Here is a 48,550-nt window from a genome sequence, read left to right as displayed (position 1 = left end):
CTTCAGATTCCGTCTCGCGGCGGACACCCTTGCCTTCGGCTATATCCTTCCCACTACCGGGTGGATTCGGGACTTGAACCCGTTGGAAACGTGCGCCGCTAGGCGCACTGCAAAAACGCAGGAGCACTCTGCTCCTGCGTTTTTGTATAAAGATATTATATTCGATACCGTTATGAACCCGATCCGTCCGGAAGAAGCCGTCTCACCGTTACGATATTGTCGTAATCTGCATTGGTGTAGGTAATTCCCTGTGCTTCATTCGCCGCATTGATGATCTGGCCGTCACCGGCATAGATACCTACATGTCCATCATAACAGATCACATCTCCTACCTGTACATCAGAATAGGAAACCTCTGTTCCGTCGTTCTCAATATCCCACGATGTTCTGGAAGTATTGATACCGAAATGATTGTATACCTGCTGAACAAATCCGGAGCAGTCTACTCCGTTTGTCAGACTGTTTCCGCCATAGACGTACGGATTGCCCAAGAACTGCTGCGCATATGCCAGAAGCGCGGAACCGGATGCTGTAGAGGTGCTCCCGGTCGCCTGATATGCCTGCTGTGCTGCCTGTCTGGCAGTGGAGACATCTGTTCCCGTGCTTGCCGCGATCTGCTGCGCCGCCTGCTCAATTGCCGCAGACGCCTGCGCGCTGTTTCCGGATGAACTTCCGCCTGCAGAAGCAGTTCCGTCCGATGATCCGCCCGCAGCAGAAGCCGTATAGGTATACGTATCTGCGGAGCCGCCGTCAGACGCAGCTCCATTGTTCGATGATGCAGCTGTGCTGTTTCCGGATGAGCTTTCGCTGTCAGATCCGGAGGTTCCGTTTCCGGAACTCTGAAGAGCTACCACCTGACTGATATAACCGTTCTGCTGATCAACCAGCTGCTGATACTCCTGTGCCTTCTGATATGCGTCCGCGATTCTCTGATCCGCGTCACTATACTGTGCCTTTACCTGTGAGATAAGGTCCTCCAGACGGGCCTTATCCGTCGTCAGCGTATCCTTATTCTTCTGAAGTTCAGCTTCCTCGTTGTTCTGCTGCTGCTGAAGGTCCGTTACCTTTGTTACAGAATCAGCATATGCCTGAAGCTGCTTGCGGTCGTAATCATACAAGGTTCCGGTATAGCTCTTCGAATTCAGCCATGCATTCAGATCGCCATCCTCAAGGAACACTTTGATCCATCCGGCGTCGCCGCCCTTCTCGTAGATATACTGAATACGAAGCTTCATTGCCTCGTGCTGCGTATCTCTGTCTGCGATCGCTGCCGCAAGATCCGTCTTCGTCTTCTCCATATCAGACTCAAGAGTCGTAAGTTTGCTGTTCACAGAATTAATCTCGGCAACCGTTGTGACAAGCTGTGCTTCCAGGTCATCAATCTGCCCGAGAAGCGCCTGTTTCTGAGCCTCAAGTTCATCAATCGAGTTGTTCAGCGAACTCTCTGTCACCGCAGACCCCGTATCGTCCGCGCTGACCGGTACTGCCGGCGCAGCCGTGAGAGCAATTATAAGTCCGATCACTGCAAGTTTATTTCTCTTCATCAAAAAATCTCCAAAAAGTTAAATACTATTTCTCCGTGAAAACCTTATACGTATTCTGATGCTCGCTGCGGGGCACCACTGTTCTATGTTCCATATTTCAGCCCAAAGAAAAGGGAACTTTAATAAAAATGAAACATTTCATTAATCTTTCTCATAATAGCATAACTTTTCAGGTGTTACAAGGGCGAATGAAATGAAATCGACGCATTCCTTTAATTTTATTAATATCTTTTACCCAAAAAAGACACTGTTTCTTTACAAAGCCTGAATCGACATCCGTGCTGACGCCGCTCATATTCACAATCAGCCCGGGCTCGCGAGCAGAATCACCATCTCAGCCGTCTCCACAATCTTTGTGCCGGAATCCATCGCGCATTTCTGCAGATACCGGTGGGCCTCTGGTTCCGTCATATGGTTCCTTGCCATAAGGATTTCCTTCGCCTGATCAATCTTTTTCTGATCCTCTTCATTTCTGGGAACCGGCTTGTCCTTTTTTCTCCTCTGCGGGACCTCACCCAGCATCGGAGAAAGCGTCTGGAGAAGCTCATGCACCTTTAAGGGTGTCGGCAAATAGACCGTGTTGGCGGGGAGAACCTCGTCATCGACATTTCGCGGAGAGGTTACCAGAAGGATCTGAAAGCTGTCCGGGATGCCCTCGGCGAGATCGAGATATATGCCATCGGCAAGCCGATAACCGCAGATCACAACCCCGCCGTACAGAGTACCTGCCAGCGAAATGGCCCGGTCTACCGTTGTGCATACACCATTGACATTTAGACCATGACGAACCAGAATTGCCCGTATTTTCTTAGCGTCTTCCAGCTTGGAATAAGCAACAATAATACTTCGCAATCATATATCCTCAAATCATCCAAAATTTTGCATCCGAAGAGTCAGTATCTGCCAAGATAGGTCTGAAGCTCCCAGTTTGTGATAACCGAACGGAAGTCTCTCCATTCGCCAAGCTTCTTCTCCTTAAAGCCGTCATAGATAAAATCGCCCAGAACTTCACGGATCATGGGATCCTTATCCGAATATTCCATTGCCTCTCCCAGTGTCTCCGGCAGAGTATCAAGATGCATATTCTTCAGCTCCCACCTTGATTTTCCGGACAGACGGACATCCGCCTTCTCCGGCGCCTTCATCCTGTTCCGGATGCCGTCCAGGCCGGCTGCCAGGATGACCGCAAATGCCAGATAAGGATTGCAGACTCCATCGGGGCTTCTGTACTCGATGCGGGCATTATTTCCCTTGCGATGGGGCACATTGATCACTGCCGAGCGATTCGCCAGATTATCTGACCACGCGATCTGCGTCGGCGCGTCAAAACCGGGAATCAGTCTCTTATAGGAGTTTACAATTGGATTTGTGAACAGCGTGATCGATTTGCTGTGTGACAGAAGACCCGCCACGAACTGCTGACCGGTTTCTGACAGGTCTCCGCTTCCGGTTTCATCCGCAAAGAGATTCTTGCCAAGCAGATCCCGACAGATAATATTGATGTGCATACCGGATCCGTTGACCCCTTCCGTCGGTTTCGGAAGGAAGGTTGCATAGAGGCCATGCTTTTTTGCTATGGTCTTCACCACCATGCGGAATGTCACAACGTCGTCAGCAATCCGGTCCGCGCGTCCCTCCGCGAAATCAATCTCATGCTGAGCCGGTGAAATCTCGTGATGAGAACCGAGCACCTCAAAGTCCATCTCTTCCAGCGTGAGGATAATATCTCTGCGCACATTCTCCGCCAGATCAAGCGGAGCTACATCGTAAAACCCGGCGATCTCATGTGTTGTCGTTGTCGGATGCCCTTCGTCATCGGTATGAAACAGGAAAAATTCCTGTTCCGGACGGATCTCAAACCTCAGGCCCATGTCAGCCGCTTCCTTCAGAACTCTTTTGAGCACCTGACGGCAGTCACCTGCAAAAGGCTCTCCCTCTTCTGTGTAAATATCGCAGTACATCCGGGCAACCTTTCCTGTCTGAGGTCTCCACGGATAGATTTCAAATGTATCAAGATCCGGGTACAGATACAGCTCCTCCGCCCCGTCCCGGATACCTCCGATGGCAGATGCCTCGAAGGTGCATCCATTGTTGAGTGCCTGCTCCAGGTGGCTTGCGGTAATTGCCAGATTTTTCGGCATGCCGAAGATATCGGTGAACTGAAGACGGATAAACTCTACATCCTCTTCCTCTACGATCCTGAAAATATCCTGCTTCGTATACTTGCCCATATATACCCTTTCCCGGAACCTGTCCGTTCCATACAGTTTATCTGCAATTAACAGTATGCATCATAGCTTTCCGCCGTGCGCTTTCAAATACTTAATTTATATCATATCTGTTCTGATTTTGCATTACAAACTGTAATAATGAGGAATATTCAAAAAATCCTTGAAGTGCTGTCCTCTCTCTGCTAAAATAGTGATGTTGCACAGTGGGTATCGGTCCGCATCTTTTCAGCGGCCTTCCCGCAGATCAAATACGGAGATGTACTCAAGTGGCCGAAGAGGTCGCACTCGAAATGCGATAGGTCGGGTAACCGGCGCAAGGGTTCAACTCCCTTCATCTCCGCTTCTTAAAAAGACCTGTCCGGTGATCCGGGCAGGTCTTTTTCATGTTCTGACAAACGCTTTCGCTTATTCTTCTTTGATATTCTTTTTAACGTATTAGTGCTTTCGCCTGCTCTTCTTTGATATTCTTTTTAATGCTTACTTTTCCCATGCTGCTTCATTTTATTTGCTTTGTAAGAAGGTCACATACTTTTTCCGTTATGCCAGTGTTTCTGATCACCAAAAAACCGGCACCCTTTCGGATGCCGGTTTCGTTTCTATGCTTTTATGCCGCGTTTTGAATGCGGCGTGTCAGTTTGCAATTTAGTAAACCTCTGCCCACTCTTCGATGTTGCTCGGATCGAACTTGAACGGCTGTCCAAGGATAACCTCAGAAGCACCGTCAGCGTTTGCGGTAATCTCATACGGATTGCCGTCGTTCAGATCTCCTGCGGAGAAGGTGTCGCCTACAGCGCCGGTCATGGAGCCGTTAACCAGAGCTACGGATGCATATGCTGCCAGAGCGCCGAGGTCAATCGGGTTCCACAGGAACATGTACGGGCAGGAATGAGAATCATCGTCACCGATGTACTCTTTCATCTCAGACGGGAGTCCAAGTCCGGTAAGCTTTACCGAAGACTTCTGGTCCTGAAGAACCTTTGCTGCTGCAGCGATACCTACGGTTGTCGGGGAGCAGATAACCTTCAGATCCGGATATTTGGTAAGAAGAGCCTGTGTCTGGTCAGTGGACTTCTGAGCCTCATCATCGCCGTATGCGATCTCGTCAAGCTTCAGATCCGCATATTTGTCATCGGACTCAGCGATCTCTTTCATCGCGTCGATCCATGCGTTCTGGTTCGTAGCCTGGGAGGTAGCGGAAAGAATCGCGTACTCACCGGAGCCGCCGGAGATATCATAAACCGCGTCCATAAGAGCCTGTGCGATTTCCTTAACGCCGGCCTGGTTGCAGAATACAGAACGATAATCAGCGTCAACATCGGAGTCGAGGGTGCATACCTTGATTCCAGCGTCAGATGCCTGCTTCAGTGCCGCGTCAAGAGCGCTTGCGTCATTTGCCGCAACCGCGATGGAGCTTACGCCCTGTGAAATCAGAGACTGAATCACTGTGATCTGCGCATCAGCAGTGGCACTATCCGGATAAGATACGATGATCTGGTCATCAGAGCATCCCAGTGCCTTCAGTGCATCCTGGAATCCGGAAGCCTCTCTCTCGTTGAACGGGTTTCCTGCTGACTTCGGAACGAGTGCATAGGTGCCGGATACATCACCGACTCCGCCGGCTGCCCCGGATGTGGAGGCAACAGCCTCAGCACTGCCGGAGGAAGCAGCTGTGCTGCTTGCGGATGAAGTGCCTGCCGCAGATGATGTGCTTGCCGAGGAAGCAGAACTGCTTGAGGATGACTTGCTGCTGGTGGAAGTAGATGTGCTGCTTCCGCATCCCGCTAACAGTCCGGCTGCCATAGCGGCCGTCAGTACTACGCTAACTACCTGTTTTTTCATTGTTAAACCCTCCTGAATCATTCTGGTCTCATCGACCATTTGCTGTTTCCGGTCTCGCTGACCGGTTACCCCCATCAGAAACCTTCTGTGATTTCTGACTGTAGATTAAGTGTAACATCACCATTTTTTTCGTGAAATGGTAATATTTTTAGAAAAAAGGTACAATCTAACGATGCAGACTCCTTGAAATCGCAAACAGACCGCCTGTCGCAAAGCCCCGTATGAAACCGTCCTGTTGGTCCATATCATGCGGGCGCGGCTCCGGAGCTTGTCGCGAAGCGCGCATATGGGGCCCGATGCGATTCTCATTTCGCCGCAATCGTTTTTCTTTTGTTCTTTACCGACTGATTAATTCCCGGAACAAGGGCGGACACAATCAGCAGGATACCGATGATGACCAGAATCGTCTGGCCGCTCATGTTCAGCTGTCCGAGGGCGATACGGAGACATACGATAGTGAATCCCGCAATCGTCGCGCCGACGAGATTTCCCTTGCCTCCGGTGGTGGCGATGCCGCCGAATACGCACATTGCGATTACGTCCATCTCAAAGCCCTGTCCGGTTGTGGTATTGGCTCCGAAGGAGGTCGCAAGGAGGAACAGCGCACAGATACCTGCCATGGTACCTACCAGTGTAAAGCAGATCTGACGGATCTTCTGAACCGGAATTCCCGCGTACAGAGCCGCCGTGCGGTTGGATCCGACCGCGTACATCTTCCGTCCGAATGTTGTCCTGGACAGGATGAAGATAAAGATGACCGCCGTGATGATAATAAGGAAGAAGGCAATCGGGAACGGCCCGACCATGCCTCCGATTTTTGAGAATCCCATCGGATCTGACAGAGATATCGATCCGCCGCTGCCCATGGATACCTCCGCGATTCCGCGGAAGATGATCTGGGTGCCGAGCGTGATGATCATGGTCGGCAGCTCCTGGAAATGCGTCGCGATCACTCCGTTCAGGCTGCCGCAGAGGAATCCGACACCGATGCAGACGATGATCTGCACGATCAGAGGCGCTCCCGCGCGGTTTGCGAAGCAGGTCATCGTTCCGGCCAGACACACGATGGCTCCGACGGAAATATCGATTTCAGCGATGACAAGGATGAATCCCATCGCGTACATCATAAACAGTTCCGAAAGATATTTCGGCATCTCACGGAGAACATTGGAAAAAGTAAAGCTCTTGGAGACAATCGATCCGAAAATCAATACTGCGATAAAAATAACGATCAGGCCACTCTCCCAGCTTAAGACTTTGCTCTTAATACTGGTCTTCGGGGTGGCATCTATGGTTCTTCCTGATTTTCCTGCCATGATTACATCTCCCTTCTTTCCAGTGCGGCTCTGTCCATCGTGCGCTGTGTCAGTACGTTAATGAGAACAACGGCCAGTACCACGACTCCCTTGATCAGGTTCTGCCAGATGGAATCCAGGCCGACCAGCGGAAGCGCCTTTGCGAGCACTGCGTAGAACAGGGCTCCGAGGAAGGTTCCCACGACTGACCCGCGGCCGCCGTTCATGGATGTGCCGCCGATGACGCAGGCAGCGATGACGTCCATTTCTTTTCCGTACTGCATGTTCGGCTGTGCGGAAGCATAGATGGATACCGAGAGGGCACCGGCAATTCCTGCCAGAAGGCCCATGATCGTGTAGACCTGAATCAGAACGCGGTCTACATTAATACCGGACACCCGCGCGGCATCGGCATTGGAGCCGACCGCATAGATGCGGCGTCCAAAGGTCGTCCATTTCATGACGACGAAGAAGATAACATAGGCGATAATCAGAACAATGTACGGGCCGACCGATCCATCCTTTCCGAACTCGGCGAATTTTGCCACGTCCGCTCCGGATGCCCACTGGTTGTTGGATACCACATAAGCGAGTCCGCGCCAGATATACATGAAGCCCATCGTACAGATAATCGGTGCCAGATGTCCCTTTGAAATGATCAGTCCGTTCAGGAAACCACAGGCAATGCCGATCAGTGCGGCCAGCAGGAACAGAACGAATGTATTGGTGAATCCCGCTCTCTTCTGCAGCATTCCGATGATCATTCCGGTGAAGGCAAGCGTTGAAGTAATCGAGATATCGATGCCGGCGGTAAGCATGACACACAGCATACCGAGCGCCATCAGCATGGTCAGCGCATTATTTCGGAAGATCTGTCCGATGTTCGTCGGCGTCAGGAATGTGCCCCGGCTGAGAATCTGAACAATAACCAGCATCACAATGAGGATCAGCAGCAGGCTGACTTCACGGGAACCGGTGATGATTTTCCATAATGATTTTTTCTGATTCATTATTTAACTGCCTCCTTCCCGGTAGTCCTGCTGTTTTCCATGGAGAGCTCCAGAAGGCTTTCCTGAGAAGCCTCATTGATATCCAGGCATCCGGTAATCCGTCCCTTGCACATCGTGTAGATCCGGTCGCTCATACCCAGAATCTCCGCCATCTCGGAAGAGATCAGAAGAATCGCATATCCCTTCTTCGCCAGATCTCCCATGATGCTGTAAATCTCTGCCTTTGCGCCGACATCCACGCCCTTGGTCGGCTCATCCATGATCAGCACCTTCATATTATCCTGAACAAGTGCCTTCGCAACCACGACCTTCTGCTGATTTCCGCCGGACAGGCTGCTGCCCGGATCAAAGATCGTCACTGCCTTTGTATCAACCTCTTCCAGGTACTTCTTAGCGAGCTCCCGCTCCTTCGATTCGTTCTTCACCTTGAACGGTCCCTTTGCAAGCTCATCCTGCACTGGAAGAATGACGTTGTCCCCAAGCCCCCAGCTGAGGATCAGGCCCTGTTTCTGACGATCCTCCGGAAGAAGGACGATTCCTTCCTTCATCGCATCCGCGGGATTCTTGATATGGACCTCTTTTCCATTAACGAATACCTTGCCGGCATCCGGCTTGGTGATGCCGCATACCGCTTCCATGGTCTCTGTACGTCCCGCGCCGACCAGACCGGTCAGTCCCACAATCTCTCCGGCATGAATATTCAGAGACACATCCTTGAAATATCCCGTGCGGCTCATTCCCTCAATGCGGAATACCTCGTCACCGATCTTTACCTCCGGCTTCGGATACATATCAGAAATCTCACGTCCGACCATCGCCTTGATCAGATCCGCCTCGGTGATCTTGTCTACATCATAGGTTCCGATGTACTGAGAATCACGGAATACGGTAACCCTTGAAGCAAGCCGGTACATGTCCTCCATGCGGTGCGAGATGAAGATAATGGAAACCCCTTCTTCTCTGAGCTGATCCACGATCCGGTACAGCTTCTCGGACTCATTTGCCGTAAGCGCCGCCGTCGGCTCATCGAGAATGATGATCTTGGCGTTTGTTGAAAGTGCCTTGGCAATCTCAACCATCTGCTGCTGAGCTACCGAAAGCGTTCCCATCTCGTCGCTCGGCTTGAAATCTGCGTCGAGACGGTCGAGAAGCCTTTTGGCCTCCTGATTCATCTGCCTCCACTGGATCATCCCGTGCTTTATAAATTCATGACCGATAAAAATGTTCTCAGTGACACTCAGCGTCGGGTAAGTCGTTGGATGCTGATAAACAGCAGCAATACCCGCCGACAGAGCATCCTTCGGTCCTTTGAAATGTACCTCCTTGCCGTTCAGGTACATGTGGCCCTCTTCTGCCGCGTGAACACCTGTGATAACCTTGATGAACGTAGATTTGCCCGCTCCGTTCTCTCCCATCAGAGCATGTACTTCTCCGCGGCGCAGCTGAAACTGCACGTTATTCAGCGCTTTCACACCGGGGAAAATCTTGGTAATACCTTTAAGTTCCAGAATCAAATCCTCTGACACGCTCTTGTCCTCCTTTCCATATGAAAGAAGTATAGCATCGGACCAGAGTACGCTTTAAGAGGAATTTTTTATGGAATCGGGTAATATTTTTTCCGAATCTGATTCATTCCGTGCTATCATATGTTTGTATATTGTTGATTTAAGCGAAAACACGAACAAAAACCACACTCTTGCGTTTTTTCAGGGAGGTATCACCATTAAACTTCTGATTGTAGACGACGAAAATCTGACCCGCACGGGACTGACCTCCTCCATCGACTGGATCCGGCTCGGCATCGACGAGGTCTATGTCGCCGGAGACGGTCTGGAGGGACTCCATCAGGCCTCCGTTCACAAACCGGAAATCATCCTGAGTGATGTGCGGATGCCCCGGATGTCCGGAATTGAAATGATGGAACGGATTCATACGCTCATGCCGGACACGGTCTTCATTTTCATGAGCGGTTATACAGACAAGGAATATCTGAAGGCCGCCATTCGCCTTCAGGCTGTGAATTATGTGGAAAAACCACTGGATATCAGCGAGGTGGAAGAGACGGTCAGGGCCTCCATCGAGCGCTATCACACCATTGAGCAGACAAAAAACGCTGAGAGCATCACAGATTCCATTTCCGCCGCGCACCTGGCACTCTGCCTGACGATGCCGTACCCTTCTTCGCGCAAATCCGTGGAGGATCTGAGCCGGAAGTACTGTATGCGCTACGGATCTGTTGATCTGTTTCACGCGGCCTTTACCGTTCTTCTGCAGACAGACGAACAGGTTGACCTGAGACCCGATTTTTTCTCGCGTCTTCAGAAGCTGCTCCATGATTTCGCGCGGCAGCTGCATCTTCATGTGATCGCCGCCGAGAAGAAGCCGAACCTGTTTGTCTTCCATCTGTTCCGGAAAAACTCGTTCACCCAGAATACGGTCCGGACGGTCACAGATTTCCTCTCCTGCCATATCGAGACGGACAACTGGTATCTGTCTGCCGGACAGATCGTAAGCGGAATTCAGAAGCTTTACGATTCCTACAGTTCCGCCGCCATCCGTCTGCAGAGCAGTTTCTTCTATAATAATAGGACAGTTCTCTGCAGCGATCCGGAATCGCCCTCCCCCTCCCGGGAGAACCCGGAGACAATCTACGAAGAGCTGACCACGGCTCTGAGGAATCCCTCCCGCGTCACTCTGGAGGAACTCATGGATAAGCTGTACCAGGCAATCTACGAAAATCCCTCCCTGATCCGGGGAAATATCCAGACCCTGTACTACCGGCTTCTTGATGCTGTCTTCACACAGAGAAGGCAGCGCCAGCTCCCGGGCTCCGGCACCCAGAACAGCTTTGACAACACCCTGGATTCCCTCAACCGCTGTTTTTCATATCCGGAACTCCACGACATGCTGAAGAAGACCATCAACGATTTTCTGAACGATGTGGAGAACTATGTGCCGATGAATTCCTCGGTCTATCTGATCAAGGAATATATCAGCCGCCACTACAGCAACCCGATGCTTTCCACAAAGGAAATCAGCGGGTATGCGTCTCTGTCCGCATCCTACGCATGCACGGTGTTCAAGAACGAGACCGGGCAGACCCTGAACCAGTATCTTACGGAATTCCGTCTGGAGAGGGCGAAGGAGCTGCTCGCGGATCCCCGGAACAATATATCCGACATTGCCACGCGCGTCGGATATAACGACAGCAACTACTTTGGAAAGGCTTTCAAGAAATATTCCGGTCAGTCCCCATCCGAGTACCGGGAGAGCAGGTGTTCCCTTTGAAGAAAGAGCGCAAAAAAAATACCAGATTTTCCCATCTCTACGGAGATCTGAAGATCCAGTACAAATTATTTCTGACGATTATGCTTGCGGTGGCGATTCCGATGATCGTCGCGGGGATTTTTTTCTCCACGAGGCTGTATCAGCTGATCACCTCCGACACGCTCCGTCAGGAGCAGATTGAGACCGCCGCGTCCGCCCCTCTGCTTCAGCAGCGGATACGCAGCGTCATTGATGTCTACGATCAGATCAAAACCAACCGGTTCTACACCAGTGTATTTTCAGAGACGATCGATACCTCTGTCCCGGACGCCCTGACCTCGGAGGATGCCGCCGCCTTCTCGAGCGGTCTCTCCAGATATCTCTCTTCAAACGGCGTATCGGCAATCCGGATCTATGTCGATCTCCCGAAGGACAGCCGCGTTTTCTCTGTGGGAAACAGCGTCTTCGCCTCCATGCACGACATAACGGCGACCTACTGGTACGGCATTTTCTACAGCACACACCCATCGGAGCTGTTCTGCCCACCGCTGTACCTTGGTGTCTCTGAGAAAAACGACCTGGGAGACTGCGCCTATATTCACCCGGCCTCTGTCAGGGATTCTTCCGGAACCATTACAAAGTGCTATGTTGCCTGCTATTTCCACTCCGATACCCTCCGGAAGATTCTGAGCGGACATCCGACACCGGAGGGAGGCGTCTCCTATATCACAAATGAAAGAGACGCCATGGTCACAACCACAAATTCCAGGCTTTCCGGCATCTATTATATGAATTACAGCAGCATTCAGAATAATCTGATGAGTTCAAATGGGTTCCTGGAAAAAAAGGTTCTCGGCGAGACAGTCTATGTCTCATACTATTATCTTCCCGCGGCGGACTGGTTTCTGGTGAACATCACGCCATCCGCCCCTCTCCGCCGGACGACCATGATGTACTGGCTGAAGCTTGTCACAATCTGGTCCGCGACTGCCGTCATCGCTATTTTTCTCGCCTACTTCCTGTCCCGCTCCTTCACGGACCGGATCAGTGCCGTCAGCCGGCAGATGAGCCGGGTTAAGAACGGGCCGCCAGTCCCCATGAATTCTCCGACCGAGAATGACGAAATCGGTGATCTGGTCGACTCCTACAACTACATGGCAAGGCAGATCAACAATCTGATGGAGAAACAGCAGAAGCAGTCCGAGGAACTTCGGATCGCCGAGTTCCGCTCTCTGCAGGCGCAGATCAATCCACATTTTCTGTACAACACCATGGAAATGATCAACTGGATGGCGCAGCAGGGACGGACAAGGGAGATCAATCAGGCTGTCCGCGATCTTTCCAGATTTTACCGCCTTACGCTCAGCCGCAAGGATTCCATCGGCATCCTGGAGGAGGAGATCGAGCATGCCTCGATCTACGTGCGCCTTCAGAACATGCGCTTCGACAACGGCATCGACTTCGTCGTGGACGTGCCGGATTCCATGATGGAAAATCGGATTCCCCGGCTGACCCTTCAGCCGATTGTCGAGAACAGCATCCTTCACGGCATTCTCGAAAAGGAAGGCCGGAAGGGAACGATCGTGCTGACTGGATGGATCGAAAACGGAACCATGATTCTGCTCCTCTCGGATGACGGCGTCGGCATCCCGCCGGAGAAGATCGGTGATCTGCTCACCGGAAAAATACAATCCTCCGGTAAGGGAAACCAGATCGCCATCTTCAACACACACCGTCGCCTGCAGATTCTCTACGGCGAGGACTACGGCCTCCGCTATTCCAGTACTCCGGGCCAGGGAACCGAGGTTGAAATCCGGATCCCCGCATACACCAACCCGGATCAGCTGCCTCCCAAGACGGGAAAAAGCTAGATTTCCGTCGCCCGATCAATATTTAAGCCATTAAAGCCAGGTAACGCGACATAATTTACAATCTCCCTGAAACCCGGAACCGCCCGGAGGCGACGGCCTCCACCACCGTTTCAAAGAAAACCTCCGGGCCGACCGCCGATGACGTCCGTATCTGCCGCTTCAGAATCCGGATCTCCGGATTCTCTCCGGTTCCCTGACGGCGCGCTTCCTCCGCCGCCAGCTTTCTTGCGGTTTTCTCCGCATATTTCTCCGCATCCTCATAATGTTCAAATTTATGTTTTCCCTTACCATCGGTCACCGAGAATCCGTCTGGAACCGCACCCTGATAATCCGCCTTTACATGAATGCTGACTCTCGCGGAAACCTTTCCGGCAATCGCCCCAAGCGCATTCGCAACGCCGGCGAAAGGATGAATGACTGCTCTCGTCCCGAGATATTCTGCAACGGTCGGGAGAAAGATATGCACCGGCGCGCCGACGCCGATGATCGGCAGGTCCGTATGAATTCTCATTCCCGCCCAGTCCTCTGCGCCGCCTTTCCTGGCTTCCTCAAACGACCAGTCGATCATCTTCTTCACCCCGTCCTGTTCCAGGTAACGCCGCTGCCCCGGATGCTGCTGTGTCATCAGAATCTCCACGATTCTGCGGTACATTTTCTTCTCTACCAGGCGATATACCTCGTCCGCCACGGCCTCCTCCGGCCCCATCTCCACAGATTTCTCGTTCTCTGCTGTCTCTTCCGGATCTGTATTCTGGATCAGGAAACGCACTGCCTCGCGAACCGCTCTTGCAGAATCTTCTCCGTACAGATCGATGTCTCCCTTCAGAACCATCATATCCGTCGGGGTCAGGCCGCTGCGCATGATGACGCCTTCCGCCTCAAGCCGCTCCGTCCCCGGCTTGTACACGCTTTCTCCGGCAGCTTCCGCAAAATCCTCCAGGATCAGCGGTCCGTTCCGAAGAGCCTCGCAGATGCGGATCTCCTCCGGCGTATACCGGTCCCGAAGATCCGGATCATCCAGAATATTATTCTGCAGCACCAAAAATTCATGAAGCATCCGCGTGTGTTTTTTGCCGGATTCCGCCAGCACCTGAAGCCTGTGGATGATCTGCTCCTTCTGTTCCGGGAACATCTGCACCAGAGCTGAAAGCGGTATCACCCGCTCCTTCCCAAGGAGAATGCGGCCGTTTTCAAATAAAACCTCGCTGTCTCCGCCGAGCAGAGTCGTATCGACATACAGCCCCTTGACCGTGGTCCTCCACTGCCCGATCGAGATCCCCTGATCCGCCAGCACCGGCTCTCCTTCACGGATCAGCGCAATATCCGTCGTTGTACCTCCCATGTCCACGAGAATCCCGTCCGGCTCTCCCGAGATCACACTCCCGCCGACCGCACTCGCAGCCGGTCCTGACAGCAGCGTTTCCACCGGTCTCTCACACGCGACCGCCTCTGCCATCTGATTTCCATTTCCTGCAACGATCGCGATCGGCATCTTCAGGTTCCGTTCCGCCAGCGCCTTGCGGACAGCATCTAAGAAATCTGTAATGATCGGAATCAGTCGTGCATTCAGAAGTGTACCTGCGCCTCTCCGCAGCACATCCACATCATGGAACATATTCCATGCTGTCGTAACCTGAAATCCCTCTTTCTTCAGGATTTTTTCCGCTTCCTGCTCAAATCGTCCGCCGTTTGCGTCCGGATAGATCTGCGTGATTCCCACCGCCCGGCAGCCCCGGAACCACTCCGGTCCCTTCTCCTTCAGTTCCTCCCAGTCCGGATCCTCCGGTTTCTCAAATAAATGCTCCGGCTTCCCATCAATGAAGACCAGCTCCTTCAGATCCCGGAATCCGTAGGATCCATATACCTGGTCCAGATTGCTCATCGATTCCGGATTCATGCCGATCATCAGGCACTTCGCCCTTCCTCCCTTATTCTCCAGACAGGCATTTGTCGCGAGCGTCGTGGAAAGCGCCAGAAGCTCCGCCTGGTGGATATAGCTCTGATCCATGCTGTCCAATGCCTTGAGAATGCACACCTCCAGATGGTCCTTCGTCGTCGGCGTCTTCCCCGATCCGAGTACCTTGCCGCTTCCCATGTCATATACGACAATATCCGTATAGGTTCCGCCGGTATCAATTCCTATTCCGATCATATTATAAAAAATTCCTTCTCCGTGTTTCACACGGCCTCATTCGTCTTCAATCGCGCGCTCGAACTCCAGCTTGTCTACAAAAACGTCCTGAAAGCTGCTCTCTGAGGCAAGCTCAATGAACTCAGTTTCCTCTGACAGCCTGCAGGCATACTCAAACTCCCCACGGTTCACCGCCGCAAGCTTTGCGCCTTCTCCGGCGGCATTCCCCACCGCCGTTATTCTGTCATGAAGCTCATAGGGTATCATTCCGATCTCACAGGCGCTCCCGGAATCCATATAGTTTCCGAAGGCTCCCGCAAGAAAAACGTGCCGGATCTCTCCGGTCTTCTTTCCCAGTTTTTCCGTCAGAATCTGTATTCCTGCCGCAATTGCTCCCTTGGCCAGCTGAACCTCCCTCACGTCCTTCTGTGTCAGATAGATCTCTTCGCCGTCTGCGCTGTCCTCGCCTCTGACGAGCAGAAAGGCAGGCTGTCCATGAACGGTGATCAATCTGTCCTTCAGCCTGCATGCCAGAGGATCCTCCAGGTCCTCCGGATCACGAAAAGCGCCGTAATTATTGATAAAGCCATGGCGGATCAGAAAGGCAAGCGCGTCAATCAGACCGGAACCACAGATGCCGACAGGCTTCACATCTCCGACGACTTCCAGAGAAAAACCATCGTCCGACTCCCGCAGATGGCTTACTGCACCGTCTGCTCCCCGCATGCCGCACTCAATTTTCGCGCCTTCAAAGGCAGGTCCGGCAGCCGTAGAGGTCGTAAGCATTTTTTTCTGATCTCCCAGAACCATCTCTCCATTGGTCCCGATGTCCACCATCAGAGTCAGCTCCTCCAGCCGGTCAAAGGCCGCCGATACCATACAGCCAATCGTATCCGCTCCGACAAATCCCGCAATATTCGGAAGAAGAAGGACAACTCCCTGTTTCTCATGAATGCTGTCCGCGCGTCTCATGTCCCGGCTGATCAGGAAACGCTTCCCGCTGTCTTTATTCGCCAGAACTTCCTTCTCAAGTTCAAATACCGGGATTTCCCCTGTCTTTTCCCCCATTGGACAGCGGGGTCCGAATTTCAGTCCCGTTTCTTCCGCCGTCAGGATCATTCCCTTCCGCACTGCCGGAACATAGGGAGCGTGCACAAGGCTGTCCGGAGATATCCCGAGGAAGAGATGATGCATACAGGTATTTCCGACCACAGCCGTCTGCAGAACATCCTCCACCTGAACTCCGGCGCTTTCCGCTGCCTCACGGATCAAATCGTTCATGGCTTTCACAATGCATGTTCTCAGCTCCCGGCTCCCCTCTTCTCCGTGTTCCAGCACATAATTTGCTCTGGAGATCACATCGGCGCCAAACGCGTGCTGCGGATTCATCCGGCTGGCAACGGAAAGCGTCCGTCCGGTATGCCCGTCCAGAAGATATCCTACAACCGTCGTCGTACCGATATCAAAGGCCATCAGGAAGAACGGAACGCCGGATTCTTCTCTCCCTGCGGCCTTCGCCTCTGCCTGATCTTCTCCCGGAAAAGCTCCTGGCTCCACCGGTACCTCCCTGGTCAGTCCCTCGGACAGTATTTTCCGGACCTTTTCCTGATACATCGTATCTACCGTCATGCTGCTGTCGATCCGGGTCTGACATGCCAGAACCACTCCGATTTTCTTTCCCTTCAGGATATCCACTCTGCATTTTCCGCACTTGCCGCAGCCGCCGCAGGGCGCGTCCGGCTCCAGACCCGCCATTCTCTCCGCCTCCAGAATGGTCATTCCCGCATCGGCCTCTATTTCCCTGTTCTGCGGCCGAAAACATATTCTGTATTTTTCTGCCATCAACCATCACCTCTTATAAAAAAATCTGCCGGTATCCCCCGGCCAGCCTGCTTGTACGGATCCTTACAGATCTTTACAGATCTTAATATCTGACACAACGAGATAAAACACGCTGCGCGAGTTTTATCTCGCTATCGCGACGCTCGCCGCACACGAATACTTCGCATTCGGCTGCGGCTCACTGTTCGCGTAAAAAAAGCCGGCGCATACAAGCTTTCCCATGCGCCGGCCCCATATACCTGTTCTTATGAAATTATTCTGCGCCAACCAGCTTCTTCGCAAGCTCAGCAGCCGATGCAGCATCCTCGGAATATCCGTCTGCGCCGATCTCGTCCGCGAATTCCTGCGTAATCGGAGCACCGCCGACCATAACCTTGATGTTGCTGCGGAACGGAGCGCCGTTCAGTGCGGCAACAGTATCTCTCAGCGATGGCATTGTGGTTGTCAGCAGGGCAGACAGCGCAACAATCTTTGTATCCGGATTCTCATTGACCGCCTCGATGATCTTGTCGATCTGCACGTCAACACCCAGATCAATTACTGTAAATCCGGCAGACTCGATCATCATCGCAACAAGGTTCTTGCCGATGTCATGAAGGTCGCCGGCTACCGTAGCAATGATGACCTTACCGAGCTTTCCTGCCGCTCCTGTTGCAAGATGCGGTTTCAGAACCTCTACGCCTGCCTTCATTGCTTTTGCAGCTACCAGCATCTCCGGAACGAAGATCTCATTGTTCTTGAACTTCTCTCCGACGATACCCATGGTATCGATCATACCCTTCTGCAGAATGTCGTTCGGATCAATTCCCTCATCCAGAGCAGCCTGAACTGCAGCCGGAACCTTCTTGGAACGTCCATGCTCAACCAGATTAGCAACTTCTTCAATACTTCCCATTGTAAAATCCTCCGCTTTTAAATAATTTATTTATATTCATTCCGCAATCACAGATCCCCTTTTCCGCAAGGATGTCTGTGAAATGAATATCTGACTGATACACACTGTGGTGCCCGTTTATCGGGCACAAACAGCTGTAAAGGATATCCTTATACCGCCGAACCGTGATACACGGTGTTCAGCGCTTTGGGGCACAGGCAGTTGTGAATGATACTCCTTATGCCTTCGGTTTCGGTCCGTACAGTCCGTCACGGAATCCTTCAATATACTCCATGCAGTACTCATCGTTGCCGAGAAGCGCCTCGGTTGCGAAGATAACTCCCAGAAGATCCCGGTTCGTCGGATCGAAGATCGCGCTGTCAAGTCCTGCCTTCATGGCCAGAACCGTAAATCCGATATTGACAAGCTTTCTTGCCGGGAGATTGAAGGAAATATTACTTACAGCGCCGGTAATATGAATGCTCGGATACTCACTGCGAATCGTCTGCATAACACTCTCCACCATCCCGATTCCGTCCTCGGAGGTGCAAAGCATCTCGATCAGCGGATCAATATGGATACGGCTCGGAGCAATGTTGTATTTCTTCGCCTCATCCATGATATGATGGAAGACTCTGAGTCTGTCATCCGCCGTCTTGGGAATTCCAGTATCGTCACTGCACAGTGCGATAACTTCCCATTTCGTATCGGCAATCGCCGGGAAGAGAATGTCAATCTTGTCGCCTTCTCCGGAAACGGAATTGATGATTCCGGGCTTCTTGCAGTACGGGAATATCTCCTTCAGGACTCTGGGGCTCGGACTGTCAACCGCAATCGGAACATCCGTAACTTCCTGAATGCAGTCAATCATCCATTTCAGTGTCTCTACCTCCTCCGCTTCCGGAACGGACGCGCAGCAGTCAATATAATCCGCTCTCGCATTCGCCTGAATCAGCGCACGGCGCTTGATTTCATCTGCGTCACGATTCTTGATCGCTTCCGCGACTGCGGGAATCGATCCATTGATCTTCTCTCCGATAATTATCATTGTAATACCCTCCTAAATATGCTGTCCAATCATCGCGTGTTCCTTTCCGCCAGAACACGCAGATGAGTATAGATTCAGTATAGCACCCTATTGTTCAATGTATACAATGAATTAAAAATACGCGTAAAAATTTATGCTATATTGTCGGCGTTTTTTGTAAGTTTCTGCACAAATTCATGCGTTTTATCTCGTTATCTCCGGTTTTTCCGTCATTCTGACACTGTATCTTTTCCACATGTACGGAGTTCCCCACATGTACGGAGAACCCTCTCAAAATTCATACTGCCTCCGAACAGATCCAGAGCGCTTCCAATCGTCACATTGATACGATCCTTTCCCTCCTGTTTCAACCAGCGAAGATCCTCAAAGCTTCCCACGCCCCCCGCATAGGTAATGGGAAAAATCCTTTTCGTTCCATCTCCATGCGGATTCGGAATACCCCCGGAAATTTTCTCCGATGCCTTCGCAAGAATATCCACCAGCTCCCGTTCGACTCCCATCGCCCTGCCCTCGACATCCGCCGCATGAATCAGGAACTCATCGCAGTACTTTGCAAATTCGCAAAGAGAATCAATGGTCACTTCCACGTCCGTAAATTTCTGCCAGCGGTCCGTCACGATATAATACCTGCCGTCCTTTTTCCGGCAGCTGAGATCCAGGACAAGGTGTTCCTTTCCCGCGGCAGACACCAGTCGTCCGAGCCGGTCCATGGAAACATTTCCGTCACGAAAGACATAGGATGTAACGATGACATGACTCGCTCCCTTTTCCAGAAAACAAGCCGCATTCTCGGCATTGACACCGCCTCCGATCTGCAATCCTCCCGGCCATGCCGCGAGCGCGGCCTCTGCCTGTCTCAGTGTCGCCTGATAGTACTCTGAGGACGGCGGGTTCAGCAGGATAATATGCCCGTTCCGAAGCCCGTACTGACGGTACAGCCTCGCGTAAAAGGCGGCATCCTGTTCGGACACAAAATTCTCCGCGGCAAAATCCCCCGCATCCTTCAGCGTCCCTCCTACAATCTGCTTCACTTTTCCATTGTGTATGTCGATGCACGGCCGAAACTCCATAAGAACCCTTCCTTTCTTGTCACTGTAGTTTTGTAGATGACCCCCTGAGACATTGTAGTTTATCGGCTCAGCTCCCTGAGACATTGTAGTCTTGTGGCTCAACCCCTCAGACATTATCGTCTTGCGGCTCAACCCCTTCAGGCCGACAGGCCTTCACCCTTCTATTTTGTACTTTCAAAATCCACCGGGCAGTTACTGTCCACATGAAATATCCGTTTTGCCTTGTCAAACCTAACTTCTTCATAATATAATGCAATCATGATCCAGAAACGTTCTTCGCCGGATTTCCGGAAGGAATTTTTCACAAATCAACTTATTCAAATTACAGAAGGGATGGTAATAGCTATGCAAAAGTATGAATGTGGTCCTTGTGGATATGTATATGATCCTGCAGAAGGAGATCCGGATAACGGAATCGCTCCCGGAACAGCATTTGAGGATCTCCCCGATGACTGGGTATGCCCGATCTGCGGCGCCGGCAAGGAGGACTTCTCCCCGGTTGACTGATATCGCTCCGGCGAACCAGGCCGACATATATCATGACATTGGAAAAGCCATTTCAGGTCTTGTCCGGATCTCCGGACACCTGAGACGGCTTCTTTTTTATGTATAAGCTTATACATATCACAGTCTGAACAGCTCTTCGAAAACGCAAACAGGCTCGTCACACGCAAAGCGTGTGTAAGAGACTCTCTGCGAATAGTCTTACTCAAGCGGCAATATAGCTCAGGAACTGATACGAATTCTTCTTGAAAAGCGCATCCGCATCATCTGTAGCTACCGCCTTTGCCTTCCCGCTCGTTTTATCATAAATCCAGATATTATACTCGTCATACCCGATCACATAATATACACTGCTGTCTGAAACCTTTGCGAGCACCGGATAACCCTTTGAAAGCTGATAGTACAGCTCCTCACGCGTACATCCCGACAGATTCAGCACAGTATATCCGGACCCGAGCAGATTTCCAAGCGCGTCCGAATCATAGGCAAGCTCCAGGAAGCCCTCCGGAATCGTCGCGGTATCAATCGTATAGGAAGACGGCCAGTCTCCTCTCACCCACACATATCTCTGTGCACTGTCGAGCACCAGTCCCGACACACCATCCGCTGCCGCGATTGCCCGGTTTACGCTGCTGTATATTCCCTGCAGCGTTCCAAACCCATATACAGAATACAGGTTCTGATCCGTCTCCGGCCACTCCAGAATGGTCTCGGACCCGGCTTTTGTATAGAGAATCTCCGCACTCTTCGGTGTGATTTTTTTAGCGGAACCACTTGCAAGAGTAAGCACCGTCTCCTGCCCCGTGCGGCTGTCGGTCGTTGTGCTTAGGCCAACACCAGTATCTTCCTGTTCATTCTTTACGATGCGGTCCGTTCCCGCATCCCGGTAGGTACCGTCGGACAATGCAGACAGCTTGAGCGCAAGTGCGTCATGCTCCTCTGACACCGCAGTGACATACTGATTCTCCTTCTGGTAATCCTTCTTGACCGTTCCATTGATGTCCTCAATGACAAGACGATACATTCCACATGTAATTGTGCCGTCACTTCCGGTAACCACATCCTCATCCTTAACCAGCCCGTACACATAATCATTGTCCACAAAACCGCAGGAAACAATGGCCTCCCCGTCCGGTGCCGGTATCTGCAGTGACTTTCCACTCTCCAGATCGAGCATTGTCGCAGTCTTCGATCCTCCTTCATTGTCACTGTCAAGCCATGCGACCACCTGCTGCGAATCCGACGACGCGAATCCGCTGCTGTCAATAGTATCCTGCACCACCTCGTACGACCCGTCCGTAAGGTTAATCTTGCACAGCTCCGTCCCGAGAAACAGGTACAGTTCATCCTTGCTGCTCACATAGGACAGCCGGGAAATATTTCGTTTCAGCACATCGTAGCTCTGATTGAGAGGAATAAACATCCTCTCCTCTGATATATCCGTGTTCGGCGAATACGTAAATACGGCGGCCCCCATCCGTCCCTCATGCGCTCCGGACGGCATATAGCCGTACAGCACAAAGGTGACGTCCCCGTTTTCTGACACATTTTCAATCGCAAAGTCATGCTGCTCATTTTCCGTGCGGTCATCAAAGGTATAAGCCCCGTTTGCTTTTTCACGGAAGGAAAAAAGACAGCTCAGCACTCCGGTTTCCGTATTGTACGACCAGAGATCTCCGTTTTCCGCAAAAACAGCAATATTTCCGGTCTCACTGGACGCATAGGAAATGCTGCTGTCCTGAACGCCGAGCAAAAGCCCGCTGTCTGTCAAAACCGGAAGGCTACTGTCGAAGATCAGCGCTGCCGTCCTCTTGAAGTTCAGCAGCGAGATATTTGTCGTGCCGTCCGCGTATTTCATGCGGTAGAAATCTTTTACCTTATAGTACTCCGTCTGCCCCTCGCTGTCCTTCGAACTGATGATGTAATCCGCTTCCATGCTGACCGTAGTCGTATTGCACTCGCAGATTACCGGCGCAGCCTCCGTTACCATAGACGGCGCGAGGTCTCCCCAGGTAACGGTATCCGTATCGGATGTAATATCCACATCCGTAAAATCCCCTGAGGTACCGCTGTCGTCTGTTTCCAGATAGCCCGCAAGTGTGTCCTGATTGTTCTTGTCCAGACACATCGTCCCGAAATCACTGACAAATTTCAGATATCCGCTAAAGTCAATACCGCTGCCCTGCACTAGTCTTGTGTAATATCGGGCATCATCACCGCTCTTCAGCTTCAGATCAATGCAGAGCATATATTCCTGGCCTGACCGGAGGTTCGAATTTGCTGTAAAAGAAGCAGTGACCGAGCCATCCTCTCCAGTCTTCTGATCCGTGATTTCTCCGTTCTCCACCAGACTCTCATCCGCGATGGACGAAATCTCATAACTTACTCCCGTTATCTCCGATTCCTTCGGATCTATACGGAACGACAGTTTCTTCGAGGAGGGAAGCGGAGTGACCGAGTCCCTCTCCGAGGTTTCCTGCAGATTTCCGCGCACCCCGAACATCTCGTTCACATCCATCCCGTCAATCTCCATGAAGACGACCGGAAGTGTCGGCCCCGTTGCCTCCTCAGTATTCTCAGGCTCCTGCCTGCGGTTGATCTGCAGCGAAAACACAATCACCCCCGCCACAAAAATCACCAGCAGTATTAAAAAAACACGAATAGCTTTCTTCATAAATCCTGCGATGCTCCCCTGAATTTATTTTTACATATATCGCATACAACGGCAGATCAGATCTCCTCCATTCGGATCTCCCCAAAGCACTTGAAATTCTCCCCCTCCGGCAAAGCCCGGATCTCTGTCCGCGCTTTGCTCCACGGATCGGTAAAGATCAGACGGAACGCACACAGAGCCGGAAAATTTCCATGCCCTCCCCATCGTTTTTTCGTGTGTTTCACCTCCCGGCAGCTCTCAACACCGTATTTCCGGTCTCCCACGATCGGCATCCCCGCGTGAGAAAGCTGCAGCCGGATCTGATGATGCCTGCCCGTGCCAAGATCAATCTCCAGCAGTGCCTTCTTCGTGCCGGACTCATAAACGTCGGCCGGAATCTCTGGTGCCTGCTGTTCTTTCCCGGAATTATCACCGGCACGGTCTGCTCCTGTCTTCCCGAAGATACGCTCCTGCCCGTGACTATCGCCGCTCCGGGATGCCATGCTTCTTCCGCAGTCCAACTCCTGCCCGCAGCTTTCGCCACTCCGGGATGTCATGCTTCTTCCGCAGTCCAACTCCTGCCCGCGATTTGTTCCTGCCTGAATCGCCACGGAAATCTTCAGAATTCTGTACTTCAGAACTGCCCTCTGCGCACCCGGTACTCTCTCTCCGACAATCTCGGACCGGTTGCTTCTGCCGTCGAAGAGCATGAAATCTGAAAGCTGATGCCATTGCCCGTCAAGCGGCCCGGCCTCTCCAGCCATATCGATCCTGCCGGAAGAGCCCCTCCCCTTCGTCAGGTATACAACAGCCAGATACTCCTTGCGGATCTCGTGATTTCTCAGCATCTCCGAGAGCTTCGCAGCAGCCTTCGGATTTTTCGCGAAGAGAACGATCCCTTCCACAGGCTGGTCGAGACGATTGATCACCGCCAGATACGGAGCCCGGGACGGCCGTGTCTTCCCCTGTATGCGTCTCTCCTTGCGCTGTCTGACCGCAAGCTCATTCAGAAGCTCATTCACCAGATCCATCTGCCCCAGTTTCCCCGACTGCGTCGCCATGCCAGCAGGTTTTCTTACCGCTATATAATTTTCCGTTTCTCTGAGAATTCTGATCATCCGGTTTTGCCCCGCCCGCTCCAGTTGTCAGATCCTGAGTCTCATCCGCTTCCGTTAAAAAAATCTGCGCTTTGATTGCTTCATCCATCAGAACCTGCGTATTGTTCCCTTTAATTTCCTTCAGTTACCATAAGTAACTGTCATGGATTGAATTATACACCAAGATACCCCGCCTTATCTACACAAAAACCCCTGCCGGTAATATAAATTTAGAATTCCTCCCACCGGCAGCGCCGGTTCCCACATCATATTTCCGGAATACCCTCTGTACATGCAAGAAAAAACAACAGCGGGGTGGCAAACGTTCTCATTTGCCATCCCGCTGAATCACACATTCGTAAAAAGTATCTGATATACGTCCATCTGACATCTCCCACGAGCGATCCCATGGAAGACGTCAGCCGGTAAAACCAATAACATACGAATGCACCAGATATTAAGCAGAAAAATCAATAGTTCTCTTCATGAACCTCAAAGAAGGACTGTGGATGATTGCATACCGGACAAACCTCCGGAGCCTCTGTTCCCACAACGATATGTCCGCAGTTTCTGCACTCCCAGACCTTGACCTCGCTCTTCTTGAAGACCTCTTTCATCTCTACGTTGTGAAGCAGCTTGCGGTAGCGCTCCTCGTGTGTCTTCTCAATCGCGGCAACCCCGCGGAACTTCTCAGCCAGCTCGTGGAAGCCTTCCTCGTCGGCATCCTTTGCCATACGCACATACATATCGGTCCACTCATAATTCTCGCCAAGAGCACCGGACAGCAGATTCTCTTCTGTGTCGCCGAGCATACCGAGTTCCTTGAACCAGAGCTTTGCATGCTCTTTCTCGTTGTCCGCTGTTTTCAGGAAAAGTGCCGCAATCTGCTCAAATCCCTGCTTCTTCGCAACGGAAGCGAAGAATGTGTATTTGTTGCGCGCCTGTGACTCACCAGAGAAAGCCTCCAGCAGGTTCTTCTCCGTCTTGGTACCGGCATAAGGATTCTTCTTTTCTTCATCCACCGGCTCAAATACATTCTTCTGATGACACTTCGGGCACTCCTCCGGAGCCTGATCTCCCTCGTAGATATACCCACAAACCTTACATTTGAACTTCATAACACGCCTCCTGTCTGATTGCGTCTCAGTCGTCAGGCAGACAGACTCCGCTTTCACCGCTGAAATCCGCTTCTCTTCTGCCGCCGTCTCTTCCGATCCGCTCCTCTTCTGATTGCTCCTGTATGATTCTTTCATGATTAGTGCTGTCTGAGTTTTTGTGATAATTTCATCCTATCCATCACAATATTCAGCACGTAACTCTATTATACCCGATATTGTCATGATAAGTCCAGCCACAATATTGCCAATTCGCAGTGCTGTAATTGTCATGCCACAGTTGTCAGCATTATCTTTTAATTCTGCATCCGGATCTGCTGTCCCTTTATGAGTTCGTACGAGGTGAGACTGCTCCCGTCAAGATCTGTGTGATGCATGTCAACCGCCGTGATCTGACTGTTCTCATACGTCGTGTAATAGTAGATTCCCTTGTCCATGTTGCAGCAGGAGCTGTAGATCGTATACTCGCAGACCGGATTCCCGTCCTTGTCCGTCGCAAGACGGCAGCATCCTTTCTGCTGCTCGACAGATCCGAGGATCTTGAAAAACTGGCTGATACTTGCGGATTCATCCTCCGCCTTCAGGGAATTCATCTTTGTAAATGCGACCTTTACAAATCTTGAGGCCGAGGAAAGATCTCCCGGAATTCCCATTCCGCCCATGCCGCGGCTGTACGCGTTCAGCTCCACGCCCGGGATCAGCTTCTGCTCCGGAAGCCCGGCGGATGCGTTCATATAATCTGCGAGATGTGTCATCTGATAATCAAAGGTCGGATTATTGGTCATCACTCCTACCGGGTTATCGTAGATCTGCGCACCCCGCGCCGTCTGTTCGAATACCACGCACTCCTTCTGATCGGCGACAATCCAGTGAAGCGGTGAAGGCGGAAGCTCCGCCGCGAAAGCGTCATCGGTCAGGTTGATTCTTGAAAGATACTTTCTGGCTTCCTCCACACTTCCGCACTGACCCAGAATCCATGAAATGAATTCAAAGGAAGCGACATTGTCCTTTCCCTCCTCCGGCTTTCTGTAATCCGCGTTTCCGGGAAAGTTCAGACCTGCCATCGACAGTCCCTTTTCATTCATTGCATCATAATATAGCGGATAATCTCCAACCACATATGCCATGCCGATCATTGCCAGGTGGTTTGGTATAGGAGCCAGATGACGGAACACAAGTTCCTTGTTTCTCGGTGTGACCGTTACCGATTCATGATAGGAATACTCCAGATCAAGATTTCTTCCAAAATAATGATCCTTACCTGTATATGTTGCCGCTGTACACATAATCTGTCCTTTCTGCAGTTCTCACTGCAATGCTGAACTCAGTTGATGTCCGTTCTTTCGGTTTCCTATACACTATACTTCATTTTCCAGACACTGTCCTGTGATTTTCTGTTTTTTCACGTAATTTTTTTATATTTTCTCATTTTTGTGCAACGGAACTACCCGGTCTGCCGGTTCTTTCCCCTTCCATCTTCTTCTGCCTTCAGCATCCGGTATCCGATGCCGATGTGCGTCTGAATAAAATGCTGCGAGCCCTCCTTATCCTCCAGCTTTTTTCGCAGATTTGCCATAAATACCCGCAGCGACGCCATTTCGCTCTCCGCGGATTCTCCCCAGATCGCCTTCGTGATATAGGAATAGGTCAGAACCTTTCCCTCGTTGTGAGCGAGCAGAGAAATCAGCTTATATTCAATCGGCGTCAGATGGAGTTCCCTTCCGTCCAGAGTCACCGTCTCCGCCGGAAAATCGATGACCAGTCCCCCGTTTGTGAACACCGGCGTCGGTTCCGCCGCCTGCTTCAGAAACGGCAGACGTCTCAGTGAGACGCGGAGTCTTGCCAGAAGCTCCTCCACTGAAAACGGTTTTGTCAGATAATCGTCCGCTCCCGCGTCGAGTGCCTCGATCTTGTCGGTCTCCTCGCTTCTCGCGCTGATCACAATGATCGGAAGCGCAGACCAAGTCCGCACTTTTCGGATTACCTCTACGCCATCCATGTCCGGCAGTCCCAGATCCAGAAAAATAACATCCGGGCTGCGGGTGGCCGCCTGCATCACCGCAGTCTGTCCGTTCCCGGCTGTCACCGAATCGTATCCATACATTTTCAGAGCCGTCGTAATCAGGTTCTGCACAGAGGGATCATCCTCTACCACAAGAATCGTTGCCTTAGACATCCGTCCGAACCTCCTCCGCCGGTATAGTAAACCGGAAAATACTGCCGTGCGGAACATTCTCCTCATACCAGATCTTCCCGCCGTGTGCCTGCACAATTTCCCTGCAAAGGGCAAGACCGAGGCCGAGACTTCTGCTGCTGTCCGCCACTGTCTTTTTGCCGCTGTAGAACATGTCAAAGATATGCGGCCGGTCTGTCTCAGACACACCAGCCCCGTTATCCTCCACTGAAATCTGAATCATATCCCCCTTCCGCTCCGTGCAGATCCGGATCTCCGAACCCGGCGGCGTATATTTCACGGCGTTATTCACCAGATTGACCAGTACCTGGATAATCAGGTGCGCGTCCATTTTTCCAAGCAGAACCTCCGACGACTGCTCTGTGGAAAACCGATGCTCGGAAAGCTTTCGGCTGCAATGCCTCCGAGCCTCTTCAATCACCTCGCTGACGAATTCCGCAGAGGTATGAATTCTGGTCTGATCATCCTTCAGCCGCGTAATGGACAGCAGATTCTCCACCAGATCCTCCAGCCACATGGAATCCTCATATATATTGGAATAAAGATTTTTCCTCGACGCATCATCCAGCCTGTCCCCATCGGACAGCAGGAGGCTCGCTGTGCCTGAAATCGATGTCAGCGGAGTCCTCAAGTCATGAGAAATCGAGCGCAGAAGATTCGCGCGAAGCTGTTCGTTCTTCGCCATCAGCCGTGCCTGTTCCTTTTCCTGCTCGTTCCGCTTATTCTCCAGGGCAATCGCGGCTTCTCCGAGTATCGCCGTCACCATGCTCTCCTCATAGGTGTCCAGCTCATTGTCCCGGACATCAATTCCCATGACGCCGTACACCGCCTGATTCAGGCGGATTGCCAGGTACACGCAGGACGCTTCCGGAACAGAATCCGTACCTCTCCCGGTTTTTTCGCCATGTTCAAACGCCAGTTCTGCCGCAGCCTTCTCTTGTTCGGCAGCAAAACCTGGTTCCCCGGAATTGTCCGACAGGAACATGGCGGGTTTCCCGTCAACGCTCCCCCTGTCTCTGTACAGAAGCACATTCCTGTGGAGAAGCCTCACCAGCTGCTTCGCTGTGATCTCTTTGATCTCGTCCTGACTCCTGCACTTTTCCACGAGCTGATTCGTCTCGTACAGAACACTGACGCGAAATGCCATGCGCGCGGAATTCCTCGCCTGTGTCCGCAGTCTGGCGGCCATTACACCGGTCAGAAGAGCGATCAGCAGCATCACACCGAAGGAAACCGTATAGCGGTTGTCATAGGCGTGAAGCGTGAATTCCGGAGCCGTAAACAGAAAATTATAGATCACGACACTTAGTCCGGCAGCGCAGACACTGTAGATCCAGTTTGCCGTGCGCACCGAAATCAGAAAAACAAAGAAGATATAGAGCACCACGATATTGGATTCCACACCATTCAGCAGCTTAAACCACCAGCAGATCACCGAGCATAGTCCCAGCATCGCGGCAGAAAATAAGATCTCCCGGATTCTTTCCCGCGTGCTCACCCTGTCGTTTATCGACGATATCGCGGTTTCAACCGGTATTTTTTCTCTCTCCTTTGCTCCGGCATTCCTGACCTGTCCATTCTCCATACAGATTCCGCAGCCCCTTCCAAATCATCATCATTTACTGTCCTTATTCTTATTATGGTAGTATTTCTCTATCAGTTCGTCAAATGAAGATATGAGGTGATCACCCACAATCGCAAGCACCGCAAGGAACGCTATCAACAACAATATCTTCATAACGATCCCTCCTTCCGATCTGTCTCACTTTCCCCGGCATCTCCGCTGTCTTCGGTCTTTATATGAGCCCCATATGCCGTATCGCAGTTATTGCAATTCCGCTGTCCTCTTGTCTTTACGTGAGCCGCATCTGCTGTCCCGCCGTTACGCCTGCTCCCTCAGATCCGGAAGCATTTCTGCATATCCTTGTTCTTCCCGAGCACCAGAAGATTTTCTTCTGCTGTCAGAACCGTCTCGGATGTGATATTCATATCAATCCTCTCATCCGCTTTTATGGCAAGGATATTAATCCGGTAACGTTTCCGGATATTCAGCTCCCCGACCGACTTCCCGACCCAGTTATCGGGAACGGACACCTCGAAGATGGCACAGTCATCATCCATGGCAAAATAATCAAAAACGTGATCCGAGCTGTACCGGATGGCCGCCCATCTCGCAATCTGCTGTTCCGGAAAAACAACCTCGTCTGCCCCGTTCCGCTTCAGGAATTTCGCCTGAACCTCGCTGGCGGCCCTGGCCACCACAAGCTTGCCGCCGAGCTCCTTCACCAGTGATGTCGTCTCCAGGGAATCCTGAAAACAGTCCCCGATCGCCACAAAGCACAGATCATAATTCCGGATTCCCAGCGACTTCAGAAACTCCTCGTCTGTGCTGTCTCCGATCCTGGCATTGGTCACATAGGGCATGATCTCATTGACACGCTTTTCATTGCGGTCGACTGCCATGACCTCGTGATTCATCTCCCGGAGCTTCATCGCGATATTTTTTCCGAAACGGCCGAGTCCGATCAGTAAAATTGACTTCATCTGCATCTCTCCTCCTCCATATTCCCCAAAAGCAGGGCTTTAGCCCACTGTGATCCGTTCCTCCGGAAGTCGCCCGTTGTTCATTCCTTTCTCAGACACCGTCGCAAAGATCAGCGTCAGTCCTCCGACTCTTCCGAAATACATCAGGAAAGTCAGAATTCCCCTCGATACCAGCGACAGTCCCGGTGTGATTCCCATGGTCAGGCCCACCGTTCCGATCGCGGACGCCGTCTCAAACAGGCAGTCCAGAAGAGGCAGTCCTTCGATCCTGCTGATCACCATGCCTCCGAGAGCAAAGAGCATGGTATAGAGCAGAAGGATGGCGCCGGCACTCCGGATTGCGTCCAGTGGTATTCTTCTCCCGAAAATTTCCGCGTCCTTGCGCTGTCGGAACACCGCGGCGGCAGACGCCAGAAGAACCGCTGCCGTCGTCGTCTTCATCCCGCCCGCCGTTGATGCCGGTGATCCGCCAATCAGCATCAGAATGATTAAAACGAAGATCCCTGTCTCACTCATTTTTGTCAGGTCCGCGGTATTAAAGCCGGCAGTCCTGGGTGTCACCGACTGAAAAAACGAAAGCAGTACGCGCTCACCTGCCGGTCCCTCCGTGAATTCGCCGAAATAAAAGTAAATGGCCGGTACCAATATGAGTGTCAGTGTCATCGTCAGAATCACCTTGCTCTGCAGGCGGAACCGCTTCAGGTGAAAACCATTGATTGCCACGTCCATCCACGTCAGAAAACCGATTCCGCCCACGATAATAAGTGTCATAATCGTGATATTAATCAACGGATTTGCGGCGAAATGCGTCAGTGATCCGTATTTTCCGCTCTCCCCCATCAGGTCAAATCCGGCATTGCAGAACGCCGACACCGAATGAAAAAACGCGTACCAGATTCCCTTTCCCGCGCCGAATCTACGGATAAATACCGGCATCATCACCGCCGCTCCGATCCCCTCACAGACGAAGGTGGTCTCCAGGATAAACCTCGTAAACTTCACAATCCCGCTGATCTGCGGAGCGGAGATCGATTCCTGCATGATGTTTCTCTGAATCAGACCAATCTTTTTGCCGGATACAAGCGCCAGTGCGATCGCCACCGTAAATACACCAAGACCGCCTACCTGAATCAGTGTCAGAATCACAGCCTGACCGAAAAAACTCCAGAACGTCGCCGTGTCCTGCACGACCAGTCCCGTCACACACACGGCGGAGACCGCCGTAAACAGCGAATCCGCGAATCCCGCAGATCCTGCGCCACGCGAGGAAAAAGGAAGCATCAAAAGCAGCGTTCCCGCAATGATTACCATCAGAAATCCGAGTATGATCACCTGTACCGGCTTCAGGTGCTCCAGCTTATTCACTAGTTGTCTCATCATATCAGGCATCTCTTTTCCAGGATCAAATGACATCGTATAATCTCTTATCAGATCCACAATCAAATGACATCCTATTGTCTCTTATCAGATCCACAATCAAATGACATTGCATTATCTCTTTATCAGGATTATCAGGATAAGCAAAGACATCACATTAACCTTTTTATATTTATATTATCCGGAAATTATCATAAAGACAGTGTTAATGTTGCCGGTCTGGTATTAAGATTTTATTAAGATAACACGTGCTCAGACGGCTTTGTAAAAACACATGCTCAGACGGCTTAAAAAAAATACTGCGAAGACGTTTTATTTGTTGTATAATAAAGTGTGAAATTTTTATCAATTTTATAAAATATTATTAGGAGTTGGGGTGTTTAAATGGATACGCTAAGTATTTTAAAGGACATAGCTATTATTATTATCGCAGCCAAGTTTCTGGGCCTCATTGCACGAAAACTCAAGGCGCCTCAGGTCGCGGGCGAGATCATCGCCGGTCTTCTCATCGGGCCAAGTGTCTTCAATATCGTTCAGACCAATGATTTCCTAACCGGAATGGCTGAAATCGGCGTCATCCTTCTGATGTTCAACGCCGGCCTCGAGACCGACCTCGATCAGCTGAAGAAATCCGGCATAAAAGCGACCCTCATCGCCTGTGCCGGAGTCGCAGTTCCAATGGCACTCGGAACCCTTCTCTTCATGTGCTTCTACGGTTTTTCCGCACCGGGCACCGAGAACTTCACCCGCGGCCTGTTCATCGGAACGATTCTTGCCGCGACCTCTGTCAGCATTACGGTTCAGGCGCTGCGCGAGCTCGGAAAGCTTTCAACCGAAGTCGGAACCACAATCATGAGCGCAGCGATTATCGATGATGTCATCGGAATCCTCGTCCTCACCGCTGTTATCAGTCTCAAAAATCCGAAGGCAAATATCGGACTCGTTGCGCTGAAGACACTTCTGTTCTTTGTGTTTGCCCTGATCGCCGGATATCTGGTCTATCAGCTCATGAAAAAAATCGACAGCCGGTACCCGCACACCCGCCGGATTCCGATCATCGGACTCGCCCTCGCCTTTGCACTCTCCTATGTTGCCGACAAATACTTCGGCGTGGCCGACATCACCGGCGCATACTGCGCAGGTGTCATTCTCTGTTCTCTGAATGACGCGGAATATATCGGACGAAAGATGGACATCAATTCCTATATGATCTTCGGACCGGTTTTCTTCGCAAGCATAGGTCTTCAGACCAATCTGAGACAGCTGGACACCACCATCCTCCTGTTCTCCGCCGCATTTGTAGTGGTCGGTCTGGTCGGAAAGATCATCGGCTGCGGCGCCATCGCGCGGGTCTGCGGATTCAGCGGCCCGGACAGCCTGAAGATCGGCGTAGGCATGATGACCCGCGGCGAGGTCGCCCTGATCGTCGCGCAGCGAGGTCTCAAGGCAGGAATGATGGACAGCCGCTATTTTACCTCGGTCATCCTTCTGATTATCATCAGTTCGATCATCACTCCGATCGCTCTGAAGGCGCTGTACGCAAAATCCGAAAAGCCAGAGACTCCACAGCCGGAAAAGGCCGCCTGAAAACGCACTCTGGAAACCTCTTGAAAAAGCGGCCGGATAATGTGCTCTGGAAACTTCTTGAAAAATCAGCCGGAAGAAAGCTTCCGGAACCCAAAACAAATGACTCAAAAACAGCCCGTACCGCAGGGGAATACTGTCCCCCTGCGGTACGGGCTGTTTCATAGCTTCACAGATGAAATCCTATTGTTTTTTCTGCCTTACATCGGATGATCCGCCAGATACTGAATGATGTCCATGCTCTCATACAGCGGTTTTCCATCGATGAACAGGCACGGAACCTGATCCATTCCACCGTCGCGGATGAGACGCGCATGGTTGTCCGGATCCTCCAGGATATCCCTGTAGACCACATCAGTTCTTCCGTTTTCGCGGATCCATCCCATCACTCTCTGACAGTACGGGCAGGTATCCTTCTTGTAAAGTTCAAGTACCATCCTTTCTCTCCCTTCTGTTGTTTCTGTTGTCCTCTTTTTCCTACATCTCCAGTCTTACACATTCTTGTCCATTTTTCCAGTGGCCAATCACAGAATCGCCGCTGCTGCCTTCCTGATCCAAACTTTCACCGGGCATTTCCCCTGCGCATAATCACAGAATCGCCGCTGCCGTCTTCCTGATCCAAACTCTCACTGACCATTTTTTCTTCGCGCAATCATGGAGACCATCTCATGCTCGTCTCCCTCTACCGAAATAATATTCAGCGGAGAGAGCCTGGAATAGATACCGGCGAGGTGTCCCGCATACAGATACATCCCCGTCATGTTCGCGAAGCTGTGTACCCGCGGGCTCTTCTGCCCTTTCGCCTGCTCCTGCCAGGGATTGTCCGTGTAATCTGTATCCGTGTAGTCCGCATTCAGAGTCCGGTACGGGCTCACATACTCCTGAATCACATACCCTTTTCCTGCGCGGTCCCTCAGCAAGTTCTGCCACTGTTCATCCGTGAAATTGCCGCTGTAATAAATACCGTGCGCGCCGTAGGAATCCTCCGGCTTCAGAATCCATCTGCGGCGTCTTCCGCCCTCATCTGACCACGTCGTATGCAGGAATTTTTCCACATGCAGAAGCTCTGGTACGAGATCTGCCGTATACGGAATATGCTCTTCGACATATCGGTTCTCCTCCTCCGTCAGGAACGCTTTTGTGCGGTCGAGATGGAGAACCTTGAACAGGATCTTGTCGTGAACGACCTGTGTGCAGAAATCACCGATCAGGCAGACTCTCCGGTCCCTCACCGCATCCAGAAACGGCCGGATCTCCTCCCGATGCTCCAGGATATCGCTCGTCACCGCCCGCCGGTAAATTGCGTCCACGCGAAATCCCTCCGGCGTATACAGGTGCTCGCCGTCATAGGTAAGGCTGCGAATCTCCGCCACACATGAGCGGCTGCCTCTCTTGCGGAACGCCTCCGCAAATCGCTCCAGCTCCGCCGAAGCAATGCTTTTTTCAAGAAAATCCACAATGGCCACCTGCGGATGCTCCGGATAACGGCCCGTCTCCTTCACCAGATCGAGGAACACACGCGCCCATGAATCAAAAAGCTCAAACTCCTGTTGTTCATATTCCTCCGAGAAGCACCGGTACATCAGGGTTTTGCGGTAGGCCTCTGTCATAATCCGGTTTTCGTTCATCGCGCTGCTGCCATCCGCGTTGAACTCGCAGAACTTAAAGTCCCCCGTCTTCTCGTCAAAAAACATATCCAGCCTGCACACCGGAAGCAGAACGGAATACTCCGGCCTCCTGCAGATCATTTCCTCCAGCTCCTTCGGAAAGCCGAAAAGCTTCCGGTAATCCGGATCATCGAGGTATTCCCAGATCACCTTCACCAGGATCTTCCAGGCCATCTCGCCTGCCTCACGGATCTTCAGAAAACCCTCCTCTGTGAATAACTTGGGAAAATACAGCATCTTGACCGGTACGCCCCGGTACCTTGCCTCTGACTGCTGAATTTCTTCATTTTCTTCCTGCCCGGACTTATCATGTCCTTTGATGTCTTGATAATAGAAATGCTCCGCCAACTCCTGAAGCGTCAAAGCATGCTCTTCGTTAATTTCTGATTCTGCCGTCACAGTTTTTCATCCTCTTCCCATGCGCATGATATAAATTGAGAATAATACAAACATTCCTGAAAAGCAAACACTGCTTTCCTGCAGCCCTCCGTATACCCGCAATTTCACAGCTCCGGCCGCGATATACGAACAAAGCATGCATCCTGAAATCCTGCACATGTCAGTACATCACTGCGGGATTTTCTTTCTATATAAATAAAAAAGGCGTCTCCCTCACGGAAAACGTCTGCTGAATCCTGCAACACCTATCCTACACCTTACAGCCCTGATTTCATTCCCAGTCAGCCAGTCCCCTGCTCTGCTTTTCCATGGCCTCATCCAGACTGATCTTCCTGACCGGGAGACTTAAATACTCCTTAAGCTCCTTCAGCCCGTCGCCGTTCATATTGTTGATGCAGAAAATTTTCTCACAGCAGCAATTCTGAAGCCACTGTTTCACCATCGGCACATTGGCGTACGGAGAGTCTATTTTTGTGATGATGCCGATGAGCGGCCGGTTCAGAAATGCATTGCAGTTCGGTGTAAAAAGCGAGAACGGTTCATCCGCGGCCACTACAATCGCGACGACATCCGCCTCGAACGAGAAGCAGGCCAGTCCGACCCCGACTTCCTTCGATTCCGCGTATTCGCCCGGCGTATCGATTACAGAATCGCCGGCATATGTGTACTGCGTCTTCTTATATACAATTTCCTCCCCCTTCAGAACCTGGGAGAGCGTTGTCTTCCCGGCCTCACTGCGGCCCATCAGAAACAGTTTTCTCATTGCTTCAGCTTTCCTCTATATCACACACGTGAAAATGCAGATCATCCTTGAAAAAAGAACGGACGTTCTCGAGTGCCGTCCGTACTTCCTCCCTGCTGCCCAGTATAATCACGGTACCGTTAAACCGGTCCATAAAACCGATTTCCACATGTGCCGATTTCAGGGAGATATCCGCTGCCGGAACCGTGCATTCCCAGGGTGTAAACTTCATGATACCGATGGTCTCTCCCGTGTGATCTTCACCGGCATGCACACCGATGTGCAGCCCAAGATTCTTGTAGACCTCCTGCACGGATGTCCCGATCACATGTGCCATCGTCATATCTCTGCCCGGAGTCCGTACGCGCACAATCCTCAGCTGTTTGTTTTTATCTCTTCTTTTCTGGCTGCTGATCCACTTCAGGAGTTCTTCAGCCGTCATCCTGTCAGCCATAGACACTCCTATCGTTTCGTGACCGGGCAGACGACATAGTGCAGCTCATCACGAAAATAATCAACAACAGCCGTGATCGCGGCTGTCACACCCGCAATATCCCCCGACACGATCAGTGTCCCCGTAAAACGGTCTGCAAAGCCCAGATAGACATCGCCGCTCTTGACAGCAATATCAGACGCAATAACCGCAGATTCCGGCGGCGTCATATTCATGATGCCGATCGCCGATGAGCTGTAGTTAATGGCAGGGTTCATGCCAAGCTTCTGATATATGATCGGGGAAGGGCTGCCCATAATGTGCGCAAGGGTAATTTCCTTGCCAGCCACTGTCTCCTGTACGATTCGAATCTGTTCATCACGGTTGTCCATCTGTTTCCTCCAACATTATCGAGATAAATCACGCCCCGGTCTTGCCGTCAGCCTTCATCTTTTCGAGAGTGATTCAGACTGCGCGTAAGCGCAGCCTGATCACAGTCATCCATTATGTTATATACCTGCTGCACTGCTTTACGCAAGATCCGCCCAGTTTGCAGGATACACGAAATATGCGTAGCGGCATGTCTCCGGTGTCTGGAAATGGATATGGCTTCCCTTCGGAATATAGATGATATCTCCCGGATCTCCGGACACAATTCTTCCGTCAATCTCAATCTCCAGCCTGCCCTCAAGAACCACGTCGTACTCATCATAAGTCAGCGTCCACTCAAAGCTGGTGTGATCCAGTTCCATCACACCTGCTCCCATTCTCGGAGCTTCCTCCAGCGTCACGACATCCTTGAGAGCAACACCGTCCTGCTTAAACGGTTCGCATTTCACTGTCGAGGTCTTTATTCCGATGATACCGCTCGGATCGATTTTTTTCTCAAACCCGCAGTTACTATTCTTAGATGGAGCAGCAGACTGCTCCATAACTTTTGTGATAATTTCACGGATCATTTCTTCCGTAATACTCATGGTATACATTCCTTTCTTCAATCAGGGCCTGTCAAATCATCTACTTCTCCATCGTCGCATTAACCTTCTGCAGCAGTTTCGGTGACAGAATATTCGCAACGATCAGAGCGGTAATACCTGCTACAAGCTTTCCGATGATGACCGGAGTAACCATGGTCTGGTCAACGCCTGCCGTGAATCCCAGGTGATCGCCGAACACGAAAGCAGCGGATACGGCAAACGCGACATTCAGAAGTTTTCCTTTCGGATCCATTTCACCGAAAATGTTGAACATGGCGATATTGTTCGCAAGATTCGCAACCATACCTGCGGAAGCCGTCTCATTGATTCCGAGAAGGTGACCAAGCTTCTTCAGTCCGCCTCCGAAAGTCCTGGTGATCCACTCAACCATTGGGAACGCACCGATCAGTACAATACCGATCTGTCCGCAGGTCAGAAGTCCTGAATCGAGCGGTGTCAGCCCTGTTGAAGCATCCGGTGTTGCCATCTGATCAAACAGCGGGAACATGATACCAGTGATCTGCTCAAATACAGCAATTGCAGTCAGGGCAGTGATCACGACGGTAACGCCGATCCCGAAGCGGTTGAATCCGCGGATCATACGGCCGGGACGGAACCACAGACCGATAACGATCAGTGCCGCGATGATGATAACCGGTATCAGGTTCTGCACGATACGCCCAAGACTCAGCTTATAGCTCGTCATCGCTGTCATACACAGGCCGCCGACGATACAGCCGATCGGAATCGTAATCATACCTGCGAGCACACCTGCCCCGAGGTAACCTCTGTCCTTCTTATCAATGATACCAAGTGCGACCGGAATTGTAAATACAATCGTCGGTCCCATCATCGTTCCCAGTATCAATCCCGCGAATTTTCCGATTGCTTCATCTCCAGCCAGCTGCATCGCCAGCGGATAGCCTCCCATATCGCACGCGAGCAGTGTGGTTGCAAACATCGAAGAATCCGCACCGAAGAAATTGTATATTGGCTTGATGACCGGCCCCAGCACCTCCGCAAGCACCGGAGCTGCCGCTACAACGCCGGCCATGGAAAGCGCGAGAGGTCCGATGGCGTTAAAGCCTTCTTCGAATTTCTCCCCATATCCCTTTTTATTGCCGCAGATCTTGTCTATCGCGCCGACAACCATGAATATCATCATGATCATCATGATTACTTTATTAATGGAGAGGGTCGTCGCCCACTCCCTCAGGCTTGATGTAAATGTGCTCATATTTTGCCCCTAAGTATAAACATTTTCTATAGTTGCTGCTAAAATAACCGCGACCGATGAGAATCCTTTGATTCAGGAATACCGGACTCCGGACTCCTGTTTTTCTATCCTCTGATTACTCCTGATAAACGATTTCCAGGTCGTCCACGATTCCGACTACAGTTGCATCAACGGGCGCGCTCATGTCATTGACCGCACTTCTTGCCGAGCTGCCATTGACGATGAGCACCGTCTCTCCGACGCCTGCGCCGATGAGATCAGCCGCGACAGTTGGAACGCTGTGCGATTTCTCATTACTGACGTCCAACGGCTGGACAACCAGAAGCTTCAGACCGGAGAGTCTCTCATCCTTTCTTGTGGCCCAGATATTCCCGATGACCTTTGCAACCTTCATCTTTTATCCCCCTTTTAATCGCAGCAGAAGCGGATACCCTTACGCTCAGCGGTTTCTCTCGCGAGATCTGTGATGATACAGTCTTTTCTGACCCGGATACATGTCGCGCCGGATTTCACCGACTCGATCACATCCCTTTCTGTCACAGCCTTACGGCTGATGATGCATTCCTTACCGCAGGCTTCGCAGCCATCAACGGATAAGGGATTTTCCCCTGATGAGGAGTTTCCCTCGGTCGGCATCTTATCCGCCGATTTGTCCATGGCAATACGGTCGGGTTTCTCCGCCGATTTGCCGAAAACAGTACAAACCGGTTTCTCCACCGATCTGTCTATGACAGCGCCGACCAGTTTCTCAGCCGGAACGACAGTCAGCCCGCAGCTTTTCAGAAACTCCAGATCCCCGCTCATCCTCTCCCACATGGGTGATGGCATATTCTTTCTGTATTGCAGATATTCAATTTCATCCTCTGATACCAGCAATCTTTTGCCGGACATAAGCGCCTGCAGAGCTGCCTTCAGATACGGAGTATCTGCCATTCCCACACAAAGTTTTGAAAGATTCGCGCACGTCAGATTGTACAGAACGACGGTATCTATCCGTTCCATATCGATGCTGTTGTCACTGCTGTCATCGGAAAGAACCGCGCACTGTACATTGTACCTACCCGTAATCTCACTGTTCTCCAGGAAGGACTTACCGTCCTTTCCTTCCTCTTCGGTCAAAATCAACAGAATTCTGCGTCCGCTTTTCGAAGCGGCAGACGATTCGCACATTCCGGTTCCACTGCAGGAATTGCCCTGTGACGCGTCATTCGAACCGTTCATACACGCTCTGATCTCACTGTCAGAAACAGTGATCCCCATCTGCTCCAGTTTTTCTTTCACTCTGGCAGCGATGCGGTCTGTCAATTCTCCTGTTTCCATATTTCCTCCTTTCTGTCAGTCTTTAACCGGAAACGATGCAGTTCATCGCGATTCCGGCCGGCGTCACAAGGAAGGGATCCCGGGGCTTGATGGTTCTGATCCCCGTTACCTTCTCAAAGACACTTTCAATTCCTGTCAGACAGGACGTTCCGCCGCACAGATAGATCGTATCTGTCACGGACGGATCGATATACTTTTTCACAATGGTGGCCATCTTTTCGACCACCGGACGTACCACCGGCATGATCTCTTTATGCCGGCTGTAGTCCTGCTTGATTTTTTCAGCTTCTTCGAAAGATACGTGGTAATTTCCGGCAAGCACCAGAGACAGATGCGTGCCGCCTGTCGGCTCATCCTCTATCTCAATAACCTTTCCATCTTTAAACAATGCGAGGCCGGTGGTGCCGCCGCCGATATCTACCACAACACCGTTCTGAATCTGATATACAGAATTCGCAGCCGTAGGCTCATCGAGCACATTGGTGACTTCGAACCCTGCTCCTTCTGCCACATATTCATGAGTCCGGACACTGGAGTCTGTACCGGCCGGCATGGCAATCGCGCACTCGACAAGCTCCCGGTCAATCCGCTGTTCCAGTTTGTCCTTCAATTCCTGCACAATCGTCCGCGCGCCGCTGAAATCAACCACGACACCGTCCCGCAGAACGCTCGCAGCCTTTTTTTCACAGGCTACCGGCTGATTGTTCTCATCCAGAACGACAAGAACAATATATGCAGTACCCAGATCCAGCCCCGTCTTCAGTCTTCTGGAAGACGGAAAAACCTCCTCCTGGGACCGTGATACCTTGTCCATGTATGTGTCAATTCGCTTCAGATCAAGCATAAACGCACCTTTCATTTCAAATTCGTGTAATTCTGAAATTCCCGCTCCGGACTATCCTGCCCGTCACCAGATTTCACTGCAGCCGTTTTTCTTACGGTCAACGACCCTGTCCGTCACCAGTTTTCACTGCGGCCGATTCCCTTGCGGTCAATCTTCCGAATGATTCTTCCCATCGTAAAGCCATGCACGAACGCTGCATTTGCCTCATCAAAATCGATATGCATCTTGCAGCTGAAATTCTGGCTGACACGAATGATCACATCCTCAAAGATTACCGGCCTGTCACTGAGTACTTCCACTGCAACCCTGTCCTTATCCTTAAGATTCAGCAGCTTCGAGTCCTTCTCCGTCACATGAATATGATTGTGTGCAATAATCACACCCTGTTTGATGTCCAGCGAACCGGCAGGCCCCTGGATGGTGATAGCACCGCTTCCTTCGACATCCCCGGATTCCCGCAGCGGAGCATTTACTCCAAGCGCGACGCAGTCGCTCTTGGAAAGCTCCACCTGTGTCGCGCTGCGGACGGGGCCGAGCACAGCCACATGACTCATGGATCCCTTTGGTCCGATCAGGGTCACTCTCTGATCGGAAAGGAACTGGAATGGCTGCGAAAGATCTCTTTTCGGCGTAAGCGTTGCTCCCTTTCCGAACAGGACCTCACAATCTGACTGCGTCAGGTGAACGTGCTTTGCAGAGACCTCGATCTCTACCAGTCCGGCCATATGGATGGAATCCATCACGGCTGAAACAATATCCTTCATCAATTGCCTCCTCCTGTGTAGTCTCCGGCCAGATATTTGCACATCATAATATGAAGTGCACTGGACAGACGGTTGAGTTCTTCAATAATATCTCCGCGTTTATACTTCCGGCCTTCCCTGAACGCAGTGCAGGCGGACAGCTCTGTCTCCCTGATCTGTGTCCGGATACGATTAAGATAAGCATAATTAATTCCCATGCTGTAATCCGGAAGCAGCATCTGCTTAATCTTATAGAACTTCATCGGATCATGAGAGCGCTCGCGCAGCTCAGCATGAGTCAGTCCGATCGTTGTCATCTCAGGAACGTCCTCGCCAAGAACATCACAGCGCATCAATTCCCGAAGATGGCGCAGAATATCATTGAGATCGTCGACAAGTGACTGACAGCCGTTCTCATATATAACTGCCTGAGCCAGGACGATCAGCGACTGTACCGAATCGAGTTTCCCACGAAAAACGATTCTCGGATCATCTTTGTTCACCAGTTCATTGCCGTAAAGCTGGGTCATGTGTTCCGGTTTTTCATAGAAGAATGCCCCTGTCTCATGTTCTGTGTACTTCGGACGCAGAACGGCCACTGTATCTGTTTTTTCTGCAGCAGGTGCCCTCTGTTCCTGCGGAGCAGGGGCGCCGGTGCTTACTGTTTTCTTCTGTCCGCCCTGACCTGGATGGACCTGATCATGAAAATTGCTTTTCATCTGATATCTGATTTTTTTCTGCTGCAGATACTCTTTTGCTGCGGGAGTAAGGATGGCTCCGTCCGGCACGATATATACGTCTGGCTCGGAATTTCTCAGCTCATAACGGAGTAGTTCCTCGGTTATTGCTTTCATACGCCTTCACTCCTTCTTCTTTTATCATTTCCGGAGCTGTATGCTCCCTGTCATCCTCTCGGTATTATGCTTTATTACTCTGCAGTATTGCCGAGCGTCGGAAGAATATACTCCACGTCCATATGCGGTCTCGGAATGACATGTACCGAAATCAGCTCGCCGACTCTCTCGGCTGCAGCCGCGCCCGCATCCGTTGCTGCCTTTACTGCTCCTACATCGCCTCTGACCATGACGGTGACAAGGCCGCCGCCTACACGTTCTTTTCCAATCAGATGTACATTTGCAGCCTTAACCATCGCATCTGCCGCTTCGACGGACGCTACCAGACCCTTTGTTTCGATCATTCCCAGTGCTTCTGTAGTTTTTGACATAATTATTCGTTCTCCTTTCCAATAGACGGAAGAATGTACTCTACTTCCTCATGCGGTCTCGGGATGACATGTACGGAGAGAAGCTCACCGACTCTCTCTGCCGCTGCAGCGCCCGCATCGGTCGCTGCCTTTACCGCTCCGACATCACCTCTGACCATGACGGTCACAAGGCCGCCGCCTACACGCTCTTTACCGATCAGATGTACATTTGCGGCCTTGACCATAGCATCTGCTGCCTCGACAGCCGCAACCAGTCCCTTAGTCTCAATCATTCCAAGTGCATCATTAACTGTTGCCATTGTTTTCTCCTCTCAATATAATTGGCATGTCTCATCAGGTTCGTATATGATGGATACGTCGCATCAGGTTCGTTTGAATGATCACATCGCCTTCAGCCGTGCGATCACGCTCTTCACAATCTCATCGACATTGATATCCGACAAATCAGGCTGGTTATCCGCACTCTCCACACAGGAATCGATTTCCGCGCGGATATCCTCCATCTCTTTCTGCCCATACGCCACGTATCGCTTGTTGATGAGCTGCATCGGACCAACGTTTTCGCTGGTTGCGCTTCCGCCCACCGCGCCGCATCCGAGTGTCAGAGCCGGCTGCAGTGCTGTGGAAGCCCCGATGCCGCCGAGTGTACTCGGTGTATTGACAACAATGCGGGATACCGGAACACGTTTTGCAAAATAGTCAACAATTGCTTCATTTTTTGTGTGCATGGAGAATGTATGACCTGCGCCCTCGTAATAAAGGATCTCACAGACCTTGTCGCAGACATCGTGATAATCCTTACCTGTGTAGAATCCCATAATCGGTCCGAGCTTCTCATTCGAGTATGGATGACCGCGTCCCACACCAGTCTCTCTCGCAATCAGAACCCTCGCATCCTTCGGAACCTTGTCCAGGTGCGCCAGTTTGGCGATTGTTTCAACGCTCTTTCCGACAATCTCCGGATTCATTGTCCCATTTGCGCGAAGGATGAACTTGCCGAGTTTTTCACTCTCTTCCTGATCCAGGATATATGCCCCCTGCTTCTTCAGTTCAGCCATAACCGGCTCCACCATATCCTCGTCACAGATGATCGACTGCTCAGATGCACAGATTGTTCCATTATCAAACGTCTCGGAATCCAGAATTCTCTTCACTGCCAGAGGAAGATCACAGGATCTTTCAATGTAGGCAGGGCCGTTTCCGGGTCCGACACCGATCGCCGGTGTACCGGAAGAGTACGCTGCCCTTACCATGGCCGATCCGCCGGTAGCAAGGATCAGTGCTACGTCTCTGTGATGCATCAGTGTATCCGTTGCCTCCATCGTCGGAATGGAAATACAGGATACAAGATTCTCATTTGCGCCTGCCTCCGCGATGGCCTGACGAATGACTTTCACCGCCTCCATGATGCAGCGCTGTGCCGTCGGATGCGGGGAGAATACAATTGCATTTCCCGCCTTGACAGCGATTTCTGCCTTATAGAAGGCAGTAGAGGTCGGATTCGTGGACGGGATAAGTCCGGCGATGACACCTACCGGAACCGCCAGCACGCGCAGTCCCTTCTCATCGTCGCGGGAAATCTCTCCGACTGTCTTCATATCCTTGATATGCTCATAAACTCCACGGCTTGCAAACACATTCTTGACAATTTTATCCTTTACCTTGCCAAAACCGGTATCCTCGACCGCCATTCTGGCAAGACGCTCAGCATTACGGACACCAGCGTCCGCGATGCAGCGAACAATATGATCTACCTGAGCCTGATCCATGCGCGCAAGCTCTTTCTGCGCTTCCTTGGCTGACTCAACCAGATCCCTCACTTCCTGCATTGAGATCAGGTCTTTATCGATTATCTTCATTCTGCCATTCTCCTGTTATTTTTCTGTTCTGCTTAATCCCTCTCTGTCACAAAATGCTTTTATACCTTCCAGCAGCACGTCTTTGCGTGCGGATCGGATCTGCTCCCGTGTCAACGTATCGATTCCAAGTTTCTTTGCGAGATTTCTTAGTTCGCCAACACTCTTGCTGCCAATCTCGTCCAGTGAAATCAATGAAGACGCCGGTTTCCCCTTGATCGGATCCGTCGCTTCCGACGACACCTCCGGTTTTGTGTCCGGCAGATCCGGAGCGCCGCTCTGTACTCCGTCACGTTCTTTCAGATTATCCTCCGGGATATCCAGATTTACGTCTGGTTCTTTCGGATCATCGGCCGGTCCCTCCGGATCATTATCCGTTTTTTCCGTATGATCGTCCGGTCCTTCCGGATTCCCATCCGGTCCTCCAGGATTCCCGTCCGGTCCTTCCGGATCATTATCCGGTTTTTCCGGGTGTACATGACCGAGGATCTGTTCCACATCACCATGCGGTCGCGGGATCACGTGAACCGAAATCAGCTCACCGATTCTCCCTGCCGCGGCTGCCCCTGCGTCAACCGCAGCTTTCACCGCTCCGACATCTCCCCGGACCATTACCGAGACCAGTCCTCCTCCGGAGTATTCCCTGCACTGAAGAGTTACATTGGCGGCTTTCAGCATAGCGTCCGCTCCTTCTATGGACGCAACCAGTCCTCTGGTTTCTATCATGCCTAATGCCTGCATATACTACCTCCGATACTGATCATTCTTCTCGCGGGCTTGAAGCAATCGCCTCAACAGCCGCAGCGAAGGCATCGCAGGCAGATTTGCATGCCGACTGGCTTCCTGTCAGCAGCGCGCCTCCGAAGTTGGTTTCTGACGGCGGCGCGTAAAGAACACAGCACTGCACATCCGCTGCCTTGAGTGCCGCATCCACTGCATACATAGCCTCAAGCGGCGGTGCAATCAGGTACGCGATTGCCTCTCCTTCCTTTATGCCGCAGGAAGCGGACAGGTAAGAGCCTGTTCTTGATATGCAGTGCGCATAATAGCAGATCGAATCATCGTCGTTCGCAGATACGAAGTGGCAGACATTCTCAATCATGTCAATACAGGCGTCCAGTCCTGCCCTCGCCTCTGCCGGATTCGGAGCTGCCAGAATACCGATGATCTCACCGGCCAGTGCAGTGTTCGCATTGGCTGCACCTGCATACATACTCTTTGCGTAAACGACTTCACAGTCTGCTTTCTTCGTAGCCTCATCCAGTGCTGTGTAAGTGACATCATCGATGTCGGCGGTAATAAGTGCCAGGGACTTCTGATCCGGCCTTAACTTCAGCTCCTTTGCAAGGTCCGGAGAGACATTCGCGATTAGTCTGGTCGCCAGAACCTTTGCGAACAGTGGATCTCTTTTCATTCTTCAATTCCTCCATTCCGGTTAAATTACAGTTTCAGGTCCGTACCGCTGGCTTTCTTTTCGAGCATGATTTTAATAATTTCCGCAATGTGGGCGCCGGCCTCCGAAGGATTCGTTCCTGCGCTGTGGATATTGGAAACAACTGTTCTTCTTGCCTCCGGCATTCCCACTGTCGCCTTGTAAGCGATATAGGCAGACATAGAAGTCGCAGTAATCAGACCCGGACGCTCTCCGATCAGTGTGCAGACAACCTCTGCGCCGACCAGCTCACTGATCTCATCCTCCACCGCCACGCGGCCGTACTTCACGAAGAATGGCGTTCCGGTATCAATGTGATAGCTTTGAAGCCCCTGCATGATCGCCGGAAGAAGATCCGGGATATTCGCTGCTACTGCCGCAGAGGACAGACCATCGGCAACGTAGATCTGAACTGTCGGGTTTTTTTTGCATTTCTCTTTAATCGTCTCAACCGCCTCAGGGCTCAGCTTACGTCCGAGATCCGGTCTGGTCAGATACGTATCCTTGCTGTCACATTGTGTCTGGACGATGAACAGTCCCTGACTCTTGATGAACTCTTCATCTACATCGTTGAAAACTGCATCCTGCGCTGCAGAATGCGCCGCTCTGAACTCAAGCTGCGGAAGTGTTTTGTAGCGGGCTCCTGCCTTTCCGATACCCAGACGGCACGGAGCAGCTGCCTTCTGCTCTGCGTATGCCTCTTTATTGACCGGGTTCTCCACCAGATACTGCTTGCGCAGATCAATCGCAGTGATATCCGGAAGCTCTCCATCTTCAACATAAGAGGGATCAAGACTCACCCCTTTGTCCGGAATAACAAGCTGACAGCCTCCGGCATTCGAAGCACCGACCGCCTCTTTTACTGCAGAGCTGACGGAGGCAGCTGTACTGCCGACCCCTTCCGCTCCCGGTTTAAGATTCATTTCTTTGAGAACTTCCTCAATGACTGTTCTTAAGTCCTTTGATTCCATTTTCTTTCACCGCCTCCCTTATTTGCTCATGAATACGGAAGCATCGCCCGCAAGTTTTGTCAGTTTACCGTTCTCTGAGAAGCCCATCTTCTCAAGCCACATATCGAATTCGTGAATCGGACGAAGGCCCATAACCTCACGGAGAGCTGCCGCCTCATGATATCCTGTGCACTGATACATCAGCATGCAGTCGTCGCCTTCCGGAACACCCATGATGTAATTGCAGCCTGCAGCCACAAGCAGTGTTGCCAGGTTCTCGATATCATTCTGATCCGCCTTCATGTGATTGGTGTAGCAAGCATCGCATCCCATCGGAACGCCGGTCAGCTTACCCATGAAATGGTCTTCCAATCCGGCACGAATGACCTGCTTCGAATCATACAGATACTCCGGTCCGATGAAGCCGACAACCGTATTTACCAGAAACGGCTGGAACCTTTTAGCAAACCCGTAGCAGCGAGCCTCCATCGTCACCTGATCCCATCCGTTATGCGCATTGGATGAAAGCTCGGATCCCTGACCGGTCTCAAAATACATCACATTCGGTCCGGTGCATGTTCCCCTCGTCAGCATCGTCTGACGGCCTTCCTCCAGCATCTGAGCGGTCAGACCAAACGCCTCATTTCCCTTCTGGGAACCGGCGATGGACTGGAACATCAGATCAAGCGGGGCTCCAAGTCTTTTCGCTGCCTCCGTCTGAGTCGTCACATGAGCCAGAACGCAGATCTGAGTCGGGATATCCCATTTATGTTTAAATTCATCAAACATCTTCAGGATGCGCGCCACACTCTCAACCGAGTCGTCAACCGGGTTCAGACCGATGACTGCATCGCCGCATCCGTAAGAGAGTCCTTCCATAACAGACGCAAGGATTCCCTTTGGATCGTCAGTCGTATGATTCGGCTGCAGACGGGATGAGAACGTACCCGGAAGTCCGATTGTCGTGTTGCAGTGTGCGGATACACGAATCTTTTTTGCCGCGTAGATGAGGTCGAGATTGCTCATCAGCTTGCAGACACCGGCGATCATCTCAGCGGTGAGCGCCCGGGAGACACGGCGGATCATATCCGGTGTCGTATCTACATCAAGAATCCACTCGCGAAGCTCGGAAACCGTCCAGTTCTTAATCTCATTGAAGATTGTCTCGTTGACATCATCCTGGATAATCCGGGTAACCTCGTCCTCTTCATACGGAACTGCCGGATTGTTGCGCAGGTCATTCAGCGTCAGATTGGCGAGCACGTACTTTGCCGCAACTCTCTCCTCCGCTGTCTCGGCTGCGACACCTGCCAGTTTATCACCTGATTTTTCCTCGTTCGCCTTGCCCATTACTTCTCTTACGGATTTAAATTCGTAAGTTTTGCCAAATAGTCTTGTTTTTAAAATCAATTGTCACACCTCTCTTAAGAATTAAATACCAGTGTTTTATTAACCACAGGTACTACTGTTCCGCCGGCCAACGGCTCACCGATATCAATATAATCGCCGCCCGCCGCACGGATCCCGTCGATGCAAATAACCGGTTTTTTGAAATCAAGCTGAATATTCAGCGCGTTTCCCAGAACCTTTCCAATGTCACACTCCACAACTACAATCAGCGGGTAGCTGCTTTCT

At 51.5% G+C, this 48,550-nt stretch carries 45 protein-coding genes, 1 tRNA gene and 1 pseudogene (1 of these 47 running past the window's edge); 5 read left to right on the top strand and 42 right to left on the bottom strand.

Annotated features, from left to right (window positions below):
* Positions 1-170: 170 nt before the first annotated feature.
* The 3 genes from ACTQZS_RS10485 to ACTQZS_RS10475 form a co-directional block, all read right to left on the bottom strand.
* Positions 171-1,544, bottom strand: coding sequence for a C40 family peptidase (locus tag ACTQZS_RS10485; RefSeq protein WP_441475752.1), 1,374 nt, complete (start codon positions 1,542-1,544; stop codon positions 171-173).
* Between the two features lie 303 nt (positions 1,545-1,847).
* Complete coding sequence (locus ACTQZS_RS10480) at positions 1,848-2,396, bottom strand: ANTAR domain-containing response regulator (protein ID WP_441099646.1); 549 nt, start codon at positions 2,394-2,396, stop codon at positions 1,848-1,850.
* Between the two features lie 41 nt (positions 2,397-2,437).
* Positions 2,438-3,775: a glutamine synthetase family protein gene (locus ACTQZS_RS10475; RefSeq protein ID WP_441475751.1), complete on the bottom strand. Its 1,338-nt coding sequence runs from the start codon at positions 3,773-3,775 to the stop codon at positions 2,438-2,440.
* A gap of 252 nt (positions 3,776-4,027) precedes the next feature.
* Between ACTQZS_RS10475 and ACTQZS_RS10470 the strand changes: the two genes are divergently transcribed.
* Positions 4,028-4,115: transfer RNA gene (locus ACTQZS_RS10470), tRNA-Ser, on the top strand.
* 302 nt (positions 4,116-4,417) lie between these two features.
* Here ACTQZS_RS10470 and ACTQZS_RS10465 read toward each other — a convergent pair.
* The 4 genes from ACTQZS_RS10465 to ACTQZS_RS10450 form a co-directional block, all read right to left on the bottom strand.
* Positions 4,418-5,614 (bottom strand): substrate-binding domain-containing protein, encoded by a 1,197-nt coding sequence (locus tag ACTQZS_RS10465; protein ID WP_441475750.1) that lies wholly within the window; start codon positions 5,612-5,614, stop codon positions 4,418-4,420.
* 305 nt (positions 5,615-5,919) lie between these two features.
* On the bottom strand, positions 5,920-6,930 hold the full coding sequence (locus ACTQZS_RS10460) for an ABC transporter permease (protein WP_441475749.1): 1,011 nt from the start codon (positions 6,928-6,930) through the stop codon (positions 5,920-5,922).
* A gap of 2 nt (positions 6,931-6,932) precedes the next feature.
* A complete protein-coding gene (locus tag ACTQZS_RS10455; protein ID WP_441475748.1) occupies positions 6,933-7,919 on the bottom strand; it encodes an ABC transporter permease in 987 nt (328 codons plus the stop codon).
* Positions 7,919-9,334: a sugar ABC transporter ATP-binding protein gene (locus ACTQZS_RS10450; protein WP_441475754.1), complete on the bottom strand. Its 1,416-nt coding sequence runs from the start codon at positions 9,332-9,334 to the stop codon at positions 7,919-7,921. Before ACTQZS_RS10450 ends, ACTQZS_RS10455 begins: the two co-directional genes overlap by 1 nt.
* Positions 9,335-9,515: 181 nt before the next feature.
* Here ACTQZS_RS10450 and ACTQZS_RS10445 point away from each other — a divergent pair, with 181 nt between their 5' ends.
* Complete coding sequence (locus ACTQZS_RS10445; RefSeq protein ID WP_441475747.1) at positions 9,516-11,207, top strand: response regulator transcription factor; 1,692 nt, start codon at positions 9,516-9,518, stop codon at positions 11,205-11,207.
* Entirely contained in the window at positions 11,204-13,057 is a 1,854-nt protein-coding gene (locus ACTQZS_RS10440; RefSeq protein WP_441475746.1) for a sensor histidine kinase, read from the top strand. Before ACTQZS_RS10445 ends, ACTQZS_RS10440 begins: the two co-directional genes overlap by 4 nt.
* Positions 13,058-13,112: 55 nt before the next feature.
* Here the strand turns inward: ACTQZS_RS10440 and ACTQZS_RS10435 are convergent, their stop codons facing one another.
* The 5 genes from ACTQZS_RS10435 to hisA all read right to left on the bottom strand — a co-directional run bounded on the left by ACTQZS_RS10435 (position 13,113) and on the right by hisA (position 20,022).
* Entirely contained in the window at positions 13,113-15,209 is a 2,097-nt protein-coding gene (locus tag ACTQZS_RS10435) for a hydantoinase/oxoprolinase family protein (RefSeq protein WP_441475745.1), read from the bottom strand.
* 36 nt (positions 15,210-15,245) lie between these two features.
* Positions 15,246-17,030: an ASKHA domain-containing protein gene (locus ACTQZS_RS10430; protein ID WP_441475744.1), complete on the bottom strand. Its 1,785-nt coding sequence runs from the start codon at positions 17,028-17,030 to the stop codon at positions 15,246-15,248.
* A 253-nt stretch (positions 17,031-17,283) separates the two neighbouring features.
* Positions 17,284-17,925 (bottom strand): corrinoid protein, encoded by a 642-nt coding sequence (locus tag ACTQZS_RS10425; protein ID WP_441475743.1) that lies wholly within the window; start codon positions 17,923-17,925, stop codon positions 17,284-17,286.
* Between the two features lie 217 nt (positions 17,926-18,142).
* Entirely contained in the window at positions 18,143-18,952 is an 810-nt protein-coding gene (locus tag ACTQZS_RS10420; RefSeq protein ID WP_441099635.1) for a methyltetrahydrofolate cobalamin methyltransferase, read from the bottom strand.
* A gap of 209 nt (positions 18,953-19,161) precedes the next feature.
* The gene (gene hisA, locus ACTQZS_RS10415; protein WP_441475742.1) at positions 19,162-20,022 is read right to left on the bottom strand and encodes a phosphoribosylformimino-5-aminoimidazole carboxamide ribotide isomerase; all 861 of its coding nucleotides are present in this window, start codon (positions 20,020-20,022) and stop codon (positions 19,162-19,164) included.
* A 345-nt stretch (positions 20,023-20,367) separates the two neighbouring features.
* Here hisA and rd point away from each other — a divergent pair, with 345 nt between their 5' ends.
* Positions 20,368-20,529 carry a rubredoxin gene (rd, locus tag ACTQZS_RS10410; protein ID WP_441099633.1) on the top strand — a complete coding sequence of 54 codons (162 nt, stop codon included), beginning with the start codon at positions 20,368-20,370 and terminating at the stop codon, positions 20,527-20,529.
* A 202-nt stretch (positions 20,530-20,731) separates the two neighbouring features.
* Here rd and ACTQZS_RS10405 read toward each other — a convergent pair whose 3' ends face one another.
* The 10 genes from ACTQZS_RS10405 to ACTQZS_RS10360 form a co-directional block, all read right to left on the bottom strand.
* Positions 20,732-23,200, bottom strand: a complete 2,469-nt coding sequence (locus ACTQZS_RS10405) for a hypothetical protein (protein ID WP_441475741.1) — start codon at positions 23,198-23,200, stop codon at positions 20,732-20,734.
* A gap of 56 nt (positions 23,201-23,256) precedes the next feature.
* Complete coding sequence (locus ACTQZS_RS10400) at positions 23,257-24,240, bottom strand: pseudouridine synthase (RefSeq protein ID WP_441475740.1); 984 nt, start codon at positions 24,238-24,240, stop codon at positions 23,257-23,259.
* On the bottom strand, positions 24,194-24,385 hold the full coding sequence (locus ACTQZS_RS10395) for a hypothetical protein (protein ID WP_441475739.1): 192 nt from the start codon (positions 24,383-24,385) through the stop codon (positions 24,194-24,196). The genes ACTQZS_RS10400 and ACTQZS_RS10395 overlap by 47 nt, the downstream gene beginning before the upstream one ends.
* A gap of 361 nt (positions 24,386-24,746) precedes the next feature.
* On the bottom strand, positions 24,747-25,394 hold the full coding sequence (gene rbr, locus ACTQZS_RS10390; protein WP_441099470.1) for a rubrerythrin: 648 nt from the start codon (positions 25,392-25,394) through the stop codon (positions 24,747-24,749).
* A 293-nt stretch (positions 25,395-25,687) separates the two neighbouring features.
* Positions 25,688-26,677: a choloylglycine hydrolase gene (gene bsh / locus ACTQZS_RS10385; protein WP_441099469.1), complete on the bottom strand. Its 990-nt coding sequence runs from the start codon at positions 26,675-26,677 to the stop codon at positions 25,688-25,690.
* A gap of 158 nt (positions 26,678-26,835) precedes the next feature.
* Positions 26,836-27,567 carry a response regulator gene (locus tag ACTQZS_RS10380; RefSeq protein WP_441475738.1) on the bottom strand — a complete coding sequence of 244 codons (732 nt, stop codon included), beginning with the start codon at positions 27,565-27,567 and terminating at the stop codon, positions 26,836-26,838.
* Positions 27,560-29,170 carry a sensor histidine kinase gene (locus ACTQZS_RS10375; protein WP_441475737.1) on the bottom strand — a complete coding sequence of 537 codons (1,611 nt, stop codon included), beginning with the start codon at positions 29,168-29,170 and terminating at the stop codon, positions 27,560-27,562. The genes ACTQZS_RS10380 and ACTQZS_RS10375 overlap by 8 nt, the downstream gene beginning before the upstream one ends.
* A gap of 30 nt (positions 29,171-29,200) precedes the next feature.
* On the bottom strand, positions 29,201-29,323 hold the full coding sequence (locus ACTQZS_RS10370; protein ID WP_441475736.1) for a hypothetical protein: 123 nt from the start codon (positions 29,321-29,323) through the stop codon (positions 29,201-29,203).
* Between the two features lie 158 nt (positions 29,324-29,481).
* Entirely contained in the window at positions 29,482-30,129 is a 648-nt protein-coding gene (locus ACTQZS_RS10365) for a potassium channel family protein (RefSeq protein WP_441099465.1), read from the bottom strand.
* A gap of 39 nt (positions 30,130-30,168) precedes the next feature.
* Complete coding sequence (locus ACTQZS_RS10360) at positions 30,169-31,506, bottom strand: TrkH family potassium uptake protein (protein ID WP_441475753.1); 1,338 nt, start codon at positions 31,504-31,506, stop codon at positions 30,169-30,171.
* A 384-nt stretch (positions 31,507-31,890) separates the two neighbouring features.
* On the opposite strand from ACTQZS_RS10360, the gene ACTQZS_RS10355 reads away from it, so the two are divergent.
* Positions 31,891-33,093: a cation:proton antiporter gene (locus ACTQZS_RS10355; RefSeq protein WP_441475735.1), complete on the top strand. Its 1,203-nt coding sequence runs from the start codon at positions 31,891-31,893 to the stop codon at positions 33,091-33,093.
* Between the two features lie 197 nt (positions 33,094-33,290).
* Here ACTQZS_RS10355 and ACTQZS_RS10350 read toward each other — a convergent pair whose 3' ends face one another.
* From ACTQZS_RS10350 to eutA, 20 genes and pseudogenes are all read right to left on the bottom strand, one after another.
* On the bottom strand, positions 33,291-33,527 hold the full coding sequence (locus ACTQZS_RS10350; RefSeq protein ID WP_441475734.1) for a glutaredoxin family protein: 237 nt from the start codon (positions 33,525-33,527) through the stop codon (positions 33,291-33,293).
* Positions 33,528-33,716: 189 nt separating this feature from the next.
* The gene (locus ACTQZS_RS10345; protein WP_441475733.1) at positions 33,717-35,156 is read right to left on the bottom strand and encodes a hypothetical protein; all 1,440 of its coding nucleotides are present in this window, start codon (positions 35,154-35,156) and stop codon (positions 33,717-33,719) included.
* A 271-nt stretch (positions 35,157-35,427) separates the two neighbouring features.
* Positions 35,428-35,919 (bottom strand): EutP/PduV family microcompartment system protein, encoded by a 492-nt coding sequence (locus ACTQZS_RS10340; RefSeq protein ID WP_441475732.1) that lies wholly within the window; start codon positions 35,917-35,919, stop codon positions 35,428-35,430.
* 4 nt (positions 35,920-35,923) lie between these two features.
* Positions 35,924-36,352, bottom strand: a complete 429-nt coding sequence (locus tag ACTQZS_RS10335) for a BMC domain-containing protein (protein ID WP_441099460.1) — start codon at positions 36,350-36,352, stop codon at positions 35,924-35,926.
* Positions 36,353-36,360: 8 nt separating this feature from the next.
* Positions 36,361-36,723 (bottom strand): BMC domain-containing protein, encoded by a 363-nt coding sequence (locus tag ACTQZS_RS10330; RefSeq protein ID WP_441099459.1) that lies wholly within the window; start codon positions 36,721-36,723, stop codon positions 36,361-36,363.
* Between the two features lie 138 nt (positions 36,724-36,861).
* Positions 36,862-37,329 carry a cupin domain-containing protein gene (locus tag ACTQZS_RS10325; protein WP_441475731.1) on the bottom strand — a complete coding sequence of 156 codons (468 nt, stop codon included), beginning with the start codon at positions 37,327-37,329 and terminating at the stop codon, positions 36,862-36,864.
* A gap of 19 nt (positions 37,330-37,348) precedes the next feature.
* A complete protein-coding gene (locus ACTQZS_RS10320; RefSeq protein WP_441099457.1) occupies positions 37,349-38,545 on the bottom strand; it encodes an ethanolamine utilization protein EutH in 1,197 nt (398 codons plus the stop codon).
* A 115-nt stretch (positions 38,546-38,660) separates the two neighbouring features.
* Entirely contained in the window at positions 38,661-38,939 is a 279-nt protein-coding gene (locus tag ACTQZS_RS10315) for a EutN/CcmL family microcompartment protein (protein ID WP_441099456.1), read from the bottom strand.
* 14 nt (positions 38,940-38,953) lie between these two features.
* A complete protein-coding gene (locus tag ACTQZS_RS10310; RefSeq protein WP_441475730.1) occupies positions 38,954-39,865 on the bottom strand; it encodes a hypothetical protein in 912 nt (303 codons plus the stop codon).
* A gap of 22 nt (positions 39,866-39,887) precedes the next feature.
* A complete protein-coding gene (eutJ, locus tag ACTQZS_RS10305; RefSeq protein ID WP_441475729.1) occupies positions 39,888-40,709 on the bottom strand; it encodes an ethanolamine utilization protein EutJ in 822 nt (273 codons plus the stop codon).
* A 113-nt stretch (positions 40,710-40,822) separates the two neighbouring features.
* On the bottom strand, positions 40,823-41,473 hold the full coding sequence (pduL, locus tag ACTQZS_RS10300; RefSeq protein WP_441475728.1) for a phosphate propanoyltransferase: 651 nt from the start codon (positions 41,471-41,473) through the stop codon (positions 40,823-40,825).
* Complete coding sequence (locus tag ACTQZS_RS10295) at positions 41,473-42,306, bottom strand: ATP-binding protein (protein WP_441475727.1); 834 nt, start codon at positions 42,304-42,306, stop codon at positions 41,473-41,475. Before ACTQZS_RS10295 ends, pduL begins: the two co-directional genes overlap by 1 nt.
* Before the next feature lie 74 nt (positions 42,307-42,380).
* Positions 42,381-42,677, bottom strand: coding sequence for an ethanolamine utilization microcompartment protein EutM (eutM, locus tag ACTQZS_RS10290; RefSeq protein ID WP_441475726.1), 297 nt, complete (start codon positions 42,675-42,677; stop codon positions 42,381-42,383).
* Positions 42,678-42,679: 2 nt separating this feature from the next.
* Entirely contained in the window at positions 42,680-42,976 is a 297-nt protein-coding gene (gene eutM, locus ACTQZS_RS10285) for an ethanolamine utilization microcompartment protein EutM (RefSeq protein WP_441099450.1), read from the bottom strand.
* An 81-nt stretch (positions 42,977-43,057) separates the two neighbouring features.
* The gene (locus ACTQZS_RS10280) at positions 43,058-44,536 is read right to left on the bottom strand and encodes an acetaldehyde dehydrogenase (acetylating) (protein WP_441475725.1); all 1,479 of its coding nucleotides are present in this window, start codon (positions 44,534-44,536) and stop codon (positions 43,058-43,060) included.
* 480 nt (positions 44,537-45,016) lie between these two features.
* A pseudogene (locus ACTQZS_RS10275) lies at positions 45,017-45,274 on the bottom strand (BMC domain-containing protein); the annotation flags it as partial.
* A gap of 19 nt (positions 45,275-45,293) precedes the next feature.
* Positions 45,294-45,947: an ethanolamine utilization microcompartment protein EutL gene (eutL, locus tag ACTQZS_RS10270; protein ID WP_441099448.1), complete on the bottom strand. Its 654-nt coding sequence runs from the start codon at positions 45,945-45,947 to the stop codon at positions 45,294-45,296.
* 26 nt (positions 45,948-45,973) lie between these two features.
* On the bottom strand, positions 45,974-46,936 hold the full coding sequence (eutC, locus tag ACTQZS_RS10265) for an ethanolamine ammonia-lyase subunit EutC (protein WP_441475724.1): 963 nt from the start codon (positions 46,934-46,936) through the stop codon (positions 45,974-45,976).
* An 18-nt stretch (positions 46,937-46,954) separates the two neighbouring features.
* Positions 46,955-48,325 carry an ethanolamine ammonia-lyase subunit EutB gene (locus tag ACTQZS_RS10260; protein WP_441099446.1) on the bottom strand — a complete coding sequence of 457 codons (1,371 nt, stop codon included), beginning with the start codon at positions 48,323-48,325 and terminating at the stop codon, positions 46,955-46,957.
* 14 nt (positions 48,326-48,339) lie between these two features.
* Positions 48,340-48,550, bottom strand: the 3' end of a protein-coding gene (gene eutA, locus ACTQZS_RS10255; protein WP_441475723.1) for an ethanolamine ammonia-lyase reactivating factor EutA. It continues 1,220 nt past the right edge of the window; only the last 211 of its 1,431 coding nucleotides appear in the window; its start codon lies beyond the right edge, outside the window; it ends in the stop codon at positions 48,340-48,342.

It is taken from the genome of Bilifractor sp. LCP19S3_H10 (assembly GCF_052119185.1).
In the GTDB taxonomy this organism is placed as follows: Bacteria; Bacillota; Clostridia; order Lachnospirales; family Lachnospiraceae; genus Bilifractor.
This window is presented reverse-complemented; position numbering and strand designations above follow the sequence as displayed.

Excerpts from the sequence above, each read along its gene's own strand:
- ACTQZS_RS10475 (WP_441475751.1), bottom strand. The coding sequence starts at position 3,775 with ATGGGCAAGTATACGAAGCAGGATATTTTCAGGATCGTAGAGGAAGAG.
- ACTQZS_RS10330 (WP_441099459.1), bottom strand. The coding sequence starts at position 36,723 with ATGGACAACCGTGATGAACAGATTCGAATCGTACAGGAGACAGTGGCT.
- ACTQZS_RS10360 (WP_441475753.1), bottom strand. The coding sequence starts at position 31,506 with ATGAGACAACTAGTGAATAAGCTGGAGCACCTGAAGCCGGTACAGGTG.
- ACTQZS_RS10460 (WP_441475749.1), bottom strand. The coding sequence starts at position 6,930 with ATGGCAGGAAAATCAGGAAGAACCATAGATGCCACCCCGAAGACCAGT.
- ACTQZS_RS10395 (WP_441475739.1), bottom strand. The coding sequence starts at position 24,385 with ATGGATGAAGCAATCAAAGCGCAGATTTTTTTAACGGAAGCGGATGAG.
- bsh (WP_441099469.1), bottom strand. The coding sequence starts at position 26,677 with ATGTGTACAGCGGCAACATATACAGGTAAGGATCATTATTTTGGAAGA.
- ACTQZS_RS10400 (WP_441475740.1), bottom strand. The coding sequence starts at position 24,240 with ATGGCGACGCAGTCGGGGAAACTGGGGCAGATGGATCTGGTGAATGAG.
- ACTQZS_RS10355 (WP_441475735.1), top strand. The coding sequence starts at position 31,891 with ATGGATACGCTAAGTATTTTAAAGGACATAGCTATTATTATTATCGCA.
- pduL (WP_441475728.1), bottom strand. The coding sequence starts at position 41,473 with ATGAAGGATATTGTTTCAGCCGTGATGGATTCCATCCATATGGCCGGA.
- ACTQZS_RS10315 (WP_441099456.1), bottom strand. The coding sequence starts at position 38,939 with ATGAAGGTTGCAAAGGTCATCGGGAATATCTGGGCCACAAGAAAGGAT.
- ACTQZS_RS10445 (WP_441475747.1), top strand. The coding sequence starts at position 9,516 with ATGGAATCGGGTAATATTTTTTCCGAATCTGATTCATTCCGTGCTATC.
- ACTQZS_RS10335 (WP_441099460.1), bottom strand. The coding sequence starts at position 36,352 with ATGGCTGACAGGATGACGGCTGAAGAACTCCTGAAGTGGATCAGCAGC.
- ACTQZS_RS10430 (WP_441475744.1), bottom strand. The coding sequence starts at position 17,030 with ATGGCAGAAAAATACAGAATATGTTTTCGGCCGCAGAACAGGGAAATA.
- ACTQZS_RS10365 (WP_441099465.1), bottom strand. The coding sequence starts at position 30,129 with ATGAAGTCAATTTTACTGATCGGACTCGGCCGTTTCGGAAAAAATATC.
- ACTQZS_RS10485 (WP_441475752.1), bottom strand. The coding sequence starts at position 1,544 with ATGAAGAGAAATAAACTTGCAGTGATCGGACTTATAATTGCTCTCACG.
- ACTQZS_RS10370 (WP_441475736.1), bottom strand. The coding sequence starts at position 29,323 with ATGAAGATATTGTTGTTGATAGCGTTCCTTGCGGTGCTTGCGATTGTG.
- ACTQZS_RS10465 (WP_441475750.1), bottom strand. The coding sequence starts at position 5,614 with ATGAAAAAACAGGTAGTTAGCGTAGTACTGACGGCCGCTATGGCAGCC.
- ACTQZS_RS10350 (WP_441475734.1), bottom strand. The coding sequence starts at position 33,527 with ATGGTACTTGAACTTTACAAGAAGGATACCTGCCCGTACTGTCAGAGA.
- ACTQZS_RS10295 (WP_441475727.1), bottom strand. The coding sequence starts at position 42,306 with ATGAAAGCAATAACCGAGGAACTACTCCGTTATGAGCTGAGAAATTCC.
- ACTQZS_RS10380 (WP_441475738.1), bottom strand. The coding sequence starts at position 27,567 with ATGTCTAAGGCAACGATTCTTGTGGTAGAGGATGATCCCTCTGTGCAG.
- eutC (WP_441475724.1), bottom strand. The coding sequence starts at position 46,936 with ATGGAATCAAAGGACTTAAGAACAGTCATTGAGGAAGTTCTCAAAGAA.
- rbr (WP_441099470.1), bottom strand. The coding sequence starts at position 25,394 with ATGAAGTTCAAATGTAAGGTTTGTGGGTATATCTACGAGGGAGATCAG.
- rd (WP_441099633.1), top strand. The coding sequence starts at position 20,368 with ATGCAAAAGTATGAATGTGGTCCTTGTGGATATGTATATGATCCTGCA.
- eutL (WP_441099448.1), bottom strand. The coding sequence starts at position 45,947 with ATGAAAAGAGATCCACTGTTCGCAAAGGTTCTGGCGACCAGACTAATC.
- ACTQZS_RS10310 (WP_441475730.1), bottom strand. The coding sequence starts at position 39,865 with ATGGAAACAGGAGAATTGACAGACCGCATCGCTGCCAGAGTGAAAGAA.
- eutM (WP_441475726.1), bottom strand. The coding sequence starts at position 42,677 with ATGTCAAAAACTACAGAAGCACTGGGAATGATCGAAACAAAGGGTCTG.
- ACTQZS_RS10340 (WP_441475732.1), bottom strand. The coding sequence starts at position 35,919 with ATGAGAAAACTGTTTCTGATGGGCCGCAGTGAGGCCGGGAAGACAACG.
- ACTQZS_RS10455 (WP_441475748.1), bottom strand. The coding sequence starts at position 7,919 with ATGAATCAGAAAAAATCATTATGGAAAATCATCACCGGTTCCCGTGAA.
- ACTQZS_RS10435 (WP_441475745.1), bottom strand. The coding sequence starts at position 15,209 with ATGATCGGAATAGGAATTGATACCGGCGGAACCTATACGGATATTGTC.
- ACTQZS_RS10280 (WP_441475725.1), bottom strand. The coding sequence starts at position 44,536 with ATGAAGATAATCGATAAAGACCTGATCTCAATGCAGGAAGTGAGGGAT.
- ACTQZS_RS10320 (WP_441099457.1), bottom strand. The coding sequence starts at position 38,545 with ATGAGCACATTTACATCAAGCCTGAGGGAGTGGGCGACGACCCTCTCC.
- eutM (WP_441099450.1), bottom strand. The coding sequence starts at position 42,976 with ATGGCAACAGTTAATGATGCACTTGGAATGATTGAGACTAAGGGACTG.
- ACTQZS_RS10425 (WP_441475743.1), bottom strand. The coding sequence starts at position 17,925 with ATGGGAAGTATTGAAGAAGTTGCTAATCTGGTTGAGCATGGACGTTCC.
- ACTQZS_RS10450 (WP_441475754.1), bottom strand. The coding sequence starts at position 9,334 with ATGGGAGAGAACGGAGCGGGCAAATCTACGTTCATCAAGGTTATCACA.
- hisA (WP_441475742.1), bottom strand. The coding sequence starts at position 20,022 with ATGGAGTTTCGGCCGTGCATCGACATACACAATGGAAAAGTGAAGCAG.
- ACTQZS_RS10420 (WP_441099635.1), bottom strand. The coding sequence starts at position 18,952 with ATGATAATTATCGGAGAGAAGATCAATGGATCGATTCCCGCAGTCGCG.
- ACTQZS_RS10375 (WP_441475737.1), bottom strand. The coding sequence starts at position 29,170 with ATGGAGAATGGACAGGTCAGGAATGCCGGAGCAAAGGAGAGAGAAAAA.
- eutJ (WP_441475729.1), bottom strand. The coding sequence starts at position 40,709 with ATGCTTGATCTGAAGCGAATTGACACATACATGGACAAGGTATCACGG.
- ACTQZS_RS10405 (WP_441475741.1), bottom strand. The coding sequence starts at position 23,200 with ATGAAGAAAGCTATTCGTGTTTTTTTAATACTGCTGGTGATTTTTGTG.